This window comes from Proteiniphilum sp. (genome assembly GCF_034331125.1).
Taxonomy (GTDB): Bacteria; Bacteroidota; Bacteroidia; order Bacteroidales; family Dysgonomonadaceae; genus Proteiniphilum; species Proteiniphilum saccharofermentans.
Map to the genome: position 1 here is coordinate 43784 of NZ_JAXQGC010000034.1, position 57671 is coordinate 101454.

At 42.4% G+C, this 57671-nt stretch carries 30 protein-coding genes, 1 tRNA gene, 1 pseudogene and 1 CRISPR repeat array (1 of these 33 cut by a window edge); of the genes and pseudogenes, 7 read left to right on the top strand and 25 right to left on the bottom strand.

Annotation, left to right across the window (positions count from 1 at the left end):
* Positions 1-8 precede the first annotated feature (8 nt).
* A CRISPR array of direct repeats spans positions 9-3514; the repeat unit is 47 nt; unit sequence GTTGTGATTGGCTCTCAAAAGTTTGTACCTTTGGTATCTGGAACAAC.
* A gap of 109 nt (positions 3515-3623) precedes the next feature.
* The 5 genes from cas2 to cas9 form a co-directional block, all read right to left on the bottom strand.
* Positions 3624-3956 (bottom strand): CRISPR-associated endonuclease Cas2, encoded by a 333-nt coding sequence (gene cas2 / locus U2P89_RS07310; protein WP_313381877.1) that lies wholly within the window; start codon positions 3954-3956, stop codon positions 3624-3626.
* A gap of 15 nt (positions 3957-3971) precedes the next feature.
* On the bottom strand, positions 3972-4907 hold the full coding sequence (cas1, locus tag U2P89_RS07315; RefSeq protein WP_322191075.1) for a type II CRISPR-associated endonuclease Cas1: 936 nt from the start codon (positions 4905-4907) through the stop codon (positions 3972-3974).
* Positions 4904-5431 carry a DUF6155 family protein gene (locus U2P89_RS07320; protein ID WP_322191076.1) on the bottom strand — a complete coding sequence of 176 codons (528 nt, stop codon included), beginning with the start codon at positions 5429-5431 and terminating at the stop codon, positions 4904-4906. Before U2P89_RS07320 ends, cas1 begins: the two co-directional genes overlap by 4 nt.
* 4 nt (positions 5432-5435) lie before the next feature.
* Positions 5436-6059: a UPF0158 family protein gene (locus tag U2P89_RS07325; protein ID WP_322191077.1), complete on the bottom strand. Its 624-nt coding sequence runs from the start codon at positions 6057-6059 to the stop codon at positions 5436-5438.
* A gap of 88 nt (positions 6060-6147) precedes the next feature.
* Entirely contained in the window at positions 6148-10659 is a 4512-nt protein-coding gene (cas9, locus tag U2P89_RS07330; RefSeq protein ID WP_322191078.1) for a type II CRISPR RNA-guided endonuclease Cas9, read from the bottom strand.
* A gap of 859 nt (positions 10660-11518) precedes the next feature.
* On the opposite strand from cas9, the gene U2P89_RS07335 reads away from it, so the two are divergent.
* Together U2P89_RS07335 and U2P89_RS07340 are read left to right on the top strand one after the other, a co-directional pair.
* Positions 11519-14614 carry a glycoside hydrolase family 2 TIM barrel-domain containing protein gene (locus U2P89_RS07335; protein ID WP_322191079.1) on the top strand — a complete coding sequence of 1032 codons (3096 nt, stop codon included), beginning with the start codon at positions 11519-11521 and terminating at the stop codon, positions 14612-14614.
* Between the two features lie 10 nt (positions 14615-14624).
* Positions 14625-15392, top strand: coding sequence for a gamma-glutamyl-gamma-aminobutyrate hydrolase family protein (locus U2P89_RS07340; protein ID WP_313381872.1), 768 nt, complete (start codon positions 14625-14627; stop codon positions 15390-15392).
* A gap of 129 nt (positions 15393-15521) precedes the next feature.
* Here U2P89_RS07340 and U2P89_RS07345 read toward each other — a convergent pair whose 3' ends face one another.
* The 13 genes and pseudogenes from U2P89_RS07345 to U2P89_RS07405 all read right to left on the bottom strand — a co-directional run bounded on the left by U2P89_RS07345 (position 15522) and on the right by U2P89_RS07405 (position 40749).
* Entirely contained in the window at positions 15522-15938 is a 417-nt protein-coding gene (locus U2P89_RS07345) for an XRE family transcriptional regulator (protein ID WP_092119148.1), read from the bottom strand.
* A 15-nt stretch (positions 15939-15953) separates the two neighbouring features.
* Positions 15954-16247, bottom strand: a complete 294-nt coding sequence (locus U2P89_RS07350) for a type II toxin-antitoxin system HigB family toxin (RefSeq protein WP_019539881.1) — start codon at positions 16245-16247, stop codon at positions 15954-15956.
* Between the two features lie 206 nt (positions 16248-16453).
* Positions 16454-17230 (bottom strand): Cof-type HAD-IIB family hydrolase, encoded by a 777-nt coding sequence (locus U2P89_RS07355; protein ID WP_092119151.1) that lies wholly within the window; start codon positions 17228-17230, stop codon positions 16454-16456.
* 155 nt (positions 17231-17385) lie between these two features.
* Positions 17386-18063, bottom strand: coding sequence for a DUF3823 domain-containing protein (locus U2P89_RS07360; protein ID WP_232001527.1), 678 nt, complete (start codon positions 18061-18063; stop codon positions 17386-17388).
* Between the two features lie 13 nt (positions 18064-18076).
* Positions 18077-19918: a RagB/SusD family nutrient uptake outer membrane protein gene (locus tag U2P89_RS07365; protein ID WP_092027751.1), complete on the bottom strand. Its 1842-nt coding sequence runs from the start codon at positions 19916-19918 to the stop codon at positions 18077-18079.
* A gap of 100 nt (positions 19919-20018) precedes the next feature.
* Complete coding sequence (locus U2P89_RS07370; protein WP_322191080.1) at positions 20019-23123, bottom strand: TonB-dependent receptor; 3105 nt, start codon at positions 23121-23123, stop codon at positions 20019-20021.
* Positions 23124-23551: 428 nt separating this feature from the next.
* Positions 23552-25618 carry a S9 family peptidase gene (locus U2P89_RS07375; protein WP_322191081.1) on the bottom strand — a complete coding sequence of 689 codons (2067 nt, stop codon included), beginning with the start codon at positions 25616-25618 and terminating at the stop codon, positions 23552-23554.
* A 357-nt stretch (positions 25619-25975) separates the two neighbouring features.
* Positions 25976-31468, bottom strand: a complete 5493-nt coding sequence (locus tag U2P89_RS07380; RefSeq protein WP_322191091.1) for a DUF5695 domain-containing protein — start codon at positions 31466-31468, stop codon at positions 25976-25978.
* A gap of 367 nt (positions 31469-31835) precedes the next feature.
* Positions 31836-32699, bottom strand: a complete 864-nt coding sequence (locus tag U2P89_RS07385; protein WP_091909250.1) for a hypothetical protein — start codon at positions 32697-32699, stop codon at positions 31836-31838.
* Between the two features lie 54 nt (positions 32700-32753).
* Positions 32754-33536, bottom strand: a pseudogene (locus tag U2P89_RS07390) (hypothetical protein); the annotation flags it as partial.
* Positions 33537-33594: 58 nt separating this feature from the next.
* Positions 33595-36036, bottom strand: coding sequence for a glycoside hydrolase family 127 protein (locus tag U2P89_RS07395; protein WP_322191082.1), 2442 nt, complete (start codon positions 36034-36036; stop codon positions 33595-33597).
* 27 nt (positions 36037-36063) lie between these two features.
* On the bottom strand, positions 36064-37674 hold the full coding sequence (locus U2P89_RS07400; protein WP_322191083.1) for a RagB/SusD family nutrient uptake outer membrane protein: 1611 nt from the start codon (positions 37672-37674) through the stop codon (positions 36064-36066).
* Between the two features lie 12 nt (positions 37675-37686).
* Complete coding sequence (locus U2P89_RS07405; RefSeq protein WP_322191084.1) at positions 37687-40749, bottom strand: SusC/RagA family TonB-linked outer membrane protein; 3063 nt, start codon at positions 40747-40749, stop codon at positions 37687-37689.
* 200 nt (positions 40750-40949) lie between these two features.
* Here U2P89_RS07405 and U2P89_RS07410 point away from each other — a divergent pair, with 200 nt between their 5' ends.
* Positions 40950-44972 carry a hybrid sensor histidine kinase/response regulator transcription factor gene (locus U2P89_RS07410; RefSeq protein WP_322191085.1) on the top strand — a complete coding sequence of 1341 codons (4023 nt, stop codon included), beginning with the start codon at positions 40950-40952 and terminating at the stop codon, positions 44970-44972.
* Between the two features lie 88 nt (positions 44973-45060).
* Here the strand turns inward: U2P89_RS07410 and U2P89_RS07415 are convergent, their stop codons facing one another.
* The 6 genes from U2P89_RS07415 to U2P89_RS07440 form a co-directional block, all read right to left on the bottom strand.
* Positions 45061-45966, bottom strand: coding sequence for a glycyl-radical enzyme activating protein (locus U2P89_RS07415; protein ID WP_322191086.1), 906 nt, complete (start codon positions 45964-45966; stop codon positions 45061-45063).
* A 12-nt stretch (positions 45967-45978) separates the two neighbouring features.
* Positions 45979-48342, bottom strand: a complete 2364-nt coding sequence (gene hypD / locus U2P89_RS07420) for a trans-4-hydroxy-L-proline dehydratase (protein WP_322191092.1) — start codon at positions 48340-48342, stop codon at positions 45979-45981.
* Between the two features lie 378 nt (positions 48343-48720).
* Positions 48721-50112: an aminopeptidase P family protein gene (locus tag U2P89_RS07425; RefSeq protein WP_322191093.1), complete on the bottom strand. Its 1392-nt coding sequence runs from the start codon at positions 50110-50112 to the stop codon at positions 48721-48723.
* Between the two features lie 57 nt (positions 50113-50169).
* Entirely contained in the window at positions 50170-51177 is a 1008-nt protein-coding gene (locus U2P89_RS07430; protein WP_322191087.1) for a S41 family peptidase, read from the bottom strand.
* A 70-nt stretch (positions 51178-51247) separates the two neighbouring features.
* Positions 51248-51703: a ribose 5-phosphate isomerase B gene (gene rpiB / locus U2P89_RS07435; protein WP_076929638.1), complete on the bottom strand. Its 456-nt coding sequence runs from the start codon at positions 51701-51703 to the stop codon at positions 51248-51250.
* A gap of 1 nt (position 51704) precedes the next feature.
* Positions 51705-53732, bottom strand: coding sequence for a transketolase (locus U2P89_RS07440; protein ID WP_313381865.1), 2028 nt, complete (start codon positions 53730-53732; stop codon positions 51705-51707).
* 350 nt (positions 53733-54082) lie between these two features.
* Between U2P89_RS07440 and U2P89_RS07445 the strand changes: the two genes are divergently transcribed.
* Entirely contained in the window at positions 54083-54841 is a 759-nt protein-coding gene (locus U2P89_RS07445) for an RNA methyltransferase (RefSeq protein ID WP_092026727.1), read from the top strand.
* Positions 54842-54945: 104 nt separating this feature from the next.
* On the opposite strand, the gene U2P89_RS07450 is transcribed toward U2P89_RS07445, so the two are convergent.
* A tRNA-His gene (locus tag U2P89_RS07450) sits at positions 54946-55021 on the bottom strand.
* A gap of 106 nt (positions 55022-55127) precedes the next feature.
* Here U2P89_RS07450 and U2P89_RS07455 point away from each other — a divergent pair.
* The 3 genes in view from U2P89_RS07455 to U2P89_RS07465 are tightly spaced (at most 12 nt apart) and all read left to right on the top strand, a layout consistent with a single transcriptional unit that may run on beyond the window.
* Positions 55128-55721 carry a bifunctional nuclease family protein gene (locus U2P89_RS07455; RefSeq protein ID WP_019539902.1) on the top strand — a complete coding sequence of 198 codons (594 nt, stop codon included), beginning with the start codon at positions 55128-55130 and terminating at the stop codon, positions 55719-55721.
* A gap of 10 nt (positions 55722-55731) precedes the next feature.
* On the top strand, positions 55732-56442 hold the full coding sequence (locus tag U2P89_RS07460; protein ID WP_322191088.1) for a 16S rRNA (uracil(1498)-N(3))-methyltransferase: 711 nt from the start codon (positions 55732-55734) through the stop codon (positions 56440-56442).
* Positions 56443-56454: 12 nt separating this feature from the next.
* Positions 56455-57671: the 5' portion of a M81 family metallopeptidase gene (locus U2P89_RS07465; RefSeq protein ID WP_322191089.1), read on the top strand. Its footprint extends 346 nt past the window's final position; the window shows 1217 of its 1563 coding nt (coding positions 1-1217); it begins with the start codon at positions 56455-56457; its stop codon lies beyond the right edge, outside the window.

A 57671-nucleotide genomic window follows, 5' to 3' on the forward strand; every position in this document is an offset into this window, starting at 1 on the left:
TCGGCGTCGTTGTGATTGGCTCTCAAAAGTTTGTACCTTTGGTATCTGGAACAACTCACGGCAAGATCTACGAGGCCTCGGCGTCGTTGTGATTGGCTCTCAAAAGTTTGTACCTTTGGTATCTGGAACAACAAAGAGGAGAAGAAGAAGGTAACCGATAAAGTTGTGATTGGCTCTCAAAAGTTTGTACCTTTGGTATCTGGAACAACAGACAATCAGGGAGAATGCCGACGCATTGAGTTGTGATTGGCTCTCAAAAGTTTGTACCTTTGGTATCTGGAACAACTATTCATATGCTATAAAGTTTGCCAAAGAAGTTGTGATTGGCTCTCAAAAGTTTGTACCTTTGGTATCTGGAACAACTGCTTAGCATCCATCTCTGTATCCTTAATTGTTGTGATTGGCTCTCAAAAGTTTGTACCTTTGGTATCTGGAACAACAAATGTATCAAAATTTCTGGCATCAAAACTGTTGTGATTGGCTCTCAAAAGTTTGTACCTTTGGTATCTGGAACAACTCCTGTTGCATAAGCGTTCCCGTCTATCTGTTGTGATTGGCTCTCAAAAGTTTGTACCTTTGGTATCTGGAACAACTGATGTTCGTGTACAGGCCGGAAGTTTACGGTTGTGATTGGCTCTCAAAAGTTTGTACCTTTGGTATCTGGAACAACTCACCGGCCTGCCGGTAGATGAATACGAAAGTTGTGATTGGCTCTCAAAAGTTTGTACCTTTGGTATCTGGAACAACAATAACTGATAATAGGTTATGGAAGATATAGTTGTGATTGGCTCTCAAAAGTTTGTACCTTTGGTATCTGGAACAACTCACGGCAAGATCTACGAGGCCTCGGCGTCGTTGTGATTGGCTCTCAAAAGTTTGTACCTTTGGTATCTGGAACAACAAAGAGGAGAAGAAGAAGGTAACCGATAAAGTTGTGATTGGCTCTCAAAAGTTTGTACCTTTGGTATCTGGAACAACATTTTAAGGCGTTTTAAGAGCGTTGACCTCGTTGTGATTGGCTCTCAAAAGTTTGTACCTTTGGTATCTGGAACAACTACTTAGAGGACTTTGCAATTAGGAATAATGTTGTGATTGGCTCTCAAAAGTTTGTACCTTTGGTATCTGGAACAACATTGCCAAATCCAACTGCAACCAGTTGACCGTTGTGATTGGCTCTCAAAAGTTTGTACCTTTGGTATCTGGAACAACCTTTCCTGTCTGCTTCTCCTGCCCCCACAAGTTGTGATTGGCTCTCAAAAGTTTGTACCTTTGGTATCTGGAACAACCTACGAAAAACGAATATACAGGTGATGCTGTTGTGATTGGCTCTCAAAAGTTTGTACCTTTGGTATCTGGAACAACGTCTTTTGGAACTTTGTTTGGGCTGGCTTGTTGTGATTGGCTCTCAAAAGTTTGTACCTTTGGTATCTGGAACAACCTTTCCCGTCTGCTTCTCCGCACCCCACAAGTTGTGATTGGCTCTCAAAAGTTTGTACCTTTGGTATCTGGAACAACGTAGCGGTTGAAGCTGGTTCAGCCACAACAGTTGTGATTGGCTCTCAAAAGTTTGTACCTTTGGTATCTGGAACAACTCACCTGTTTGTTCACCGGCTGCCATGTGAGTTGTGATTGGCTCTCAAAAGTTTGTACCTTTGGTATCTGGAACAACAGCCTGAAGAGCAGTATTGGGAAGAGATCCGTTGTGATTGGCTCTCAAAAGTTTGTACCTTTGGTATCTGGAACAACTGATGAGCACGGGGATGAACCATTTGCATAGTTGTGATTGGCTCTCAAAAGTTTGTACCTTTGGTATCTGGAACAACTCCAGTAGTCGGTTGAACAGTCTTTGAAGTGTTGTGATTGGCTCTCAAAAGTTTGTACCTTTGGTATCTGGAACAACCATTAAAGCAGTAATTTCGCCTTGCCTATCGTTGTGATTGGCTCTCAAAAGTTTGTACCTTTGGTATCTGGAACAACTGGATTTTGAAATTGAAGCAAGAAAACTAAGTTGTGATTGGCTCTCAAAAGTTTGTACCTTTGGTATCTGGAACAACATGTGGCACTTGATGGCGTGGCAATACCAGTTGTGATTGGCTCTCAAAAGTTTGTACCTTTGGTATCTGGAACAACAGGAATCACAAAAGAATGGCAAAAGCTATGGGTTGTGATTGGCTCTCAAAAGTTTGTACCTTTGGTATCTGGAACAACTTTAATTCTTGTTTTAATTCATCACTTAAAGTTGTGATTGGCTCTCAAAAGTTTGTACCTTTGGTATCTGGAACAACGTATTTCGTCAATGATGGAGCATATTATTGTTGTGATTGGCTCTCAAAAGTTTGTACCTTTGGTATCTGGAACAACGTAAGTGATGCTTATTATAATGCAAGATTAGTTGTGATTGGCTCTCAAAAGTTTGTACCTTTGGTATCTGGAACAACATTATGATTTTCAGGCTGGAATACAAAAATAGTTGTGATTGGCTCTCAAAAGTTTGTACCTTTGGTATCTGGAACAACTGCATTTATACAAAAGTCTTTCCAGATGTTGTTGTGATTGGCTCTCAAAAGTTTGTACCTTTGGTATCTGGAACAACAAATGGTTGTTAATACGTACGATTAGTATTGTTGTGATTGGCTCTCAAAAGTTTGTACCTTTGGTATCTGGAACAACCCACCCAGTTGTAGATCTTCTTGAACCCCGTTGTGATTGGCTCTCAAAAGTTTGTACCTTTGGTATCTGGAACAACCGTTAGCAGTTTTTCAAGACTGTAAGGGTGGTTGTGATTGGCTCTCAAAAGTTTGTACCTTTGGTATCTGGAACAACATATATAGTTTGAAATACACCTACAAATCTGTTGTGATTGGCTCTCAAAAGTTTGTACCTTTGGTATCTGGAACAACGTCATTGAAAAAAGTGCTATTGATAGAATTGTTGTGATTGGCTCTCAAAAGTTTGTACCTTTGGTATCTGGAACAACTACTGCATCGTGTAGGTCAACTCTGTTGTCGTTGTGATTGGCTCTCAAAAGTTTGTACCTTTGGTATCTGGAACAACAGGAATTACAGCGTTAAGTACTGGATAATTGTTGTGATTGGCTCTCAAAAGTTTGTACCTTTGGTATCTGGAACAACGAAAGACTGGCAATAATGTTAAAATAACAGTTGTGATTGGCTCTCAAAAGTTTGTACCTTTGGTATCTGGAACAACTAAACCTCTCAACTGTCCGCCATCTTCTGTGTTGTGATTGGCTCTCAAAAGTTTGTACCTTTGGTATCTGGAACAACAAATTCCCTCCCTCGCCACAATCATTGCAAGTTGTGATTGGCTCTCAAAAGTTTGTACCTTTGGTATCTGGAACAACGCGTAATGCTAAGAGACTACCGAAACAACCGTTGTGATTGGCTCTCAAAAGTTTGTACCTTTGGTATCTGGAACAACTTCCATCTGGTGGCTTTCCGTTTACTATTGTTGTGATTGGCTCTCAAAAGTTTGTACCTTTGGTATCTGGAACAACTGGATTTGAACATTTCGCTATTTTCCAGTGGTTTATACCGAAAATTACAATTAAAAAAAGACGTTGTTCCGAACATGGAATCCTGCCGGTAAGGCGGGATTTCTATTTTCTAAAACAGTTCTAATTGCTGGTAGGGCGTGGTTACTTCTTTTTCTTTTTTTCCGATAAACAATTCCATGTTGCCAAATTGCTTATCGGTAATACACAGGATGCCGACTTGTCCATGAGGTGGAAGATTGTTTTTCACACGTTGAATATGCACATCGGCGTTTTCACGGCTCGCACAGTGTCGTAAATAAATGGAGAACTGGAACATGGTAAATCCGTCTTTGATGAGTTTGTCCCGAAAGGTTGTATAGACTTTACGTTCTTTCTTTGTCTGTGTAGGAAGATCAAAAAGTACAAGTACCCACATAATTCTGTATTCGCTAAAACGTTGCATAAGTTATAGAGTCTTTTATTCAAACGAAGGATATTTGATTTTTCTGCTTTTACCCGCAAAACACTGATATAGGGAAGCCGTTGTGTGACCTACGGCAATCATAAGGGGACTTCTTTGTCCGTTAACAATAACATCCTGTACCGGAATATTCAATAGTTCCGCTTTCAGTTCTTTGGTTACTTCCGATATATCGTTCGTTTTTGCCATTATCTCAATAATCACTTTATCCACAAAAGGCCGATACGGTTCCATGATATCATCGGCAAGACAGTAGGCATTATATTTATTCCGGTGATAAATGCCCAACGTGGGAAGCAATCCGCTGGCAACCAATGAACGCGCTACCACTGCCCTTAAAACGGCATATCCGTAATTCAGGAGATTATTGGGCGGAATACCGTCCCTGTTCCTTGAAAATCCGGATATCTGCGGAAAGATATTCGCCCAATAATATACGGCGGCGCGAGCTTCATAATTGTCTGGATCGCCACTTTTTACATCCGAAGCCCATATTTGCATGTTCTTTACCACCTCGCCGGTAGCAGAATGAAGCAAATGAGCCTGATTTTGTATCTTTGCCTGAACGGTTTGCTGCCACAACTGTTTTTTCAACGGAACCGATGCCCCCAGTTGATGTTTAAAGCGCTCGGTTTGGGTAGTATTGCCGGACAAGGGCAACATCAAACCCAGAGGCATCCGGCTACTGTCGCAGGTAATGAGTGCAACGTTGTTGGCCAACAGTTTTTCAATGACACCATGAGTAATGGTTATTTGCTTGTTATCCAGAATCACCACACCGATATCTTCTATGGGAACGGTTTTCACGGCGGCGTCTTTAAATGTTTCGGGCAGCGTTTCGTTTTTCACCACTTCCGGCAATTGAATAAGCAGTTGTTCTTTCCGGAGGGATAAATAGGCCGGATTACCGAAGTAAAGCGTGCGTTTAATCATGGTGATTCATTATAATATTCATAATATAGATCGGCAATTTCACTCGCAAAGCCATAACCGCAGGGTGAAGCCCAACGTACACATTGTTCGGCTCTCAATTTAAATTGTTCAAGTAAACCGTGTTTTTGCATAAACATCAAGGCTGCTTTATAATTGTTGTAGGTTGAGTCGTAAAATTGTTCCGAATAGTCACCGTAACAATAAGTCAGTTCACATGCGCTTTCGGGCAGATACAACATCACATCGGCTAATCCTTCGGGTGAAGGTTGCAAACTACGAAAATCCGAAATAGCACGTTTAGCAACCGAAAACTTTTCGCTGCCACGTTCGGGATGCTCCACGTTAAATTCTTTACGGATAATTTTTTTATACTTTTCAGCCAAGGCCGTTTCATTCTTCGGATTGAGATAAAAATCGTAAAACTCTTTTACAGCTTTATTTTTTTCGTACAAATCCAATATTTGCTCAACCAACTGCTCTTTGGTGAGGCGTTGGAGTTCCTTTTTTAATCGGGGTTTGGACATAGGGTTATCCTTTATCTGTTATTTTATATAAATAATTATCAATCACGCACTTTTCATACATTCTATCCCTAAATTCAAACCAAAGTTCACGATATTCCGATTGATGAATAAAATTGTTGAAATTTGCGAATGGTTTTTTGCCGTTGATGGTATTGTTCAATATGTTCTTCGCATGTCCCTTAGGCAGATTGTCTACAAAATATTCCATAATGCGATATGCTTCCGACGACTCCAAAGATTCAATCGTTATAAAATCTTTCCATTTTCGAAAACTGAATATTTCATCAGAATACGTATCAGTGTCAGTCATTTCTTCCTCATACTCTTCATCATCTTCTTCCAACGGTAAATCCGAGTAAATTTCTTTCGGCACTCCTTCAACTTCCAATGTTTCCGTATTTACAAAACTAATCAACCCTGCGGACATATTACCAGCAACTTCGCTGATTAGGTTTCTGTATTTCAGAGGAACTTGTAATTTATAATCCGGCATTTTGGAAAGATCGATTTTGTTGTGTTCAACAAATTCTTCTTCCATAAATCCAAGCAATTTTTCAAGACTTTTCTTGTCGTCTTTAATACTTCGCAAAATAACAAGGCATTCGTTTAATAATTGTTCTGTAGACATGCGCATCTTTATTATTTGTAATTTTTTACGGCTTTGTTTGTTGTACGAGGCTTTGATATTCTTTTTTAATAAAGATTTTGATATGGTGCTATGCAAATTGTATATTCCCCAATCTATCTACTTTCAACTTTACACATACTTGTTTTATCATTATTCCGTCGATTGATTTTTCCATCTTGTTTAATACTGAATACTCCACCTTATTAACAATAGGATTTGCAACCTCGCTTTTGACAAAGAAACATTGGTTCCCGCTTGAACTTACCATTTTATAAATTCTATTTCGATCTAATTGATGATTTAATGAAGTAGTTAGCTCTTCTTCCCCCGGCACATACACCAAATCATTCGGAGATAAAGAAAATAAAAGATTATGCCCTTTTTCATTTCTTTCAGGCACTTCTTTTAGTCCCTGCTTCAAGCGTTCAATAACGATATTCAGCGGAATTGTTTCATAACTACGCTTGCCCTCATCATCTGCATAAATAGCAAAAAACAAGTTAGTACCTTCGGCAGCCTCCACCCATTTAGACTTTGTCCCTATTGTATATCCTACTCTAAATCTACTTGAACCACTTTCCGCAATAGGTAATTTATAAGCAGGAATTTTTCTATTTGCATTAAATCTTTCAATGCCTTCTGGACTAAATGCTAAGTCAATATTATCTGCATTATCTTTCAAATGCTGCAATAGATCTTCTCTTAATTTAAAATCCGCTATTTTATTTATAAATTTAGTAGCATCTGCAATAGTTTTAATACCCCCTTGTCCCCTATTAGAAAGTTTCGAAATAGGTTGTCTCCTTCTAAACTTTTCAGATTTAACACTAAAAGCAGTTTCAATTATTGGAACACCAGAATCATCCACAATTGGAGTCTTCTTCAAATATTTTTGTGCTTCTGTAATTTTATTATTAAAACTACTCAAAACATTTTCAACTTTTTTCTTTACTTCGTTATCAATTATATATGCTCTTTTTCCAATATTATCTGCTACTTTTAAAATATCAAACCAATATTCTTTTTTACCATAAGGCATAGGCGTATGCAAAGGCTTCCGTATCGCCCAGTTATCACCTTTGGTTTGTTTGTCGATCACTTTTTTGCCATCGACAAAGCGTTGGTAATAATTGACACTTTTATTTATCACACGAAGATTTTGCTTGAAACTGACAATGATTTTTTCCAATTCATTGCGGGCATCAACGGTAAAATTACCCCAAGGTTTGAAAAACTGCCAGTTATAATTGCCTTTATCATCTCCCTTATTTTTGAAACACAATTTATTACGCAAGTCGAATCGACTTTTGTCTTTTTCTTCTTTTGTTTTCTTCTTGTCCAACGCATGTTGATTGTTAAGGAAATTCACATGGTCGCGGGTAGCACAGGCAATAACCAAAGCGTCCATGGCATGATGACGGTGATCGATACGTTTTTTTTGAAAGTTTTTTGAGAGCTCGAGTGGAACCGTCGGCAAATATTTTTGATAACGTTCATTGTAAACGGTAAAGCCTTTAGAACCGGTCAGTTCATTCATTCTTTCAAAACGAGGCAGTATCAAATCGTTCCAAACATCATTCAATCCCCAATCCTGTTTTAACCGTCCGGTTATTTTACCATTCAATGGAACAATATTTTTTGAATTAATTCCGTCGTCATTTGTTTCCGAACGAACAATATTGGATAAAACGGAAGAAATAAACTTACTGATATAACGTGTGTCATTCATCTGGCGCTCAATCATTTTCTCAGGAATTTCATCCATCAATAATTTATTCCGTTTGGAGCGATTTTTCGCATAATGTTCTTTCACGAATTTTTGATACTCTTCTTCTTCAAAAATTCTGACCGTTTTGCCAAAACCTACTTCAACTATTTCGCTATGGTGGTTTTTTATAAATTCAAAACTGGTCTGATTGTCTTTCAGTTTATTGACAGCCGACTCACATATCACTTTATTGTTGAAACTATCATCGAAATAACGGCTTTGTGGAATGATGTGCTCTATCTCGTAATCGGCAGTAAATAATCTGTTCAGAGGAATGACTTGCCCGGTATACGGAGATCGGTATTTTTGCTCTAACCATAATTTATAGCGTCTTAATTCCGAGGAAGAAGGTTGAGCGGTCTTACTTATTTTAAGGATATCATCGTCTATTTCGATATTAGAACTTAACACTCCATCTTCAAATATTTTCAGGGCTTCTTGTTGCATAGGTGAGTATGGCCGCACGTTTTCCACTTCCGGATAATGCAACATTTCTGCAAGTAAGGCTTTGATACGAAGGTTTGTTTTTTCGTTTTCGAGCACTTGATCGCTTAATTTTTTCCGGTCTTCGGCTGGTAGTTTCATTTGCCGGCCTAACTCGATATGAATTTCCGAAAAGAAATCTTTCACTCCGTTACCATAATGCGCCCAAATATCTCTTATCACTCTCAATGCTTCGGTAACAATTTGTTCGACGATCGGATTACGCAATGAGTGTTGTTTGAATTCATGCAGGTATTTTTCCAAATCATTGACAGAATTCCATTTTCCGGCAATGCCTGGCTCGGAATGGCGACCATAAACGATATAACTTGCCAACCAAAGTTGCAAGCCTTGAAAATATCCCTCTTCTTTCAAATGAATGGCTTTCTCCCGGACTCTCTCTTTTATATTTTCATCATACTCTCCTGTTATAATTTTATCAATACGTTTTTTCGTACTTTCGTCAATTTTCCCCCAATCCCAGTACTTTCCAGTCCGTATCAAAGGCAATAATTTTTTAATGGCTTTTTCCGAGAATGAACCATATTCGCTTTTGAAAGGCGGAAACTTTTTAAAATTTTCCACAAATGATGCTACATCCAATCCATGTCTTTCGGCAAACGATTTCAATGCTTTTTCGTATTCATCCTTGTCAGTAACGGAGTAGATAATATGCCAGAGTTGTTGTTCAGTTTCCCTTTTCAAGAAACCGTCAGGCAGGTTTTCAACTTTCGCCAGCCGGGATACAATCAAAGCTTTTGTTTCGTTACATGGATATACTTTTTCCTTGTCATCCACAAAGTTCCAACGATATTTTGATGCTTCGTTAGCCAACATTTTTCCCTTAAAACCTTTTTGCTCCAACAGGAACTTTATTAACGTGTCTTGCCTAATTTCCTTTCTGTTATCCAGAAAATCAAACAAGTTCTCATAATCTTCCACGCTGTTCAAGAATTCTTGGGTTACATTCGTATCGTCATCCCTCCGGTAAATAGTTAAATTATAGAGCCATTGCCACAAACGGAATTCCTGGTAATAAGGATTTGACTTAGGCGCCGCTTTCAAGTATTCGATATGTTCCACTCCTTCCTTATCACGGTACTTCCTATATTCCAACGAACAATTCCCAATGGACGATTTTTTGCTTCGCAACGGACGTTGATAGAAAATAATATCTTCCAAAAAAAGATGCGTGAAGTCTCTTTTACCAAGAGCGAGTTGATGGGATTCATTGCTACGATACAACTCACGAACAGCCTCGTTATACAAATCCTCATCCTGTAATTCGGGATGAAACTCCTGTTGTTTTTGAAGAATCTGTTTCAGTTCTTCTTTGTAAAACTTCCGTTCGATGGTGCGTACTAATTTCCCTTTTATTTTTTGTGATGGATTTTCCAACAAAGCATCATAAATGTATGTTCCGACAGTTTTCTTGCTTTTATCAATGTCTGCTTCGGTTTTCTTTTTTAATAAAGTCCAATCATCTTCCGCCGGTGCCCGAAACGAACGCCTGACATTACCCTCTTTATCGGTTTTTATCGTACCATCATCATTTAAATCTGTCGTGACAATAAAATCACGGACTTTATCTTTCCAATCAAAAAGAGGTGTTTTACTCGAACGCCGATAAATCCAACCATTTTCCAAATGAAGAGAATACCATGTTTCGCCTTTGCTATTAGCACTTTCGTCCGGCACGACATCAATCACTTTCAACGAATGGAATTCAACTAATTTGTTTGGATTTTCTTCGTCCACCTCATCACGCAACTGATAATAACCCCGTTTCTGATTAAAATTCAATAAAATCCAAGCCAATTCTTCTTTTTTTATTTTTTGAGATAAGGCTTTTTTACGCAAATAGTAAATAGTCCAATCATAAGGAATCAACTTTCCGTTTTCAAATAAATAAGGTTGAGCTTTTTTGAATTCGGAGACCATTTCATTGAACGAAGACTGAAAAATAAATTCATATTTTCCATTCGCATTTTCTTTCCAAGCCAATTTAGGTTCTAGGTCAGTAAAGAATTTCCCCAAGTGTTTCTCAAAATCAATCTGATTCATATAATGTTCAGGCAAAAAGCCTAACACATTCAGCACTCTATGCAAACGTTCCCTACGCAACAAATGACGCTCACGCAATCTTCTTGTTCCGCGATAAGCAGTTCTTTCTGCTGTTTGTGAAATAGAATTTCCACTTTCAAAATTTCCCAATATATCCTGACTCATTGGTATAATCCGACTTCCCATACCTTCTATACTGCATGGTTTATTGTTTTCATCAACCTCCACCAATGCCCATCCAATACTGTTGGTACCCAGATCTAAACCCAGAATATGCTTTTTCATGTCGTATACAATTAAACACGTTATTTTATTGCCCGTAAAGTTAAAATGAATATTTTATTTAACAAATCATTTTGCATATTAAATTTATTTTCATACATTTGCCGTTACAACTTTTGAAAGCAAATCACAATAAGGATTATTCCGTTGTGAAAACATGTAAGGCGGGGCAACTCGCCTTTTTTATTCTGTACGTCAAAGAGATTGGGGAAAATATTAAAAAAGAGGGAATTAGGTCACTCTCTCAAATTCAAATGATTTCTTCGATCAATCTTATTGTCTCTTTCTTGTATGCACAACGGTTATAAATTTCTCCTTGACACATCCAACAACTACACGGAGTCCTAACGGACTTATAGACCGGACTCCAGTTAGCCTTGTACAGTTCAATCCACCGGGGATTAGTTACTCTTTCGTTATTAAGAATAAAAATACCGCCATAAGAGGCGAATAACTTCATTTTAGCTTTGTAAACCCTGTTCCGTTGTTCAATTCTCCAATGTTTGTTTCTTCTCTCCATCGTCACGTTCAATTAAAATTAGCATGAACGTGGATGTAATTAAATTCTCACTGGTATCTCTATTTCTGCTATTCATTTCCTTAATACTATTTCAATTAAACTATGATCAATCGACACAAAAATAATAAAAAAACAACTATCTTTACAACACATTCAAGAAAGCCATGTTCTTTCACGTCAAACAAACTGGCCGTTCCGTCTGGACATATGGTTTTTTCAAAGAAAATCATGTAAATTTGCACTGCAAGGAAAAACAGAAAACAGATATTAAATTTATTCACCAAAGTATAAAAGTATATACACATGAAGTCATTTTCTTATGTTATTATTTTAATAATATTGATGTCCACAACATTTATCCATGCGCAGGACCAGGGTTCGGGAAGAGTTCAAGATCAGGTTCCTGATTGGGAAAATCCGGAAATTTTTGCAGTAAATACCGAAAAAACAAGGGCTACTGCTATTCCTTATGCTGACGAACAGACTGCCATCGCCGATGAGTATGAACGTTCGCCTTATTATCAATCTTTGAATGGTACATGGAAATTTCATTGGGTACCAAAAGTTGATGAAGTTCCCGCAGGGTTTTTCAATGAAAACTACGATGACAGCACCTGGGGCAAAATGCCCGTACCCGGAAACTGGGAATTCAATGGCTACGGTATTCCTATGTATGTGAATATCGGCTTCGGATTTCCGGCCAATCCTCCTCATATCGACCGGAATGATTCTCCGGTGGGCGCTTACCGGCAGACATTCACCATTCCCAAAACATGGAATGGCAGAAGGGTATTCCTTCATTTTGAAGGGGGGACTAATTTCATGTATGTTTTTGTGAACGGACAACAGGTCGGTATCAATAAAAATGCCAAAAGTCCGGCGGAGTTCGACATTACTCCCTATATTCGCCCGGGAAAGAACCTGTTGGCGTGCCAGGTACATAAATTCAGTGACGGTTCTTATCTGGAAGACCAGGATATGTGGCGTTTGGGAGGGATTAACCGCAGCGTTTACCTGTACAGCACAGATGATACCCGCATACAGGACTTCTTCGCTCATCCCGATCTGGATGACTCCTACAGGCATGGACAGTTCAGCATAGAAGTAGAGCTGAAAAACTATACCGATCAGACTCAAAATCGTAAACTGGAAGTATCCATCCTGGATAAAAACGGAAAAAATGTTTTCCGGCAGACAAAAGATACAAGCATAAGCGCTTCCCTTTCTGAAGAGATCAGCCTCTCGGGAAGAGTATCCAATCCGGACAAATGGACGGCAGAAACACCTAACCTCTATACCCTTCTGTTAACCCTTAAAGACGAAAGAGGCAACCTGATTGAAGCAACCTCTTCCAAAATCGGATTCCGCAGAGTGGAAATTAAAGACGGACAACTCCTGGTGAACGGGCAAAAAATATTCCTGAAGGGTGTCAATCTACACGAATTCAATACCAATAAAGGGCAGGTAGTAGACAAAGAGATCATGATGCGAAACCTGCAATTGATGAAAGAACTGAATATCAATGCTGTCCGCACATCTCATTATCCTCAACAACCTTTATGGTATAAACTCTGCGATGAACATGGTATCTATCTCGTGGATGAAACCAATCTGGAGTCACACGGGCTGGGTTACGGCCCCGACAATGTTTCCAACTTCCCGGAGTGGCACGGACAACATATGGATCGCGTCACCCGTTTAGTGGAAAGGGATAAAAATCATCCCTCTGTGATTATCTGGTCACTGGGTAACGAGGCAAGCAACGGAAAAGCGTTCTTCGATATGTATGACTGGGCCAAGCAACGCGATCCGAGCCGCCCAGTACAGTATGAACAGGCCGGACGTGACAGGAATACCGATATTATCTGCCCGATGTATCCCTCCTGGGAAAGTATGAAGCGGGATGCTGCCCAGGACCTGGGACGTCCCTATATTATGTGCGAATATGCACATGCGATGGGCAACAGTATGGGTAATTTCCCGGAATACTGGGAACTGATGCGCAGCAGCAAGAATATGCAGGGAGGCTTCATTTGGGAATGGTATAACCACGGCTACCCAACCCATGACGAACAGGGACGCTTTTACTGGGCATACGGGGGTGACCTGAAAGGATATAATAAACAAAATGACGGTAATTTCTGTATGGACGGACTTGTTACTCCCGACCAGAATTATATGCCCCATACCCATATAGTGAAGAAGGTTTATCAGAACATTCTTTTTGAGGCAAAAGACCTCAACAAAGGTCTTATCACTGTGATCAATGATTTTAAATTCACCAATCTGACCAACGATGGGTTCGGCTATAAGTGGGTGTTATTGAAAAACGGTGAAAAAGTTGCCGAAGGAGATTTCGCCGTAGAAGTCCCGGTAAATTCCGGCAAGGATGTTCAATTGAAACTCCCTTCAATACAACCTGAAAAGGGCACGGAGTATTTCCTCCATCTGTTCGCTTATGACAAGAAAGGAAATGAATTTATCAAACCCGGTTTTGAAGTGGCAAAAGAGGAATTTGCATTCGAAGCCAATAACTATTTTGTTTCCGGTGAACATACGGGAACACTTAATGTATCCCGGAAGGATGAAAACGTAACCGTAACATCGGGCAACAAAGAGTACGTCTTTTCGGTAAGAGATGGCCGGTCATTGATCAGTGCAAAAGTAAACGGACAAAATATCTTTAAGGAACTGCCCCGCCTGAATTTCTGGAGGGCTCCGGTCGACAATGACTTCGGTTCGGGAGAGCAATATAATCTTCGTCTCTGGGACGCAGCAGGCCATAATGTGATTTACAGTTACCGCGATATGAAAGAAAACAACAACGGCGTATCATTTACTTACCGGGCTAAGCCCAGAGGGATAGAAGCCTTTGTGGATATCACTTACACCGTGAATAACGACGGAAGCCTTACCACCGATCTCCATTATCAGGCACAGAGCGACGAGCTTCCGGAGATGATGCGCTTCGGAATGCTGATGATTTTACCGGAAGAGTATAATCAATTCCGTTGGTACGGACGAGGGCCATGGGAGAATTACATCGACCGCAACACCGACACATTTATGGGTATCTGGGAAGGTCTTGTAAAGGATCAGGCCTATACTTATTACCGTCCACAGGAAACCGGGAATAAAACCGATGTCCGCTGGCTGACTCTCCTAAACGAAGCAGGAAAAGGAATCCGTGTAGACGGAGTACAACCGCTTTCGGTAAGTGCGACCAACTACCGTCCGGAAGACCTTGATCCGGGAATGACCAAGAAACAACAACACTGGTCGGATGTACTTCCCCGTAAAGAGACTGTTCTCTGTGTCGATCTGTTCCAGCGCGGCGTAGCCGGACTAAATTCATGGGGAGCTAAACCGCTGAACGAGTACAGGTTCTCAGACAAAGAATACAGATACAGTTATACTATTAGCCTGGATAACTTGTAAAGTCTTGAGTATGAAAAGAAGAATTCTATTATCCATTGTACTGATATTTACGCTTATATCTGCTTATGCCCAGAAAAAGCCTATTATCGGTGTATCCTCAGTCGCAAGCGAAAGCTCCACATCTGCTCCACTTACCTATATCAACTCGATTAAAAGAGCAGGGGGTGTTCCTCTTGTTATCCCTATGACCTCCGATAAGGAGGAGCTTACGCGTGTTCTGGAAGTAATCGATGGTCTTGTTATGACCGGAGGAGAGGATATTGACCCGCTAAAATGGTTTAACGAAGAGCCTGTACGCGCCATGGGCGGTATTGCCCCGGAAAGAGATGAGTTCGATATAACTCTTATCAGAATGGCCGTAGAAAAGGGATTACCTGTATTGGGAATCTGTCGTGGAGAACAAGCTATGAATGTTGCCTTCGGCGGGACACTTTATCAGGACATCCCATCCCAGGTCGAAGGTACATTTGTGAAGCACTCTCAAAATGCTCCAAGCAGCTACGGAACGCATACTATCGATATTGAAAAGAACTCAAAACTCTATAAAATACTCGGCAGAGAGTCGGTAGTAGTTAACTCTTTTCATCATCAGGCGGTAAAAGATATTGCCAAAGGGTTTAAGATCAGTGCAAGAGCAAAAGACGGAGTGGTAGAGGCCATTGAAAAAGAGGGAGACCAATTCGTTGTAGGAGTACAATTCCACCCCGAAGGATTTGTATCCAAAGGAGACGACACATTCCTGCCGCTCTTCAGGGCACTCACAGAAGCATCAAAATAAAGAAGACATTCAAACTTTGAACTCTCTTACGACACTGTTCTCGTAAGGGAGTTTTTAGTTAAGTAGATACCCAGAGCCCAGAGCAAAAACAAAATCGTAATAACCGGGCAATGTAATATTATTCTAATTTTATAAATTTTCCAAAATAAGTACCGGGTCAATATTGAATTCCGAGTACAATTTCTTAGCCATTATCTTTGGAACAGACCGCTTTCCTTTCATAATTTGGCTGAATGTTGATTCTTTGACATCCAACAGTTCTGCCGCTTGACGTTGTTTTAATTGCCTCTTGTCGAGTTCATTTTCGATTGAGATAATCAAAGGAGATTTAAACTTCAAATTCTTCGCGGGAAAATGTAACCTTTCATACACATATACTATTTTGCCTATACGGTCTAATTCTTTGATATATTCATTATCAGCATCCTGCACTTCCAGAGCTCCGGTTTCCGTAGCTTTCTGCAATATATCTTCATAATATGCTTTTATCTCTTTGAATTGAGATAAATCCTTTATTTCTTTCAGATCTAAATATTTCATTTTCATAACTCATCTCCTTTTTTAAACAGATTCTGCATTAATTTTATCATACTCAGCATGAGTACCTATAAAACGGACAATTAATTGACCTGCTACGAAAACAACAACCACGATCAACCGGTATTTATTACCCCGAATATTGAATACATATCGTCCGTTTTTCACATAATCGGCAGAAGGAAAGTCCATCTTTAAGTCGGTATGCGATTTCCATTCAGCATCTTCCACTTTATTAATCCAGTTTTGGACTGCTTTCCGACAATCGGCATGCTTCTCTACAAATTCATCGAGTATTTGACTCTCAATTATAATCATTATCTTCTACTGATCTTCTGGTCATATATGCAAATATATGGAAAACTTTACATTTTGCAAAGTTTTCGCATGATTATTTTGAGGAATTATGATTATTAAGTAATTTAGAGCCTCACCTATCTGCGAGGCATTTTTTATAATATAGACAACTAGTCGTTTGTATAGTTTAGTATCTTGATTAATTTCGATAGGATAGATACTCGATCTTACACCAACCCAAAATGTTGTAATGCCTTTCGTACGCCGTCATCATCGACAGTGTCGGTTACATAATCGGCTGCTTGTTTGACATCTTCGTTAGCATTTCCCATTGCCACACCTATACCGGCATGACGGAGCATTTCAATATCGTTTCCTCCATCACCGAAAGCCATCGTCTCTTCCAGGGAGAATCCATAATAATTACAGAATTGGTCTATTCCGACACCTTTATCCACCCCTTTAGCTATGACATCGGCAAAAGTCGGATACCATCGCATAGCTGAACAGTTCGGCAACAGACTCATCACTTCCTCTTCCTGAGAATCTTTGAAAAACGCCGTTAATTGGAATAATTCCTTGTCCCGGTAATAATCAAGATCATTTATCTGAGGCATTTCCTGTTTCAACAGGCTCATCAGAAATTTCACATCTTCATCGATATAATTAAAAGAAAGACGGTGTTCTTCTACAAAGAGGCAGGGAAGTTCCCTTTTCTGTTGTATATAATCGATAAAGCTATTGACATCTGCCTGGTCGATACTTTTTTTAAATATAACATTATCGTTACCTTGCAGGCAGTAACATCCATTCATCGTGATATATCCGTCGAACTCCATGTCGTCCAGATTATTGATCACTGAAAAGTGCCTGCCGGTGGCGATAAATACTTTAATCCCCTTATTCCTGATCATCTCGATCGATTTCCGGGCGGAATCGGGTATCCGATGTGTTTTGAAACTGACCAATGTACCGTCAATATCAAAAAATATTGCTTTAACCATAAAATGCTTATAACCTAACTTTTGCACAAAAGTACAAAATTTATGACAGATAATAGGTGTAAATATCAGAGTAATAATAAATTTAGGGCATGAACAGGTAGAATTTACCTTGCTCATGCCCTTTAAGTACTTAATTTATAATCTTCTCTACATCATCAATCCAATTGAATTTTTTCCGAAGGAGAATACAATAATTGGCCTATACCCTCTGTCTCCACTCCTATTCTTGCATATAGGAACTTTTCAGTATGGGAATCCGGTATAGTAACGGTTAACGTAACCGCTGTACCGAGTGTAACTTCGGATGCCGGTTTTTCTGCACTCGCAATATTATACCCATTATCGGTAATAATAGTTCTTCCCAAGAAAAGACGAACCGCCCTCAACTCTCTCTGATTACTTACCCTGTTGACCGTAAATGTGGCTGTTATCTGTTTGGCATTTCTGGAATAAGCAGCATTACTTATCGTGAAATAAGGGACAACGGGAACATCCACTACAGTATTTCCTTTAACTACCACATCTATAGAGTCTGTATTGTTTTCCCACGGAGCCCCGTTCATACGGACTAATTTGTAATTTCCATCAAACAACATGGCGGAAAAAGTTCCATCCTGATCGATATGTACGGGAATTTTCGTGAAATTCTGATAACCATGTTGCCACAACTCTAATTGCAGGGCGTTTGACCTGACACCTATTGATTCGTCGTTATAAGTTATTTTCCCGGATAACATGGACTCCGGAGCACTAAAATTATCTTTCTCACAACTAAAAAGCAGCAGAAGGAGAATAGCGCTGATATATGTTGTCAAAAATATTTTCGTTTTCATCGTTTTCATTTTTTTATTGAAATGGATTTGGAACAATTTTAGGATTATTATCCCTTGCATGTTGAGGAATAAATGTATAATAATTAGCCAATTGAAAATATCTCGGATTCCTGAAACGCGGTGCGATCATTTTATCGAATACATATTTTCCATCATTAGGGCCACCTACTACCCGGTAAGGATAAAGGGCATAAATCATTGTATTGGGATTATTTGCATCGCCATTCCAAACAGTATGTGCTTTTCTCCATCTCTTCAGGTCGAAATAGCGGTGATCTTCAAACGCCAACTCGATCCGTCTCTCATTCATCAGGATATCCAAATTCAAATCCGAAAGACTGTTAGCAGGATGTCCTGCTCTTTCCCTCAATTCATTCACGTACCTGACCGCATCCGGAAGGCCCAGTTCCATCATAGCTTCCGCGGCATTCAGGTATATCTCTGCAAGACGGAAATGTATCCACCAGTTATCGCTCAAAATACCACGGGTACTTGTCCCTGCCCCTGATTGGATGAGTTTCCTCAAATAAAAGCCAGTATTGGAAACTTCCTGCATGGAACGGTGAGGTCCTGAATTTCCGACCAATACTCCACCATCGGTATACATTGTTCCGATATCTTCTCCTTCAATAGTATTGTATGATGTACCATTCCAGACTTTCACTCCGGCCTGAATGCCTGCCGACAAACCTTTGAATGATGCTCCCGAGAAGAGGACAGTTCCATATAAGCGCCAATCTTTATTGGCATAAATATCCGATAGGTCATCGTAATATATGTAATCGGAGTTATCACTGGTCCTGTTTTTCAGCGTACCGGCTGTTCCGTCGAGATAAGGATAGCTTTCCACCAGATTCAACGATGGGGTTACACAAGAAGAAGCCAGATTATCCTCTCTTAATCCGCGGGCAATATTATCGTAAGAAAACCAGTGTCTTTTATCAGGCGCTTTATAATCTTTTACCCAAATCACTTCATTATTACCTGTTTTCTTATCGAAGATTTCATAATAGTTCTCACCTAAATGAGGATTGCCTCTGTATAATGAATATTTCCCCGAATTAATAATTTCCAGCGAAGCGTCTAAAGAAGCTCTGTAATATTCCTCAATTTTAGATGCAGGTATCCCGACTTCCCCACCGGGAGTTGTAACGGGTACTGCCATAAGATTATTGTATTTTGCTAAGGATGCAGCATACAGCATGGCCCTGCTCTTCAATGCGAGTGCAATAAACTCGTTGGCTCTCGTCGTACTCCCTTCATTGCCGAGTTGATCTTTGATTTCATCCATTTCATTGGCAATAAATTCATAAACAGCCGCTTCCGTAGCCCGGGGATGTTGTAAATAAGTAGGATCGCCACTAAAATCATATACCAGTTGTTCGGTAATCAGCGGTATTCCTCCCATTCTCCTTACCATTTCGAAGTAATAATACGCTCTTATGAACCTCAATTCTGCTTTGTAAAGGTTTTTTTCACTCTCACTGAGTGCTGTACTATATTCGTCAATACCTTCAAGTGAGAGATTAATATCACGTACCAGTCCATAATCCCATATTTCTCCCAGATTGTTCCCGTAAGACGACATCTGATTCCTCCACTCCTCTCCTGAATAACCGGACCACATAGCGTCATCAAACATTGTCATATCTCTCCAATTGCCTTCGAGCCCTGTAAATACCGGTAATCGATTGTAGAAGTTGGCCAGCAAACCCACGATTTGCTTCGGATCGTTCCAAACCTGTTCTTCCATAATGATCGTTTTAGGATTCCTGTCAAGCCAATCCCCATGACACGATACAAGAATAACAGATAATAAAGCTATTATGCTATAGTATTGAATATCTTTTTTCATACGACTAAAATTATTTATTTTCAATGGTGTCGTATGGAACTCGCATTTAGTGATGAACTCGGATGAGAACAGTTATCATGCTCGTTTCATACGATTATTTTTAAAACGTTAGATTAACACCGAATAAAAGCATTTTCTGAAGCGGATAAACCAGTCCGTTTTCCGAAGCTATTTCCGGATCGATTTCAAATCTCCCTACATTATCCAATGAGAATATGTTTGTTCCGTTGACATATAAACGGACATGGGAAGAACCTATTTTTTCACTCCAGTTCTTAGGCAGGACATAGCCCAACTCCACATTCTTCAACCGGAAATAATTCACATTGGTTACCCAAAAGTCATTTGTCCAATAGATCGGGTGATCACCTCTCAGGTTTTGCCTGATGGCCGGATACGTTCCCGAGACCCAATTGCTATTGGGATTGTAAGGGTCTTCCCTGTGCCAACGGTCTTCAAACATATAGTGCGGTGCGCTGCCGTTGTTCTGGAATGGGAACTTAAGTTCCCAGTTTCTCCTGTAACTCTGCATGGTTGCACCGGCGAAATCGGCAGTGAGAGACCAGTTCTTCCAATTCAACCCGATATTCAATCCATAACTGATATATGGCTGGGCACCTAAAGCATAACCTATCGGCCTCTCATCAAGAGAATTGATAATACCGTCATTATTTACGTCTTTATAGATAAAATCGCCGGGCAACAGATCCGTATTACCCCTGCCATCAATATTTACGGGATAGTTAGCAATCTCTTCTGCTGACTTGAAACGTCCTATAATTTGATACCCCCATGTAATGCCCGTCCACCGGTCTTCGCTGGAATTCCTGTATTCATTCCAGGAATTACCGAATCTGGGTTTATAGGCCTCCAGCCATCTTCTCCTTGCAAGGGAAGCATTTGCCGCAACCTTGTACTGAAGATCTCCAATATGATCCGTATAAGAAACCAGACCTTCAATACCCCGGTGTGCATCCGATTCCAGGTTCTCCCTCGGCAGGCTATAACCCACCTCAGAAGGTAATTTAACATCATAACGGGCAGCGGGCAACCCTGTACGTCTTCTTTCGAACAGGTCGAAACTGGCAGTCAGCTTATAGTTTAACAGGGAAATGTCAATCCCTACATTGGTTGTCTTATTCTCTACCCATGACAGATTACGCACCGGCAATCCTCTTGGTCTTAACCCGTTGACAAAATTTCCATCCAAAACGGAGTTCCCGTCTCCAAAATTGAACCCTCCCAGATAACTAAACATGGGGAAAGGTTCATTGAAGTTAGCCGTGTTCCATATCTCACTTCCTGTAACACCATAAGAAGCTCTGAATTTCAGGTCACTCACAGCACTTTTAAGAGGAGCAAAGAAACTCTCGTCGGAAATTCTCCATGCTGCAGATATCCCCGGGAAGAAGCCAAACTGACTGTCCGTATAGTAAAGATAAGATCCATCATAACGCCCAAGCACTTCAAGGATATATCTTTCCTTATAATTATAGTTTATCCTCCCTATATAACCTGCACGCGCCTGATAACTCCAGTCGTCCGCAAGGTAATCCTGTTCGTCCAGATACATTTTTTCAATGTAATTGTTGGAAGGAACAGTGTGGATAACCAGGTAGGTGTTATCATAGTCCGACTGTTCATAAGCTAATACGGCCGACACAGTGTGATCACCAAAGACTTTGTCGTATGAAGCTGAAAACTGTTGGAAACGCTGTACTACATTTCTTTTGTGCTTTTCACGCCAGGGGTTTTGATTACCCCATCCGGGTTGTGTGTAATAGGTATCCGTCTGGGGATCGTACCTATAGGCATCGTATGTATATTCAAATCCGTCAAAATCATCATTCCTATAGTTATAAGCGTACATTCCTTTCAATGTCAACCCGAAATTAAATTTATATTGTGCATAGAGGTTTACATTCATAGTCCGGTTAATCTGGTCGACCCAACCGGTCACGTCATCTTTATATGTAGCCGGATTCACATTTACATTATGTGTCTGGTGAATATACTTGGGATTATCATTGGCATAAGGACTTTCTATAGGCCACATCGTGAAAACACTCAACAAGGGGTTAAAATAGTCATCTAATCCGGGTACACCCACATTATGTGTAGTTTCCAATATGGCGCTCATCTGCGTACCTACTGTTAATCCACTTGTCAAATTAGCTTCCAGATTGGCCTGTACATTAGATCTCTTATAATAGAAATCTCTCAGTATCGCATCCTGATCCGTATGCGCCACAGACAGGTAATAGGTCGCCCTATTTGTTCCACCCGAAACATTCGCATTCAAATAATACTGGGGAACATTCCTACGTGTAACAATATCCAGATAATCATAACTCTTGTACCCCGGTTCAGTCCCCGCTTGCCACTTAGCCAATTCTTCCGGACTGTAAAGGGCTGCCGGATTCCTACCGTAATTCTGCTCAGACTCCACCCTTGCCCTCACAAATTGATATGCATTTGCGGGTTGGGGATATCTGGTAAAATTCTGAAGGCCATAATAACCATTTATATTCACATTTATGTTATCATCTTTTCTACCTTTCTTTGTCGTAACCAAAACAACCCCGTTCGCGGCTCTAAGCCCGTAAACCGCTGCAGAAGCATCTTTCAGGATTGAAATACTTTCAATATCCTCTAACGACAAATTATTAAAGATATCTTCTCCAGACCCTTGCGACATACCAAAGGCATCGGCGCCGGTAATCCCTCCATAGGGAACACCATCGATCACATACAACGGATTTCCCATATTCCTGATTTGCAGATTCACTCCCCTACCGGGCCTTGCATCTGCAGCCCTGGTGGTTATACCTTGTACCTTACCGGCCAGGGCACCACTTAAAGTTGTGGATGTCGACCGAATAATATCTTCGGATTTTATACTGCTGATAGAACCTGAAATATTCCTTTTTGATTGTGTTCCATAGCCTACCACCACAACTTCTTCGAGCATTTCCGTATCTTCAAGGAGAACTACATTCAATTTTCTGCCGGATACAACAACTTCCTGTGTTATATAACCAATGTAGCTGAAAACTAAAGTTGCACCATTATCAACATTGAGAGTAAAATTACCGTCAACATCCGTCACGGTTCCGTTTGTAGTTCCTTTTTCAATAACATTCACCCCGATTAATGGCGTATTATTTCCATCAACCACATTACCGACAACAGCATTTTGTGCCATTATCTCCAAACTGAATATCAATAAGATAAACAGTGAAAATAAAAAAATAATTAATTTTTTTGTTTGCATATTGAACTAAAGATTAAAAAAATTAAATAATTCCTCACAATCATTCTCTCTTTCACGATAAAAACAGACGAGCACTCTAAAGCTGATCTACTATAACAGATACTTATTTAATAGTCAAAAAACACAAGGTAGTTCAGCAAAACGCCGGGCATATAAATTCCACAACATACCCGAACATAATTTTACTTTAAATTTAGATAACTTATTTAAGGTACAAATATCTTTTTTCCTGGAATAAACAAGGTGGACAAATGATAAAATAAAGTGGATAAATGACCAAACAGGTGTTTTTAACAAAAAAGCCAGGGTTCAATGACCCTGGACTTAATCTCTCTATAGAAAAGTAAATGGAGCAAAGCTCACTTCGAATTTTTGCTATTCCATTCCGTTGCTTTTACATTCAAAAGATGCTTCATAAAAAAATCGCGCCGTTTTCTTTCTCCGTATTTTTCACCTAAAGTATGTCTGGCACCCGGGAGCATCACAAACTCAAACTCTTTATCATGTTTAATCAATTTATCCACGAGTTGCAATGTACTCGACGGATCTACATTATTATCCATCTCCCCAAGGATCAACATTAACTTCCCTTTCAGGAGATGTGCATTCTCCACATTCGAATTCTCTTCATATTCTTTTCCAATAGGATATCCCAGCCACTGCTCGTTCCACCATATCTTATCCATTCGGTTATCATAACAACCGCAAGAGGCCACACCCACTTTGTAAAAGTCGGGATATGACAAAAGTCCCCACATGGTGTTCTGTCCCCCGGCTGACACTCCGTAAATTCCCATCCGTTCGATATCCATTTCCGGATATTTCTCTGCAGCCGCCTTTATCCAGGCAATCCTGTCGGGAAAGCCGGCATCTTTCAGGTTTTTCCAGCATACGTCGTGAAAAGCCTTGGACCGGTTTGCCGTTCCCATTCCGTCGATCATCACCGTGATAAATCCCAGTTCAGCCAGGGCACTGGGTCGGTATTCCACGGCAAATGATTTGGGCACGTGAGAATCGTGTGGTCCGGCATAAATGTATTCGATGACAGGATATTTTTTTGTCGGATCGAAATTGGACGGACGAATGATCATTCCCCAGATATCGGTCTCACCGTCCCGTCCCTTTGCAGAGAAGACTTCCGGCATCCGCCATCCGGATGCGGTAACTCCGGAGATATCCGGCTGCATAGCGGGTTTATATACTATTTTTCCTCCATCCTCAACAGAACGGATTACAAGTGCAGGAGGTAAGTCTACTCTTGAGTACACATCGAACATATACCGGTGATCCTGCGAAAAAGTAACGTTGTGATGGGCATTCTCAGGAGTAAGCGGCGTTATTTTCCCACTACGAATATCCAAAGTATAATATTTTTCCAGGTAGGGATCTTCATTCTTATCCATACCGCACGCCTTGAAAAGAATCCGTCTCTTTTTTTCATCCACATTCACAATCGTTTTTACAACCCAGTCTCCTTTCGTCAGCTGTTCCTTTACTTTTCCCGACGGGACATCGTAGAGATAGATATGCCGCCATCCGTCACGCTCCGAAATCCACAATAATTCATCACTCTCCTTAAACCAATATTGGTAAAGGTTGTAGTAATAAATAAAGGTAGGATTTTCTTCGTTAACTACCGGATGCAGCGCTTCCGAATGGACATCTCCGGCATATACGATGAATTGCTGATGTCCTCTTTTATTGAAATCGAACGTAAAGAAATCGCTTTTCTTATTCCATTTTATGTTGGTCAGATCATACTGGGAATCAACATCCGGCACATCAAAATGAACTACTTTTTCTTCATCAAGCAGAAAAGCAACCGGACGTCTTACAGGCAGTGCATCTCCCGGTTTCAGATAATCATATGTCTCTGTTTTAGGCTGTAATTGATCCTTTGGAGAAGAAGAGATCAACAACAATTTGCGATCCCCTCCGGGGCGATATTTGCAACACACGATCTTTCTCGAATCGGGCGACCAATAGATATTCGACGAGTAATATTCGTAAGGTGAACCATCGTTACTTAATTTCCGTATATTTCCTGTTTCTTTATCTTCTACCCAGAGATTCCCTTCCGAGATATAGGCTTCTTTTTTTCCGTCCGGAGAGGGGACCCTTTCCCTGGAATCTTCTTTGAATACATTGCCCCAACAGGGCTCTTCACGGAAGCTCTGAACCGGATTCTTAGAAACTTCATAATCTGTCAACAGGGCATAATAATCGGTTGTTTCAACGCGAAAAAAAATGGAATCCCGCCGATCACTCAATCGGATCTGCCGAAAAGGAAGATTATATGCATCTGTTTTTTTATCCAATACTTTTGACAAGGAAGTGGCCAGACGTTCCTGATCGAATACATTTCTTTGCGTTTTCTGTTCGGGATCGATCAGATAAAATTCTTTCCCCTTGGGGGTTTGTGTCATATAGACAAAACAATGTGAATCATTTACAGCCTGAACATTTGTTGCATTGTAATAAAATTTTGAGGTGAACCGTTCATTATAACGATCTGCCAATTGGTATAAACTATCTGCGTTTTGTGCTCCAACAGATGATACAAAAATCTGGAATAAAAAAAAGTAAGCGAGCAGAGTTTTCATTTTATGAAATATTTATAGGAATATTATTTATCCGGTTTTATTTTTTGTTTCCCGTAATACATGCCTGGAAGAATAGAATGGTGTCAGGCCCAAAAAATCTTCAAAAAATTTAGTCGTTTTCTCGCAATAACATAATCCAAGCAGGCTTGTCTTCTGCTCATATTGCTTAACGAAAACGTTCTATTTCGTACGGTCTGTTTTATCGAGTGCTGCCGTAAGTCTAACCAACGCACTTTCTATCATATCGTGTGTCCCGCTTCCGTCACCTACATATTCCACTACCATCTCCGCATATTGAATCGCTTCGGTCAGGACACTTGTACGGCCGGATTGTTTCACAGCCCCGGCATCGGTAAGCAAACTCAACAAATCGCCCAGATCTTCCAACTCCGGCAGGTTGCCCGGTCTCATTGTATTGATAGCTGCATTAAGCGCTGATGCTGCTTCATTTATTTCTGTTTGATTATAATTCTTATCCGTATCGCTGAGGATATTCTGTGCCAGCTCAAGCTGTTTCATTAGACGGGAAAAACCATGTGGTGCCCAAGGAGCATATTCCGGTATTTTCACGGTAAGCGCATTCCACTTTTCCTGTGCGGATTTCCTCTCCATAGCCACATGCAGATATTCTTTCAACATACTTTTATCTATGGTCATTTGAGCTGTTTCCAATCCGACGTTTGGATCACCGGGCAGATTGATCCTGAAATAATGTGTTGTATTGTCATGCCTGTAATAATCCGGCTGAAATGTCTTGTCTCCCAGCGTCAGTGTATAGAGATTGGCATTCACACCGGTTTTGGCTCCAACAGGTCTGTTTTGTACAATATTTCCCAAATCGGAATCCACGTCGATAGTAGCCTGTTCCCAACTGTTTATGCCGGTAGCCGTCATAGCCAAAGGACCATACATCAGCGTACCGACCCACATGGGAGTGAACGGAGTATTTGTTTCGTTTATACCCGTAGCAGCTGTTTCTAACTTGTCAGGGCCAAAATCAATATGTCTGGTAAAAGGCATGATAACCTCCACCACATCGGAAGTTGTCCAGGTACGCGCCGGAATAGTAACATATGTGCCTGGCTGATAGGAAGAAGCGATTGAAACGCCGTTCAGTTTCACATCAAAACCTTCTGTAGCCCAATAGGGAACACGTAATTTCATAGCAAAGCCAGCGGTTCCCTGCGTCAACCGGATGGTTGAATTCTCAGCAGGCCACAAACAATCCTGCTGAATGGTCACGTTCATTGCATCCCACGAGAGAGTGGTCGGCATATATAAAGCGACCCAGATAGTGTTCTCCGAAACAAAATAAGCCGCTTCCTGGTACTTCACATGATTTTCGGAGCCCGTACCACCGCAACAGGTAGATTGTGGCGTCCTGTTGCCCCAGGGTTTGGATGCATTCAAACCGACCGCGTACTGATAGGTCGTCTGATAGCAGGTGTGGTGTAACGACCCAATGAGTTGATTGTACAATACCCTTTCATAATAATCCATATACCTGGCATCGTCAGGGTTAAAACTGTTGAGGTCTTTGGTCAGTTTCGCCAGGTTATAGGCACAACAGGTTTCGTTGATATTAGGTGCGGGATGCAGATTGCGTTGATTGTCGGATGTTACATTGGTCGCCATACTCAGTATCTGGGTATAGGGTTGCCTGAACATCTCACCATTACCTACTCCTCCTGTTGAATAACGGTAACGACCTTGTATCATATTCCAGAAGTTTTCGGACAGATGATAATAGTAGGGATTACCATTACCTCTGAAACTACGAAGCGCACTGGTTATTTTCGGGATATGCTGGTTGGCATGACGGGTACGGATATCATCGATATTCTTAGCCAGCGGATCGTAAAATGCCGGACTGTCGAAATAATTGGATGCTTCGAGCAGGCGTGCTTTCTCAATCGGGTCCGTTACCATTTCTGAAAGCCGTGCCAGCGATTCGCCCGTACCACCGTCTTCCCCGGCAATGTAAATATTCCACATTTCATAACGGTTACCCGGGTTGGCTCTGCGCTCTTCCTGTGTTCCATCCGTTTTGACATATGTCCGGTAATGCAAGCGGTTCCAGATCCATAATCCCATATCTTTGGCAATAAGCAGTGCTTTACCGGCAATTTCAGGATCATCCACATAGGTCGCTATGTCGATCAGGCCGGCAAGTTGTTTATGGATAGAATAGTAAGGCGCCCACACCCAGTCGGAGTTATTATACCCACGATACATTTCAATCAGCGCCGGGTGATGGGCCGGAATAGCATTAAGATATCCGTAACCATATTTTTCCCACTGGGTTTTATACATATCGAAGTCCTCCCAGGTCCCTTTCATCGTACGCAGTTCGGCTTCGGGTGCAAAATCACGTGCTTCCCAATACCTGCCTAACTGTTCATTCCAGACAAATGTACGTTCCTGGCACTCACGCAATTCATTGACCATCCGTCGCATGTTATCACGTAACTGACTCTTATGCTCCGGATGGACAGCACTTGCAAAAGCAAAAGCCAGCGCAGACATATAATGACCTGACCCATGTCCCTTGAGTTTAGTGGTAGGAGAATCCCACCCATCGGCTATTGTATATCCTTCGGTACTTAACCCGTATGTATCCCGGTAGTTATACAACTGTTGGGAAACATCCCAACTAAGGATCTGCAGAATAGCCAGATCCCGGTTGGAAGTCAGCCTGTTGTCCCCATCAATAACCACTTTGTCCAATGGAACGGGGTTGGCAACCGGAATAGGAGAAGGCGTTGCATAGGTCTCATCCACCACTTTGACAGTAGCCGTAACTGGATACCCATATTGAGTAGTGTTATCTCCAATGATGAAACCTTTTACGGCATATTCATGCCCTACAGGGTTTTTCTCCGGATCTGCCTGTTCCTGCTCTATGGCAAGTGCAGAATTCGACCACCTGGTTTGACGGTATTCCGACCTGCCATCGGAATAGGTTACCCATACCTGGTAAGGTAATCGGGGTACGGTACCTACCGGACAGTCCACATGGATGGATTCGGTTTCAGTAATGGTTCGAATACCTGCAGAATTTGCATTTGACTGCGATTTTTCCATTTTTTCGACTTTGAGGCGTAACGAAGTTTCTTTTCCTTTCGTCGATTTGATCACGTAATAGCCTCTTTCCTCTTTGGTTATTTCTTTTGGAAGGACTATTTCCCTGTCATCCGGGACAGTCAAATCGAGTAATGCATTCCCGTCAAATGTAATGACTACTTCTTTGGTTACAGGATTATAATCAATCTGCTCCATTTGTCCGGCGACAGTCGTCAGGTGAAGAGATTCCGATGCAATAAAAACACGGTTCCTACCTGCCGTGGTAATTTCGGTCTTGATCCATTCTCCCTGTTTTTCAATATTGCCACTGAAAGCAACCCATCCGAATTCAGGATGATTGTAGATATAGGCACCTGCATTGACTGCATAGCCATAAAATCCGCTACCGTAATCACCTGCATAACCATCGATATCCAGTGTGGAAGGATAGGAATGAAAAGCAGCCGGGCCAAAACCATCTTCGGTCACATTGGCCAATGGCCCCATCGAGCCGGCATGTCCTACCCTCAACAGGTAGAAATCCTCCGGATTATCCCTATAGGCAGCGAGTACCGGTATCGCATTCAATCCCGAACCATAATGGTGTAGCTGGCGTTCAATTCTTGCCAGTTTACCTCCATATACAAAATCCCAGTACCTGCGGGCACTGCCGTTGTAACCCCAGTGGGGCAGTGCAGGCATATAGGCGAGGATCGCATTGAGGGTAACATCCGCCTTGTCGGCATAACCGAAGTAGGATGTCCACATATACACTTCCTCCTGTCCGGTGGAGTCCCAGGGCATTTCACTGCCAAACGGATAGTTTAACGAACGCCAGTGATCCGCCCGTTTTTTCATTTCTGCCTCCAGAGTAACAGCCATTTCCGTAAATCCTTCCCGTTGCAGATCCAGAAGGATATAGAGGAAAACAGAACCTTCCATCTGCCCGAATTGTGCATAGTAAGGAGCAAATTTCACCATCGCTATCGTTGTATGATAGGCATTTTCAAGACTTTGTTTCCAATCGATATCAGTAAAGCCCCGGTTTCTGCCAAGATGATACATCACCCAGTGCGCTGCCGCCACATGCGGATAGTTATAGGAACGTCCAAGATCTTCGGCATTTTCTTTCGACCAGGCTTCCCAGCCACTGAACCGGATTGAATCGCTATAGGTACCTTCCGGCATCAGCTCCGGTTCATAGTAAAACAGGCTCTTTCTCACGCCGTATTTCGTAGAATCGGAGTTATGCTGTATCCCACCCCACATCGTCTCATTGATGAATCTTTTTATTTTCTGAATCTCCTGATGATCGGGCCGCACAAGTTGCTTCATCACGGCTGCCAGCCAGCTTCCGGCACCGGCTTCGTCACTTAGGCCTACAAACCAGGAGCGTCTCTCCTGGGTAAGGATCTGTTTCCTGTCATAATCATAGTTCATGATGGAGGGTGAACGGCCGAAAGCATCGTCCTTGTTCTCATACCATTGCTTCGTGGTAAGGAAGTTCCCCAGATCATCTACCACCTCCTGTTGCGACTTAATCACTTTATAATGAATAGTCTGCTGTACTCCATCCGCATAGTTGACAGTGACTCTGGCTCTACCCCAACTATTCCCTTTTACTTCATATTCCGACCATCTGCTGGGGGTATCATCTTTTTTAGTCAGTGTCAGCGCATTTTCAGGATAGACGGAAATGTTTCTTATCCTCTCCGGATATTTTATAAAGAGCCTTCCTTTTTCGTTGGCAGGTAAAACATAGCCGGGAAGCCCTATTGCAACGGGTCTCCGGCGGCAGATCAATTCATCTTCTATTCCTCTGATAGACGGAGCAAGGACAAACTTGATAGAAAAGTTTTTCGACTCTCCCGGAACCAGATTGGTCGAGGTCGGTTCGTTCCATGGCTCCACATCTTTCCATTCCGTCTCCGCATTTGCTTTACTATGGATAAGCCACTCATGGAATCCCTCAAACACCACACCTTTCGGGGTTGGGTCATCATTGAGCGGATTGTATGCCTCGAATGCAGCATTATCCTGAGGTAACACTAACAAACTGGCACCTTTGCCATGCAAGCGGTTTACCTGAAGATAGCCCGCATCTTTTCCTATATAGGGATCAAAAAACACATTGTCATGGTGTGCCTGATCCAGATTTTTCCCTTCCAGTATATTATTAAAAATAAGGGGAATACCCAAGGATCCTATTTCCACATTATCCGAAGAGCGATTCGTAATCTCAAACCGCAGCACCAGATCCCCTTTATCGGTCTCCCAGAATCTCTTTACGCCTACAGGTATATCTTCAGGTAAAGTGGCGGCAAGGTCGGCAGCAGCAATTATATTGCCGTTCACGGCCAATTGCTGTACCGGCTTACGATTATATGCAGTAGAATATTGTTTCCAGCTCCCATCTACTGATTTTCTCAGAGTAATATTTATATCTCCCAAATGGTACATCCCGTCTTTATCCCTTTGTTCTATTCTGTCACTGGGTGTATAATCAAAGGACATATCTGAAAGCGGAGTCAGATGTTTCACCGTTTGAGAGGCATTTACCAAAGTCAAAGAAAAAGATTTTGTTGTAAATGTCTCCTCCCCCATCCCCATAAATAGCGTGGAGGGTTTTTGGGCAATCCGATCCCATGGAGATTGGGCGAAAGTTGCCGAAAGGGCAAAAATAATGAAGATTGTTACTGCTGATCGTTTCATATGATAATAATTTAGATACAAGACTTTATAAACTAAAAACTAAAAGTGAAGAACTAAAAGTGATTTATTTCTATTCACTACGTAGATTTTCTGTTATCACTCGGCATATTCGAGTAAACTCAGTTGTTTTCTTTGCTCAACATAGTAAAAACAAGTTTTTCCTCTGTGTTCGCTTATCGAAAAGATTCAAAACAAGTTTTTCTTCTGTCCTCATTCCTAAGAAAATTCACTATTAATTTTTCACTTTTAACTTTTCACTTTTAACTTAATTATCCCAATTATACAAATTTTCCGTTTTATGACGGCTAATCCTTTGGTTTGTAGCGGGAAAGTACTCGGATAAGATCTTGTACAATCCGGGATCGTACACTTTCAGCTCTTCCCGGGTATTCACTCTATTATGCTTCCCGTCACCTTCATCAGTATTAACTTCGGCATTGACATTAAACCAGGTCTGTACACCTTCCGCCCAATATTCCCAGATATTGGTGGCGGCATATGTATTCACCCATCGACCGTTTTCAAGAGCGGCATCCAGCGATGCTTTCAGTCGATCATTGAAATCAGGGTTTATCGGGGAAATACCTACATCGTGTATTGTATGCGCGAATTCATGGATCAGGATATCTTCCGCATGATATTTATCGATCTGATACGCCAGAATATTCTCTTCGGCACAGGTGGTCAACGGTAGATTGAGTGTTCCCCCTAATCCCCGTGCGCGCACATCCCAGTTAAGGGAAGTATCATTGGCAAGATGGGCGTGCTCGGGAATATCGGTCGTTCCTTCGTAACGCGCCATAATCCCGATCCGGGTATCCCGGTTCGTCATCGACTCCAGCACCTCTCCAGGCAACATATCCGTCAACGCTTTAATAGTGATGTATGCGGCATAAAAACAGGAATCGGGAACCCTCCATGAACTGATCACATGGATACCGTTTACATTCATGTATTTTTTGTAAAACGGATCAAGATTCAAAGCGACTGGCGGCGCTGTTATCTCGGGAGTATCCACCAATTGGATCAGGGTATGCGCCTCGCTTAATTCTGTAGACTTGTGATTTCCCTGATTTTGACAACTCATAATGAGTAAAAACAGGCAAATAATTTCCACTGTTCGTTTCATAAAGATAATTTTTAAAGATGAAAATTTAAAATGAAATATTTTTACAACAAAGGATCAGTCCCATTGAATTTGTGTATAGTTATCATCACATAAACCCAGATCCGATTCGGGAAAATAGCGCAAAAGCAACTCATACATTTCCGGATCATACACTTTCAGTTTTGCACGGGTGTTAATAGCGTTGTGCACTCCGTTGGGCTTTTCCGAATAACGGTTGCAGTCGAAAAAAGACTGTACGGCTTCGGCGAAATATTCCTCTTTATTGCTGATCGCATACGTATTCTCCCAACGTCCTTTTTCAATGGCATGTTGACGGAGCGCTTCCAGTTCGGAATTGAAACCGGGGTCTACCCCGACAATACCCACCGTATGGATAAGATGGGCAAATTCATGCACCAGGATGCTTTCGCCTTTATACCGGTCACCTTCCAGGCAAAGCACATTTTCCTCCCCGAAACTCGCACTGAACGCATCTTCGGGCGCACCGCCGAAACCGCGCGCCCGTTTATTCCAGTAGGCGATGTTCTCCGGAGTATCGCAGATATGCGCGTATTCCGGTAAATCGCAGACCTCTTCGTTCCGGCCGATGATCATGACCTTACAACCACTCTCCACCATAACTCGTTTCACATCCGGACGCTTGGAAAGCATGACCGTAATCACACGTTGCGCCCGGATAAGTGCTTCATCAGAAACATGTTCCGATGAAACGACGGGAATACCACCGGCATCAAGATATTTCTTATAAAACGGATCAAGACCCAATTCCGGCGGAACAGTACCAACAACCTTATCCGATAATTCAGCATAAAAGAGAGACTGTGCAAATTCGAATCCACAGAAAAACACTAAGATCACTATAAGGAAAATCTTCTTACATTTCATTATCAAACAATTAATTATTCACGTTCCATTCAATAATACCCCCTGAATAACCTTTGAAATCTTGATCTTGGGACACACCTTCTCTATTACGCTGTAATTGGGCTATCAATTTTAATTCTGTGGTGGTGACCGGATCAAATATAACTTTATTGTATTGATCCGGTTCTACTCCGTAACCGGACGGATTTTTCACTTCTTTCCAAGTATTCCCCTCTCGGTACAGCAGTTTCCATGATTCCGGCGTTCTGTATGAAACATCATAATGATCAAAGACCAGCCAATAGACCTCCACGCTTGAAATCGTCTCCGGTTTGTTGAACTGATATCCGACAGACTCTTCGCTGCCTTGTTTCAACCACCAATAGTGATAGGGTGTATTGAGGTCAGATGATGATTTTGGTTCGAACTGGTCATTATATCCCCAACCGCCAACCTGTTCAGCTTGTGAAGCAATAGTCGGTTCCGGTCTTAAAATAGCATATTCCGCTTTTTCGGGTGTCCATACAACCAATTGTCCCCGTCCCCGGTTGTTCCAGGTGCTGTAAGGAACCGCTTTAAATATAAAAGGCTTTTTCAGTAATTGTCCGCTAACAGAATCCCTGCTGACTGTGAATGCATCTCCTTCCAGTACAACAACACCATTCAGCAGTGATTTATCGAAACGGGACAAAATTCTGGCATCTCTGGGTATTACAATATTGAAAAGAAAATCTTCGGGCTGGTCAACACTTTCCAGGGCATACAGTACAGGTCCCCGTTCCATCGACAATAATCCTTCGTTATAGTACACGTTATCATGCGCTTGTGTCCTTCTCACGGGCATATCCATATGTAAAGAAACTTTATCTCCTTCTTCCCATTTTCTATCGATAACCACATATCCATGTACCGGTTTAACTTCTATCGTTTTCCCGTTGACCGTTAAGGAAACGTGTGGTTTCTCATCATCCACATACCGGTACAAATCAGTCGGTACCGGTCGGTTTACTGCCCATCCGGGAATCCGGACATGTATCGCAAATTCTTTCGAAATGGCTCTATTGAGCTTGATTTCCACATTTCCTTCCCACGGATATTTCGTTATCTGCTCCAACTCGATCTCACCCTCTTCAAGAGTTATCTTTGCATTTCCGCTCACGAAGAGATTGACATATACATCATTTTTATGAGTAGCATACACATACCCCGGAACAGATGCCATAAAACGGGTGACATTTCCCGGACAACAGGCACATCCGAACCACTCCTGACGTTGGTGTACGCCGTGTGAAGCCAAAGGATTGTCATAGAAAAATTTATCACCGCTCAACGAAACACCGGCAAGAACCCCGTTATAGAGTGTCCTCTCCAATATGTCAATATATTTAGAATCGCCTGTTGCCAAAAACATCCGTTGATTCCAGTACACATTGGCAATGGACGCACAAGTCTCACAATAATTATTGAAATTATTGAGTTCGTAATCCGGGCCAAATCCTTCTCCCTGCGCCCGAGAACCAATCCCCCCATTGATATAGAGCTTCTTTCCTGCCATATTTTCCCAGACGCGGCTGACGGCATCGAACAATTCCCGGTCATGCTGCAAAGAGGCTACGTCCGTTACTCCCGAATAAAAATACCCGGCCCGGACAGCATGGCCGACAATTTCATCCTGTTCAAGCACCGGTTTATGATCCTGGCTATAAATACCCGGTTTCCTTCCGTTGGATAAACGACCGGCTTCATCCACAAAATAATGTGCCTGATCGAGGTATTTCTTATTTCCCGTCACATGATACAGTTTCACAAGCGCCATTTCTATAATAGGATGTCCCGACGGATATTTTATCTGTCCTTCTCCAAGTCCGAAAACGTCACACACCAGATCGGCATTTTTTATGGCCACATCCAGTAATGTCCGCTTTCCGGTCGCTTTGTAATGTGCAACCGCCGCTTCATAAAGATGCCCGCAGTTGTACAACTCATGACTGTTGATCTTTTCCCAACGGGAACTACCCCACCAACGTGAAAGGCGGGTACAATTATTGGTGACACAGGTAGTGAGATATCCATCTTCCTCCTGAGCGGCAGTAATCAATGTAATAACACTGTCCATGTATGCGTCTAACTCCGGATCGTATTTTACAGCCAATGCATAAGATGCACCTTCGATGATTTTATACGGATCGGTGTCGTCGAAGGAGAAATCACCCTGATGTTCTCCTTCGATCAATCCTCCGGCTAATGCAAAATTATCGAACCGCCCATTTATTTCACACTGATAAAACGCCGACGGGATCGAAACCGTCCTATTGATTTCCATTCTCGGCGCCCAGAATTCGTCATTAAAACGGACGTCGGTAAACGAAACTTCATTGATTTCACCGAGCTGTATCTGTGTATGCTTTTCCGAGGGTTTATTACAGCCGAAAATACATAAAACACCCACGGATAGTAAAAACATTCTCCTCATTAAAATTATAATTAGCTGATTTGTATGTTACATTGAATATCCCGGATTTTGAGATAAATTTTTGTTTGACTGTAATTCTTCGTATGGAATCGGGAAAATGGCTGTATGGCCATCGGTCACCGCAATATGATTGAACCAGTTTTTAATGGAAAATGTCCCGAAACGGATCATGTGAATACGCCGCTGCGCTTCGCAGGCAAATTCCCATCCCCATTCGTCATATAAACCTCCGAATTGAACTGGTGTCTGATCACCCAATACATCCAGATTATTATCCCAGTCGAGTGTACCATATTTTATTTTAGTATCGGCTTTCAGGTCAGCTACTGTTACTTTTGCTTGTTCCTCATTATCAAACACCCGCCTCCGTATCTGGGAGACCAAATCTGCTGCAACCTCTTCTTCTTGCCCCAACCGAAGCAAACATTCTGCCTTAATCAGTAATGTCTCGGCATACCGAAAATAAGGGAAATCATGCCCCCAGTTAAAGGTTGCCGTATTATCGAATTCCCATTTTGCCACTCTATATCCGTAATCGATACTGGTATGGTTCTCCGTCCCTTTGAAACAGGTAAGGGAAGGTAGATAGTTCAGACAAGTCCATACCAATTGTGTAGGATTGGTAATACTGTATTGAGGTCCCATTAACCATGTTTTTTCCAGTCGCTTATCACCCTCCTGATAGGAATTGATAAATTGGGGATTGGCACACGACCCGTCCCAGGTTTGAAAGGTGGATCCGAAATGGAAACGGGCAACCGGTGGATACCATTTAGCATGTTGGGCGGCACCGGCATAAATCTTGTCGTAAGGAACAGCAAAAATAAACTCTTTATTCCTATAATCCACATCAATTGTAAAGTTATCAGAAAAATCGGTAGAAAGTTCAAATAATCCCGATTTAATGATTTCATTTACGCATTCGAGTGCTTTGGCATATTGTTCTGTGCCGGTATAGACCTTAGCGTTCAGATAAACCCTTGCCAACACCATATATGCTGCCCACTTGTTCATACGTCCATAGGTGTCCCTGTCATTTTTCTCACTTAAATCAGGCATAGCTTCCGTCAGTTCCGTTACCACGAAATCATATATTTGTTGTCGGGATGCCTGTTCAGGAATTTCATCCGTAAAAGCGGTAACCAGGGGTACATTCCCATGGGTATCCAAAAGAATAGAGTACCACAAAGCACGTATAGCCCGTAATTCGGCAATGGTAGCATCACCTAATTCTCCTACCGGTAACGAGCCGCTTTTCACCTGATCCATTACCCGGTTTGCGTTATTTATACCTTCATAGGCTGTTAAGTATGTGTTATAGGGTTGCCACTGTTCAGAAGTCCATTGGTGCTGATGCATCCTGCGATAGGTACCCCCGTCATCCCATCCGTTCGGACGTGTGGGAGTAATGATACAATCGGCGGGTTCTTCCTGTAGATCAAAATATCCCTGCCAGTTCATAATATAGGTAAGTGGAGAATATGCGCTCGCTAACAATGCAGCCATATCTTTTTCCGTCGGAATGAAAGATTCTTCCGTTACTTCCGAAAAAACTTGTTCATCGAGATTGAAACAACTATAGAAAGTAAAAAATGGAAGTATAGTCAAAAACAAAAATCCAAATCTTATTTTTTTCATAATATTACTTTTTTAAAATGTTATATTAATACCAAAAGTATATGACCTGTTTGTAGGGTATTTGTCCCTACTATCGGTACCGGCTTCCAAACCCGTTATCTGCACTTCAGGATCGATACCTGTATATCCGGTGATGGTCGCGAGATTTAAACACGACATATAAAGACGAAGGTTTCTTATATACTTAACATTGGTCATATTAAAAGTATAGCCTACGGTTACATTATCGATTTTCCAGTAATCACCGTTTTCCACAAACTCACTGATATAGCGTTGAGAGTCGTTAATGGTCGCTTTCTTTCCGGTCGGTTTACCTGTTGTCAGGTCAACAACATCATATTGATCGAAGGCCGAATTCAGGACATTGTACTGGATGGTCGGATTTCCATAATACATTTTCTGATAGTTCAATATCTGGAAGCCAAAAGCTCCACGCATTCCTATAGATACGTCAATATTCTTATATCTCAACTGATTGCTCCAGTTAAGATTGTGTTTGGGAACACCATTTCCCAGCACCTGCCGGTCTTCATCCGTTGCATCTTTGGCCAGATCATAATATCTTTCGATCACTTCTCCTGCATCGTTTTTCTTCAACCGTTCCACAACCCATAGTCCATCTTCATTCAGCCCGACCGATTTGAGTCCGAAGAAATTCCCTATGGGATCACCCACTTTCACACGATGGGTAGTCGTTTGGATAGGTTCTCCCGTATGCCCTGTGGTGAACCAGTCTGTCGACATGGAGAACTGATCATTGGATATGGATATCAGTTTATTTTTATTGATAGAATAGGTAACACTCGTATTCCATTCAAAATCTCTCGATTGTACCGGAATAGCACGTATCAATGCTTCAAATCCGGTATTTTCTATCTGCCCCACATTGGCCGTTATAGTGCCATATTGATAGGGGGGCACCGGTACAGAATAATCCCACAAGGCGTCTTTTGTCTGCCTTAAGTACCAATCAAACGCACCTCCTAAGCGTCCCTGGAATACATCAAAATCCAGCCCGACATTATATTCATACTTTTTTTCCCAACGCAAATCGGGATTCGGATTCCTGACAGGTATCAACGTATTTATCCATTCTCCACCATACATAAAATAACCGTCATAATTTAACGAAGCAAGGGAGACATACGGGCTGCTGATATTGATTCCCGTAATGCCAAATCCGGCCCTGAGTTTTAAATTTTCCAGCCAATCATAGTTCTTCATGAAGGATTCCTGATTGATACGCCATCCGGCCGATATTCCAGGGAAATTCCCCCATTTATGATCGGCGCCGAACTTCGAAGATCCTTCCCGTCGTACAGAAGCCATCAATAGATAACGGTCATCATAATTATATGTTACCCGGGCAAATAAACCGATCAGTTTTTCGGTTCTCCTGTAAGAAGACATACTTGCTTCACCTCTGGACAATGCTAATCCGGATTCCAGCTTATTATACGTATAACTATCCGTAGGGAAATCCCTGTTTGAAACACTGAAGTTCTCGCTCGAAGAATCTTCATAATTGTATCCGCCAATGGCATTTATCCGTTGTTTGTTAAATGTATGACTCCATTCAACGGTAATTTCAGCGAGGTTATTTATATAATCCGAAGTATAGCGCGACGCATATCCGTTATAACCTCCTTCAGTGGTTGTAGGATGTTGTTTCGTATAATAATAGCCGTTAAGATAGCTTTGCCCTTTACGCGTTATCATCCCTTTCACAGCAAAATTATCGACAGGGCGAAATTCCATACTTCCCGTAAAACGGATATTACGTGAACGCGTCATCCCTATTGTTTCATTCAATAATGAAACAGGGTTATCATAGAAATAAACGGGACGCTCAACATAAGAACCGTCTTCGTTGTAAATTCCCTGCGTCGGATTTTGAATGCATGCATACCGGTACACATTGGTATTAAATCCGGGGCCGGTACTTTGTTCATTTGCTATTAAGGAAATATTTGAGATCAGTTTATCATCAAACATACGATGTGCAAACTCTAAACGTCCCCTGATATTTTCAGAATCGGATTTTTTGAATGTTCCCTCTTTTTTGTCATACGTAAGATTGGCAATGATACTTGTTTGGGAACTACCACCTCTGTATGTCAGATTATGCACGTTGGAAATTCCTGTGCGGCTTACCTCCTTTAGCCAATCCGTATTATGCCCATAATCCTGATCATTTGCCCCCGAGAATCCATAACCTTCCTGAAATCGCGCTCTCAGTTCACTCGCATTCATAAAGTCGGCAACCCTTGCTTGTTGGGAAATCGATACATACCCGTTATATTCAATGGTTGCCGGAGCATCGCGTCTTCCGCCTTTAGTCGTGATAATAATCACCCCATTGGTACCCCGCGTACCGTATATAGCGGTTGCGGAACCATCTTTTAAAACATCGATCGACTCAATATCTTCAGGCGCAACCGTAGCAAATGATCCCGGCACACCATCTACCAATATCAACGGAGACGTTAATCCCATTAAGGTGGAATTACCGCGAAGCATAACGGAAGTACTGGCCGACGGATCACCGGTGGGCAGTGAGATTTGTAACCCTGCCACCTTGCCCTGTACCAATTGTCCCGCATCAAGGATGGCTCCTTTATTAAACATTTCGGATTTCACACTTGCCACGGAACTTGTCACATCCACCCTTTTCTGGGTACCATAACCAATCACGACAACCTCCTCCATAATTTTTAAATCTTCTATCAGCGTGATTGTCATCAGTCGATCCTGCTCAATAGGATATTCAGCCGTTTTATACCCAATATAGGAAACGACTAATACCGCATTCGAATCTTTCACATCAAGTGAAAAATTTCCTTCCGCGTCGGTTACCGTACCGTTAACGGTTCCTTTTTCGATGATATTCGCTCCGATAATCGGAATCCCTGCTTCATCCACAATTATTCCCCCGATTTTCACAGAAGCTTGCAGATATTCATTCCTATTCGCGAATAGCGATCCTTCCGGGTAGATGAAGAATAGTAGTAAAAATGAAATGAAACAGACATAACATTTCAATTCGGGTTTGTTGTTTTTTGAATTTGCTCTCATAGGGTTAAAATATAAAAAAGTGAAAAATAATATTCGAAGTAATGTGTAACCCACTGGTTCTGTTTGCAAATTTGAGGTAAAAAAAGAACTTGTAATACAAAAAAAATCCAAAAAAATAACACAATTCTATTTTAAGTGTCAAATTAACACTATATCTTTGAGGGGAATTTAAAATAAGCCTAACATAGACGTAAAAATCCATGCAAACAATACTTTCCATATTCTTCATATTTTGGATATCGTGTTTGAAATCGTTCTCCATTGAACTGAATTTCAAATATTACAAGGTAGAGGACGGTTTATCCTCGAATACGGTATATGCTGTTCTCCAGGACTCGAGAGGATTCATGTGGTTCGGCACCGAGAACGGATTGAATCGCTTCGACGGCTATACATTTGTCTCCTATCGCAATATACCCCGAAACGAAAATTCCCTGATCAATAATTATGTATATTTTCTTGTTGAGGATGATAACCAGTCGCTCTGGATCGGAACCGAAAGGGGTGTATGTACGTTGGACCTGAAAAATAACGAGTTCCATCCTTTTACATTACAAACAGAAAAAGGTACTCCGGTTTCGGGAAGGATTCAAAATTTATTTTCCGATAACGGAAAAATATGGATCGCATCCGCAAGGCAGGGTGTTTTTCTCTATGAGAATAACAGGTTATTCCTGCATACTTTCAATGAATTTAGAACAAACCCGGATGAATCAATCTGGGTAACATCGATCTATAAAGACAAGGATAATATAATCTGGGCTTCGGTTGATAACACGCAGCACCAGATATACAGGTTTGACCGGGAATCGCGTCAATTTATTCCCGGATTTCCGGAGATGCCTTTCAACGAACAAAAGGAGTTACGTGCTTACAGTATGCTGGAAGATACTTTCGGCACATTGTGGTTCGGAACATGGACCAATGGCCTGATCGCGGTAGATAAAAACAAAGGGATCATCACCGAAAGACATGTATATACTCCCGACAAAGAGAGAATACTGCATATCCATCAATTAACAGAATACGATCCCAGCACAATACTGATCGGATCGAATGGCGGACTTACCTCTTTTAAACTCTCTCCCATAGCCGGGAACCGACCGGAACAACACTTCCGGGAACCAAAGCTTTCCAACTGTTTTGTGTATCCTATCTATAAAGATAATGAAGGAGGACTTTGGATCGGAACCTATTATGGAGGGATCAATTATGCGTCACCCAACAGGAATTATTTCACCGGATATACCCATAGCAGGTTCGAAAATTCAGTTACAGGTAATGTAGTCAGCAGCTTTTGTGAAGATCCGTCCGGAAATATATGGATCGGCACGGAAGACGGCGGACTCAATGAGATGGATGTAAAAACAGGAAAATTCCGTGCCTATAGCTATAAAGACGAGACAAACAGCCTGTCGTTTGATAATGTGCATGCGCTTCTGGTCGACAAGAATCAACTATGGATCGGCACCTATACGGGCGGATTGAATGTAATGGATCTCCACACCCGAAAAATCAAACATTATGTATCTGATGACAGAGATGAAAATTCATTGGATGCCAATAACATCTATTCGATATACCGTGATTCACTGGCAAATATCTGGATTGGGACCTCATCAGGCATCAATCTGTATGACCGGCAATCGGATAATTTCATCCGTATCCGGAACCTGAATGAAATAGTAATGGATATTTTGCAGACCGGAAATCATATCTGGTTTGCGACCATCAACAGGGGATTACAAAAATTCAATCTTGAGTCCGGCCAATGGACGGAATACCTGTTCGAACCGGAGAATCCAAATTCACTGATCAGCAACGATGTGATCTGCCTTGGAATCGATGAAAAACACCAGTTATGGATCGGCACAAATCACGGATTATGCCGGTATGACGCCGAAAATGATAGTTTTATCGATGAAAAAGTGGAATTTCAGAGCAACTATATTGGTAAGGTCTTTGCCGAAAACGGAAATCTATGGATCACCACACTGAAAGGCTTAATCAGTTATACTCCTTCCACCAGGCAATACCGCCAGTTTACCAAAAGTGACGGTCTATTGAGTGATCTGTTTACACCGAATTCCGGCTTTAAAACCTCCTCCGGAAAAATATACCTCGGCACACCCAACGGATTTAACACATTCTATCCCAAACAGTTGAACAAAAACATGCATATCCCAACTATTGAAATAACGGATTTCCAACTGTTTAACAAGCCGGCAGATATAAATAATTTTTTATCCCGGAACAAACAAAACCGGCCGGTGCTTATGCTGACACACAATAAGAATTCATTCAGCTTTGAATTTACGGCATTGAGTTTTTTTGCTCCCGAGAAAAACCAGTATTCCTTTATGTTGGAAGGATTCGACAAAAATTGGAATAACACCGGTAAAGAGCGGAGAGCGACCTATACCAATATTCCACCCGGAAATTATGTATTCAGAATAAAAGCATCGAATAACGACGGGATATGGAATAACGAGGGATATGCCCTGCGCATGATCATAAAACCACCTCTCTGGTGGAACGGGTGGTCAATTACATTCTACATACTACTCGTCATTACCGGTATCATCTATCTGTTTCATTTCCTTCGGGAAAAGGACAAACGAAAAAATGAAGAAAAAATCGTCAGGATCAGAAGCGAACAGGAAAAAGAAATGTATCGCTCCAAAATAGAGTTTTTCACCAATGTGGCACACGAGATAAGAACACCTCTAAGTTTGATCATCGCTCCTTTGGAACAGGTAATCGAAGCCTCGGACGCAATGCCGGATGCAATCAAGGAGAATCTGGATATCATGAGAAGTAATAGTCAACGCCTCTTAACATTAGTAAATCAGTTACTCGATTTTTCAAAGATTGAAAAGAGAGGTATCCAGATATCATTGTCCAACCAGAATATATACCTCTTAGTGTCAAAAATCTATCAACGGTTTAAACCGTTTATCGAACATAAACACATTCTGTTTGAATACATCTGTAACGATACGTTTTTCGAAACGATGACCGATGCGGAAAACCTCACAAAAGTGGTAAGCAACCTGTTGAGCAACGCATCGAAATACACCACCGATCACATATTACTGAAATTGAATGCACATCTCTCCGCAGATTACTATGAAATATCGGTAAAAGATAACGGTGCCGGTTTGTCTGAATCGGAAACCGAGCATATATTCAAACCGTTTTATCAGGCACCGGGACAATACAACTCCGGTACAGGCCTCGGGTTATTCCTGGTAAAATCGATAGTGGATGCACTTGACGGAAAAATAGAACTAATAAATAATCCCGGTGAGAGTTTTTCCATTTCAGTTGTTCTTCCTAAAATAAACAGGCAGGTAGAATATCCTCTCCCCGGAGAATATTCTACGGAAACACAAATGAGTTCCGGTATAGAACCCGAGAGTTGCGATTCCGGTAACGTTTGTTGCGATTCGGGTAATGATGAAAAACCATCGCTGCTGATCGTGGAAGACGACAAGGATATGCAGGCCTTCATTCGGAAACAGTTCCTGAACAATTACCTCGTTTATACTGCAAACGATGGCAATGAGGGTATTGACATCCTGGAAAATCATCCAATAGATATCATCGTTACAGATAGGATGATGCCGAATATGGATGGCATCACATTTTGCAAAACCGTCAAACAGAATTTTTTATGGAGCCATATTCCGGTGATTATGCTGACGGCAAAAACAAATGTCGGATCAAAGATAGAAGCCTTTGAGATGGGCGCCGATGCGTATCTAGACAAGCCTTTCCATATTTCCTATTTGTCCGCACGCATCCGGAACCTGCTGGAATCACGCAGATTACTGTTTCAAAAATTCTCCCGGACACCGTATGCTTCCCTGAAAAGTATCGCAGGAAACAAAACAGATGAAGATTTTCTGGTAAAATTGAACGAGATCATTGAAAAGAATATTGAAAATTCCGATTTTTCTATCGATAATCTGGCAAAAGAAATAGGTATCAGCAGTTCGGGATTGTTTGCAAAGATAAAACAGATATCGGGAGTAACACCCAACAGGCTTATTCTGTCCATGCGGCTGAAGAAAGCGGCTGAACTGTTAAACGAAAGAAGATACAGGGTAAATGAAGTGTGTTACCGGGTAGGATTCAACAATCCATCTTACTTTGCAAAATGTTTCCAGAAACAATTCGGAAAACTCCCGAAGGATTTTACCGATCACGATACGGAATAGAAACAATCAGTCTCCCTGAAATGACATAGAACAAAACAGTAAGACAGAGGGAAGAGCCGTCGGGCAATACGGGAAAGAGTCTTATTTTTTAACCTCCAATAACCGCATTCAACCCGTTTTCCGTAAAAACAGAATGAATATGTGCCATCCTTTCTTTGGATGGTTCCGCCATACCCTGATCATTATACACTTTCCCTAACTTTTCATATTTTTTAGAAGCGATATTATGATAAGGCAACAACCCTACAACGGTCGGTTTTCGTTGTAACCCTTTCAGAAAAGCTATTGTCTCCGTTATATTCTCATCATCAGTATTTACTCCTTCCACCAAAGGAATACGGATATGATATTCTTTATCGTGATCGGAAATCAACCTGAGGTTTTTCAGGATAAGGGCGTTATCCGCGCCCACCCACTTTCGATGAGCCTGCGCATCCATCAATTTCAGGTCATACAGGAATAGGTCGGTATGGGGAAGGATCTCTTCCACCACCGCCGATCTCACGCTGCCCGAAGTATCAACTGCCCGGTGGACCCCCTCCCGGCCGCACCGGATCAACAGGCTTTTCAGCGCTTCGGGGTACATCAGCGGCTCACCGCCTGAGAAAGTAACCCCGCCGCCCGAAGCATCCATCATATTGGTCTCTTTCAGCACGGCTGTCATCACTTCCTCTTCGGAATAATCCCGTCCGCTCATCTCGATGGCTTTGGTGGGGCACACTTCGGCGCATTTCCCGCAGAGGATACATTTTTCGAAATCGGTGACCACCCCATCCGTTTTCGTCAGCGTAAGGGCGTTTTCGGGGCATACCGCCACACACGACCCGCATCCGATGCACTTATTTTTGTTGTACAGCTTTTCGGTTTTAAAGGAGATACTTTCAGGATTATGGCACCATCTGCACGAAAGCGGGCATCCCTTGAAAAAGACCGTGACCCGCACCCCGGGACCGTCATTGATCGAATACCGTTTTATGTCAAAGAGGAATGGCATCGACTTCCGTTTTTAGAACGATTCGTTTTCGGTCCGTTCAATGATTTCCTGCTTCAGGTTTTCATGCATGTCGTTGAAATAATCGCTGTAGCCCGCCATCCTCACCAGCAGGTCCTTGTACTCTTCGGGATTGTCGCGGGCCGCAATCAACGTGGCCGTGTCCACAATATTGAATTGCACATGGTGCCCCCCTTGGGCGAAATAGCTCCGGATAAGGTTTCCCAGTTTCGCCACGTCCTCGTCGCGCCGGAGCAGGCTGGGCAGGAAACGTAAATTCAACAACGTCCCGCCCGATTTCACCTGATCCAGTTTACCCAATGAGCGGATCACCGCGGAAGGGCCGTGCGTGTCGCCCCCGTGCGAGGGCGACGTGCCGTCGGAAATGGCTTTCCCTGCCAGACGCCCGTTGGGCATGGCGCCCATCACGTTCCCGAAATAGTTGTGGCAGGTGGTGGACAACATGTTCAGATGGTATTTACCACCCGGCTTCCCGTTTGGCCGGTTATCGATCAGGTCGAACAGATCGTCATACACCTTCACTGCAATGTTGTCGGCATAATCATCGTCGTTCCCGAAGAAAGGAGTGTGGTTGATGATCCGCTGGCGCAACACCTCTTCTCCTTCGAAGTTGACGGAAATCGCGTACAGCAACTGATCCATTCTGATATCTTTCACCTCAAAGACATGTTTTTTGAGGGAAGAGAGGGAATCGGTTACTGTTCCCAGCCCCGTACATTGAATATAGGTTGTATTGTATCGCGGGCCACCGTTATAATAATCACGTCCTTTTTTGATGCAGTCATCAATCAGCACCGACAGGAAAGTAGCCGGGAAATAGCGGGCATACATCCGGTCGATGTAGTGGTTGACTTTTATTTTCAGGTCGATAATATATTTCAATTGGGCATGAAAGGCTTGATATAACTCATCATAGGATGTAAAATTACGCGGATCACCGGTCTCGATACCTACCTTTTTTCCGGTCACGGGATCAACGCCGTTGAAGAGTGTAATTTCCAGTATCTTGGGAACATTTAAATAGCCGGTCAGCAGATAAGCCTCTTTTCCGAACGCACCCACCTCAATACATCCGCTGCATCCTCCCTCCCGGGCATCTCTCAAAGATTTTCCGGAACGCAGCATCTCCTGGATATAGACATCGGGATTGAATACCGACGGGTAACCATGCCCCTGACGGATCACTTTGATAGCTGCATGCAGGAAACGGTTAGGGGTTACTGAGGCGATATGCACCGAATTGCCCGGTTGAAGGATATGCAACTCCTCGATTACCTCAAGCATCAGGTAAGAAACATCATTCACACCATCCGAGCCGTCAGGTTTCACACCTCCGATATTAATATTGGTGAAATCGTTATAGGTGCCGCTTTCATTGGCTGTGATCCCCACTTTTGGCGGTGCCGGCTGGTTGTTCACCTTGATCCAGAAGCAGCAGAGCAGCTCCTTTGCCTCCTCGCGCGTCAACGTCCCGTTTTCAAGGTCGTTTTGATAGAACGGCGCCAGGTGCTGGTCGAAATGGCCGGGGTTAAAGGCATCCCAGCCGTTCAGCTCCGTAATCACCCCCAGATGAATAAACCAATACATCTGGATCGCTTCCCAAAAGTTACGCGGGGCATGGGCGGGCACCCTCCGGCATACTTCGGCGATACGGTTCAATTCTTCTACCCGTGCCGGATCCTTTTCATGGCGGGCCATCTCTTCGGCTTTTTCGGCATGACGCTCGGCCAGTCGAATAATGGCATCGCAGGATATGGCCATGGCATGTAACTGGTCTTCTTTGTCAAGTGCTTCGGGATCATTGCAATAATCGAGTTTTGCTATTTCTTCCTCTATCTCCCTTTTGAAATCGAGCATCCCTTTCCGGTAGATCTTACCATCCATACAGGTATGTCCGGGTGCTCGCTGTTCCATGAATTCGGTGAACAGACCGGCTTCGTAAGCCGCTTTCCACTCACCGGGGACATGGTTGAAAATACGGTCACGCTGTGAGCGACCTTTCCAATAAGGGATTACCTCACGCCGGTAAATATCGATATCCTCCTCACTGATCACATAACGTTGCTGTTCACGTGTATTCAACACATGCAGATCTTCCACAGAATGGCAGGTCAGTTCGGGAAATGTATATACCGCCTTGGGTTTCTCTCCCCGTTCACCTACGATCAGCTCATTCGTTCCGATGTAAATGCTCTTTTTTTCGCAGATCTCCAAAAAATTCAACGCACGCATCACAGGAGTAGCATATTTTCCGTTGTTCTCTTTATAGAACGCGGTTTCTATCAGTGCCCGCTCGATGGAAAGGGATGCCGGGGTTGAGACGCTCTCTTCCCGCAGAGTACGTATCCGGTCGTTCATTCCCGGTTTCGGAGTACTGCCTGTATAGAAATTGCCCTCCTGATATGCTTTTCGTTCAGGGACATTATTTTTTATTTTAAGCTCTTCAAACATATTCGTAAATTTTAAGGGTAAATAGATAGATAAGCGGAAAATTACCCGGAAGGATCCGAGTAAATAAAAAACGAACAGAAAGAGAGCACATCAACACATCCAGCAGGAGAACAAGCGCTTCCCGTTGTTATGGTATAGGGATATTATGTGTTGACTACAGTACATGTTATATTGATTTGTAGATTTACTTATTTGATGATTATAATTACCAATTACCAATTACTAATTACCAATTATTCACATCATTACATTGGCATATTAGCACATCATATTTATATCATCACATCAACCAAGCCAGGCTTTTTCGCGTTCCGACTCTACTTCTTCAATTGTCTTGGCGAGTGGTTTTCCGAGTACCCGGTTACCCGTTTCAGTGATTAGGATATCCTCTTCGTTGCGGATTCCTCCAAAGTCACGATATTTATTGACCTCATTGAAGTTTATAAAATCGCCGTTTATTTTATTGCTTTCCCAGTGATCGATCAATTCCGGAATGAAATAGATTCCAGGTTCAATGGTCAACACGAAACCCGGTTGCAATTCACGTCCCAGGCGTAATGATTTCAGTCCGAATTGTGTACTTTTTGGTACACCTGCGTAACCGACAATCTGTTCGCCGAGATTTTCCATATCATGCACATCCAACCCCATCAGGTGTCCGGTACCACAGGGAAAGAAAAGTGCATGTGCCCCATTGGCAACAGCCTCTTTGGTATCTCCTTTGGTTAGTCCCAACATTTTCAAGCCATCGAAAAGTACTTCACCCACATGAAGATGCACATTCCTGAAATTTACACCCGGCTGGGACAGTTCAATCGCTTTATAATGTGCGTCGAGTGTGATACGATAAATATCTTTCTGCTGCTCAGTAAATTTCCGGGATACCGGAAAGGTGCTGCTCATATCACCGGCATATCCTAACGGAGTCTCATATCCTGCATCCAGGAGAAACAGGTCTCCCTCCTTTAGGGTGTTTCCGTGATAATGATTATGCAAGAACTGTCCGTTGATAGTGCCGATGATTGGGAAGGAAAGATTTCCTCCCGCTGCGATGGCCACTTCATGCACCCTGGCTGTTACCTGCGCTTCGGTCATCCCCGCACGGGCATAATGCATGGCGGCTAAATGCATATCGGACGTCACATCGACTGCCCTTTCAATTTCCTCTATCTCTTCTTGCGATTTGATATTACGTTGCCCGGCCACCGCAACGATAAACTCCCTGCTCGCTTTAGCTGTGGCTTCCGCCACCGAATATCCAAGAAAGTCGTTGAGTTTGAGAAAATGTTCAGCCCTGTAAGGCGGCAGGTACTTGACCGACTGCTTGTCGAGACCCGAGATTTTCTTCCGGAATGCCGACAAATCGCCTGTATGGTGTATACCCGCCTTTCCAGCCAACTCACTGATCTTAGGCTGGGAGCCTGTCCAGACAATTGAATCGACCGTAGGATCATCCCCAAAGACATACTCCTTATCCCCATCGATATCAATCAAAGCGATCAAATCGGGTTTACTGATTCCGAAGTAATAGAGGAATGTACTATCCTGACGGTAATAATAGGTATTATCAGCATAATTGATACCGCATTCATCATTCCCGAGAAAAAGCAGTTTCCCTGTTTGAAACTGTTTCTTCAACTTCTCTCTCCTTTCGATATAGGTCCTTTCCGGAAACATCATACGTTATTAATTTATCGGTATAGTTCTGAATATATTACTCCCAACAGATAATCACTAGTTTTTCAACAAGGCCCGTGCCCTCTCAATTATTGTATCTTTATTCTTTTCCTTGTCTTCTCCTTCCATATTCACATATATATCGGGTTCTACACCGAATTCGATATGTTCTCTTTCTGCATTGAACATAGGGGAAGCCGAAAAACGAACTGACCAGCCATTGGGCAGTTCGGAAGTAAACGGCAATCCACTACCGCCCCCTGTCTTATCGCCCATTACAGTTACATTGGGAGCGTACTTCATGATGCTGACAAACTCGTTGGTAGCACTGTAACATCCCCTGTTGGTAAGCACAACTACCGGTTTCTGATAACGTACCCTGTCGGAACTTTCTACATATTTAGGATATAGGGTGGAGAAATCGTTATGTCCAGGACCGATTTTGTGGGAAATATAACCAATAAGGCGGCGTTCATTAAAAAATCGGCTGGTAATCTTTTCGACATTGGTGAGACTTCCCCCGCCGTTACTCCTCACATCAATGATAAGTCCCCTACAAATAGCCATCCTGTTTAATACCTGGTCTAGGTTTCCATGTCCTATATCATTGGAAAAACTACCGTAATAGAGATAACCGATATTGTCTTCCAATATTTTATATCTCATTCCGGAAGCAATGCCGTAATCATTTCCCAGGTAATGTTTTTGTACTGATACATCAAAATTGGATGGATAATCTTCCTGCCATTCCCAATAACGGGTTACGTCGTGTGCTGCGGTTAAATTCACATGCCCGTCCTTCAATTCCGCAAGCATCTGCCCCATCAATTTAAAGAGGGCATCATTGTCCATATCGGAAGTTATACGTGCACTGTACTCCTTATATACACTATCCCAATCAATATCCTTATATTCAAAAAAACAGTAATTTCTATCCAGAATAGTCCATAATGCATCGAAATTACCCCTCGGGTGATTATCGAATTGCATCCCTATATCACTACAACCCAACCAAAAGATAAGTTGTAATAACAAAAGTGTAGTATACCTTCTCCTCTTCTTCATATGTTTGAATAGGGAAAACAGTTCTATTTACAGAATATCTCAAGCCGGACAAGCCGGGTGTCATATAAGATTATCCGCAAGGGATTTTACTTACTCTCCTTTGGTGGCGTCCTCCTTCAAAAGGTGTATTCAAAAAAGTCACCAATATTTCATAGATTTCCTCTTCACTCAGCAACCTGCCCGGCAGTGCCAGGATATTCGCATCATTGTGAGCTCTTGCAAGGAAGGCTACTTCCGGATTCCAGCATAAAGCGGCACGTACTCCCTGATGCTTATTCAACGCAATACTGATTCCTATCCCTGTCCCACAAATGGCTACTCCCGGGTAACACTCGTCGTTTTCTATGGCTTTTGCCAAAGGATGAGCAAAATCGGGATAGTCACTGCTTTCCTCAGAATAGGCTCCAAAATCTCTGTAGGGAATCCCTTTTTCTTGAAGCACTTTGATGATGAATTGCTTTACTTTATAGCCCGCATGGTCGGATGCCAACCCTATAGGTTTTTCTGAATTATCGAATAAAGACATGTTATAACAATTTCTTCACCTGTTCATAAACATTTTTTCCGGTATATCCCAATTTCTCGTCGAGGATCTTATAGGGAGCCGAAAATCCAAAGGATGTCATCCCCCATACTGCCCCATCGGAACCGACCAGCCCTTCCAAAGTTACGGGAAGTCCGGCAGTAAGGCCAAATTTCTTCTTCCCTTTGGGCAATACTGAATCCTGGTATTCGGGAGATTGGGTCCTGAATAATCCCTCTGACGGGACAGAGACTATGCGTACCTTTACTCCGTCAGCCCGTAGAAGATCTGCACCTTCTACCAAGGTAGACACTTCTGATCCCGAAGCAAGCAATATCACATCATAATCCGCATCATCTTGAACGATATAAGCACCTTTTCCGGAATTCAATGCTTCACTGAAACGAGATTTACCTGAAGTAGGAAGATCTTTAATATTCTGGCGGGAAAGGATCAGCCCCGTAGGTGTCGTACTGTTTTCCATCGCCATCTTCCATGCGACAGTCGTCTCATGGACATCGGCAGGACGAAGTATAAGCACTGAGTTCTTACCGTGATGATTTTGTAATTTCTCTAACAAGCGTATCTGCGCTTCGTGTTCTACCGGTTGATGGGTGGGACCATCTTCCCCGACACGGAATGCATCGTGAGTCCATATGAAAATGACCGGTGTTTCCATCAATGCAGCTACCCTGATGGCAGGCTTCATATAGTCAGAGAAGACAAAGAAAGTTCCACAAGCAGGGATAACTCCTCCATGAAGGCTCATCCCGATACTAAGACAAGCCATCGTAAATTCGGACACTCCGGCCTGAAGGAATGCACCGGAAAAATCATTCTTCACAAACGCTTTTGTATATTTCAAGAAACCGTCCGTCTTATCCGAATTGGAGAGGTCGGCTGATGCTACGATCATATTCTCCACTTGTTTCGCCAACTCACCCAAAACGGTAGCTGAAGCTGCACGGGTAGCGTTATCCGGCTTCTGTTGAATAGCGGCCCAGTCGATAGAAGGCAACTCACGCGCAAACCATTTATGCTTTTTCTCAGCCAGTCCGGGATTGGCTTTTGCCCATTCCTCCTGTTTTGCTCTTTTTGCAGATACTATTTCTTTCAGTTGCTCTTTTCTTCCGGCATAGAGTTCTTCTGACTCGGGGAAAATCACGAAAGGATTTTCCGGATCACCACCTAAATTCCTGATGGTTTGGTCGAAATCAGCGCCGGCAGCACTTAACGGTTGTCCGTGTGTAGAAACCTGGCATTCGAATGAGGTACAGTCCGCGGCTAACGCACCACGCCCCATTACGGTGTTACCTATGATCAGTGTGGGCTTCTCATTCTCGGTCTTGGCCTCTTTCAATGCACGACGGATTTCATCAACATTATTACCATCTATCGTAATTACTTTCCAGTTCCATGCTTCATACTTTTTCGCTACATCCTCACTGGTAACTGCATCGGTAGTAGTGGAGAGCTGTATATTATTAGAATCATAGAACATGATCAGGTTATTCAATCCCAAATGACCGGCAATACGCCCTACTCCTTGCGAAATTTCCTCCTGGATACCTCCATCGGAAATAAAACTATAAATAGTGTGATTTATGACATCTCCCAGTCTTGCTTGTAAAAATTTGGCAGCAATGGCTGCTCCGGCGGCATAAGCATGACCTTGTCCCAACGGCCCGGATGTATTCTCCACACCCCGCATCACATCAATCTCGGGATGCCCGGGGGTAGGACTACCCCACTGGCGGAATTCTTTCAATTCATCCAATGAATATTTGCCACTGAGACAAAGTACAGAATAAAGCATCGGCGACATATGCCCCGGATCAAGAAAGAAACGGTCCCTCAATTCCCATGCCGGATCTTCGGGGTCATACTCTAAAAACTCAGAAAAAAGGACATTAATAAAATCGGCGCCTCCCATTGCTCCACCGGGATGGCCTGATTTCGCCCGCTCTACCATTGATGCCGAAAGAATTCGAATATTATCGGCCGCTTTGTTCAGTAAGGTGTTATCGTTCATAAAATATCGGTAAAATATAAAGTCTTAATTTACAACTCAGATATAATTCAACATTGAAAGGGTTATTATTCACAAAGGTAATTCTTTTTTTAATTTACAGACTGAAATAATTGATATGTTTGACGCATTTTTTGGTACAATTTCATGGATTTTCGTGGTGAATTGGCAATCCGGACGAGGAATATTGCTACTTTTACACTTTTGTTCGATGGTTGCTCCGCAGTTGTTCGACTGTAATTTGAAATAATTCCACAAGGCGGGAAACAACGACGAAGCCGAAGAATGCGAAGCAAACAGCGGTAAAACCAAATAACGCGAAGCAAACAACATGAACGTAATGAACGAATAGAATGAGTTTAAGTAAAAACAAAATAAAATATATCAGGTCGTTGAACGAGAAAAAATTTCGCAACGAACACAATACTTTCGTGGCAGAAGGTACGAAGTTGGTTTTCGACCTGTTAGGAGCCTGTCGTTGTCAACTGATCGCTGCATTACCTTCCATTTTATCATCCCATCCCGAATTAAAGGCCGAAGAGATTATTGCAGCAGATGAAAACGAATTAAAAAAGGCTACTTTTCTGAAAACAGCACCGCAAATTATTGGTGTTTTTTATCGTCCATCACAAGAGATTGAAAAAATTGATTTCAGTAATCAATTATGCCTTGTACTCGAAGGTATCCAGGATCCCGGAAATATGGGAACTATTATCCGTATCGCCGACTGGTTTGGCATCGAACATATCATAAGCTCTTACGATAGTGTCGACATCTTTAACCCCAAGACCGTGCAGGCTACCATGGGAGCCATTGCCCGTATAAAAGTATTTTATACCGATATCAAAGACCTCCTGAGACAGCAATCGCATTCTCCCATCTATGGCACTTTCCTGGAAGGAGAAGATATTTATTCTACCTCCCTTTCAAATAACGGTTTCATTGTTATGGGAAGTGAAGGCAGAGGCATTAGCCGTGAGACTGAGAAGTTGATTAACAAGAAACTTTTTATTCCCAATTTCCCGGAAGGAAGAGCTACTTCAGAATCATTAAATGTGGCTACAGCTACAGCAATCACCTGTGCGGAATTTCGACGCAGGTCAAGGTCATAATCTGAAAACAGCTCATGCCGGGCGGACAAAAAAAAATCACGTATGTAAAATACGTGATCACCTAAAACAAATCTAAAAAGGATAAAACTCACTTCTGTGAGAGTGGGTGGAGAACGGGGCTCGAACCCGCGACCTTCGGAACCACAATCCGACGCTCTAACCAGCTGAGCTACATCCACCGTGTTTCAAATCGAGTGCAAAGGTACATCTTTTTTCTAAATTCTCATACAAAACAGAAAAAAATTCATTACATTTGAAGTTGTTTTAATCAAAAAACGAATCAACTGTGTCAAAAAAAGTCAAACTGTCCGTATTGGGAATATCTTTCAGTCAGGTACAGGCCGGGGCTTATGCACTTATCTTTGCAGAGGAAAATGGCATACGCCGGTTACCGATTGTCATTGGTACACCTGAAGCGCAATCCATTGCCATTGTAATGGAAGGAATTATCCCACCCAGACCTCTTTCGCACGACCTGATATGTTCTATCTGGAATGAACTGGGGATTGAATTGTTGGAAGTTTTGATCCATAAGTTTGAAGACGGTGCATTTTTCTCGGAATTACTACTATTACAAAACGGAAAAGAGTATCGCATCGACTCCCGCACCTCCGACGCAGTAGCATTAGCGATCCGCACCCACTCCCCGATTTTCACGACTGAGGAGATCATGCAAAAGATGGCAATCGTTTTCGATGAGCAGGCACCCGCAAGTTCAACAGAGTTGGAAAGTAGTGAACCCGTTCAGGGGGACGAGGAATTATCGGATCTAAGATTGGACACTCTTAAGAATCGTCTTAACGATGCAGTGAAGGAGGAGAATTACGAGCTGGCGACCCGCCTACGTGATGAGATAAACCGAAGGGAGAATAAATCCTGAACTTAGGCGTATGGCTGACACACTCTTCTATTCACCCACTCTTTTGGAAAGCTCCCTACTTCCCGAAAAGGAATCGCAACATTGTGTAAAAGTACTCCGTATGCGGGAAGGCGATAAACTTACTGTGACAGATGGGCAAGGATTTTTTTATGAATGTACACTGCTTCAGGCCAATCCAAAGCAATGCTTGGTAGATATTCAAAACTGTATTGAAAAACCTAAAGGGTGGGGGTATAATCTCCGTATCGCTTTTGCTCCTACCAAACAGATGGAACGGAACGAGTGGTTCGTCGAGAAGGCCGTGGAAATCGGGATCGATAGATTTACCCCAATGCTCTGTCATTATTCTGAACGTAGAGAGGTCAAGACTGAGCGTCTGGAGAAGATCGCAGTTTCCGCAATGAAACAGTCACAGCGATCTTATCTACCCAAAATTGATGAATTATCCCAATTTGAAAAGGTAATCTCAGAACCGTTCAATGGAAAAAAATATATAGCGCATTGCTATGATCTTCCTAAGAAGCAGTTGGCTCAGCACTATAAAAAGGATGAAAACGCCTTTTTCCTTATCGGACCGGAAGGAGATTTTAGTCAGGAAGAGGTGGAGAAAGCAATTGCGACCGGCTTTGAACCGGTTACTCTGGGCGATTCCCGGCTTAGGACAGAGACAGCCTGCCTGGTCGCCATACATACTATACATGTAATCAATAGTTTATCATAATATTTTACAGAGATGAAAAAAATAACTATCGCATTTTCAATAGGTCTGATATTGTTGGCATCAGGCTGTAACAGTGGCACTGTTAAAAAGGAATTACCAAGAATTGCCATTGCGGGTATTGCCATCGAATCCAGTACATTTTCACCGGCAGTGACACATGAAGAGGCTTTCAGGGCACGTACCGGGGAAGATATCTTCTCTTACTATCCCTTTATGTCTCCCGACTCGGGAATAATCAACCGTGCAGAATGGCTTCCCACCCTCCGTGGACACGCTATGCCGGGAGGTATTGTCACCCGTGAAGCATACGAGTCGCTGGTGACAAAGACTTTGGACCTGTTGAAAGAGACCTTGCCTTTGGACGGACTTTTCTTCGATATCCACGGGGCAATGAGCGTACAGGGGTTAGATGATCCCGAGGGTGATTTTCTGATGCGTATTCGTGATGTGGTGGGTACTGATGTACTGATCTCCACCTCAATGGACCCGCACGGCAGTGTAACACACCGTCTGGCCCAGAATACCGACCTGATTACCTGCTACCGGCTCTCTCCCCACGAGGATGCTATCGAAACGAAAAAAAGGGCCGTCATCAACTTGCTTGACAGGTTAGAAAATGGCAAAGGAAAACCTGCTTATAAAGCATGGATCCGCGTTCCTATCCTCCTTCCGGGTGAACAGACCAGTACCCGTATCGAACCGGGAAAGACCCTTACCGGCCAGATCCCCGGCCTGCTTGAAGAGGATAAGGTGATCGATGCCTCCGTCTGGTTATCTTACCCCTGGGCTGATGCACCGCGAAACCATGGAGTGGTAATGGCATATGGAGACGATAAAGAAGCAGTAGCCAGGGTAGCTGAAAAGCTGGCACATCATTTCTGGAACGTAAGGAAAGAATTTGATTTTGTAGCTCCCACTACTTATCTGGATAATGCATTGGCACAAGCATTGGCAAGCGATAAAAAACCATTTATCATTAGTGATATGGGAGATAATCCTACTGCCGGTGGTGCGGGAGATGTCACCTGGACTCTGCATGAACTGTTCAAACGTCCCGAGTTCCGTGCTTCCGGAAGCAAAACATTGATTTATGCTTCCATTCCCGGCCCGGAATTGGTCAGACAAGCCATCGAGGCAGGGGTTGGCGGACAGGTAGACGGCATGGCCGGCGCCGAAGTGGACAATCGTTATGCGCCGCCTATTCGCCTGAAGGGAGAGGTGACGGCTAT

Excerpts from the sequence above, each read along its gene's own strand:
- cas2 (WP_313381877.1), bottom strand. The coding sequence starts at position 3,956 with ATGCAACGTTTTAGCGAATACAGAATTATGTGGGTACTTGTACTTTTT.
- cas1 (WP_322191075.1), bottom strand. The coding sequence starts at position 4,907 with ATGATTAAACGCACGCTTTACTTCGGTAATCCGGCCTATTTATCCCTC.
- U2P89_RS07320 (WP_322191076.1), bottom strand. The coding sequence starts at position 5,431 with ATGTCCAAACCCCGATTAAAAAAGGAACTCCAACGCCTCACCAAAGAG.
- U2P89_RS07325 (WP_322191077.1), bottom strand. The coding sequence starts at position 6,059 with ATGTCTACAGAACAATTATTAAACGAATGCCTTGTTATTTTGCGAAGT.
- cas9 (WP_322191078.1), bottom strand. The coding sequence starts at position 10,659 with ATGAAAAAGCATATTCTGGGTTTAGATCTGGGTACCAACAGTATTGGA.
- U2P89_RS07335 (WP_322191079.1), top strand. The coding sequence starts at position 11,519 with ATGTCCACAACATTTATCCATGCGCAGGACCAGGGTTCGGGAAGAGTT.
- U2P89_RS07340 (WP_313381872.1), top strand. The coding sequence starts at position 14,625 with ATGAAAAGAAGAATTCTATTATCCATTGTACTGATATTTACGCTTATA.
- U2P89_RS07345 (WP_092119148.1), bottom strand. The coding sequence starts at position 15,938 with ATGAAAATGAAATATTTAGATCTGAAAGAAATAAAGGATTTATCTCAA.
- U2P89_RS07350 (WP_019539881.1), bottom strand. The coding sequence starts at position 16,247 with ATGATTATAATTGAGAGTCAAATACTCGATGAATTTGTAGAGAAGCAT.
- U2P89_RS07355 (WP_092119151.1), bottom strand. The coding sequence starts at position 17,230 with ATGGTTAAAGCAATATTTTTTGATATTGACGGTACATTGGTCAGTTTC.
- U2P89_RS07360 (WP_232001527.1), bottom strand. The coding sequence starts at position 18,063 with ATGAAAACGAAAATATTTTTGACAACATATATCAGCGCTATTCTCCTT.
- U2P89_RS07365 (WP_092027751.1), bottom strand. The coding sequence starts at position 19,918 with ATGAAAAAAGATATTCAATACTATAGCATAATAGCTTTATTATCTGTT.
- U2P89_RS07370 (WP_322191080.1), bottom strand. The coding sequence starts at position 23,123 with ATGGCACAAAATGCTGTTGTCGGTAATGTGGTTGATGGAAATAATACG.
- U2P89_RS07375 (WP_322191081.1), bottom strand. The coding sequence starts at position 25,618 with ATGACACAAACCCCCAAGGGGAAAGAATTTTATCTGATCGATCCCGAA.
- U2P89_RS07380 (WP_322191091.1), bottom strand. The coding sequence starts at position 31,468 with ATGGGGATGGGGGAGGAGACATTTACAACAAAATCTTTTTCTTTGACT.
- U2P89_RS07385 (WP_091909250.1), bottom strand. The coding sequence starts at position 32,699 with ATGAAACGAACAGTGGAAATTATTTGCCTGTTTTTACTCATTATGAGT.
- U2P89_RS07395 (WP_322191082.1), bottom strand. The coding sequence starts at position 36,036 with ATGAGGAGAATGTTTTTACTATCCGTGGGTGTTTTATGTATTTTCGGC.
- U2P89_RS07400 (WP_322191083.1), bottom strand. The coding sequence starts at position 37,674 with ATGAAAAAAATAAGATTTGGATTTTTGTTTTTGACTATACTTCCATTT.
- U2P89_RS07405 (WP_322191084.1), bottom strand. The coding sequence starts at position 40,749 with ATGAGAGCAAATTCAAAAAACAACAAACCCGAATTGAAATGTTATGTC.
- U2P89_RS07410 (WP_322191085.1), top strand. The coding sequence starts at position 40,950 with ATGCAAACAATACTTTCCATATTCTTCATATTTTGGATATCGTGTTTG.
- U2P89_RS07415 (WP_322191086.1), bottom strand. The coding sequence starts at position 45,966 with ATGCCATTCCTCTTTGACATAAAACGGTATTCGATCAATGACGGTCCC.
- hypD (WP_322191092.1), bottom strand. The coding sequence starts at position 48,342 with ATGAACGACCGGATACGTACTCTGCGGGAAGAGAGCGTCTCAACCCCG.
- U2P89_RS07425 (WP_322191093.1), bottom strand. The coding sequence starts at position 50,112 with ATGTTTCCGGAAAGGACCTATATCGAAAGGAGAGAGAAGTTGAAGAAA.
- U2P89_RS07430 (WP_322191087.1), bottom strand. The coding sequence starts at position 51,177 with ATGAAGAAGAGGAGAAGGTATACTACACTTTTGTTATTACAACTTATC.
- rpiB (WP_076929638.1), bottom strand. The coding sequence starts at position 51,703 with ATGTCTTTATTCGATAATTCAGAAAAACCTATAGGGTTGGCATCCGAC.
- U2P89_RS07440 (WP_313381865.1), bottom strand. The coding sequence starts at position 53,732 with ATGAACGATAACACCTTACTGAACAAAGCGGCCGATAATATTCGAATT.
- U2P89_RS07445 (WP_092026727.1), top strand. The coding sequence starts at position 54,083 with ATGAGTTTAAGTAAAAACAAAATAAAATATATCAGGTCGTTGAACGAG.
- U2P89_RS07460 (WP_322191088.1), top strand. The coding sequence starts at position 55,732 with ATGGCTGACACACTCTTCTATTCACCCACTCTTTTGGAAAGCTCCCTA.